This is a genomic window from Umboniibacter marinipuniceus (assembly GCF_003688415.1).
Lineage (GTDB): Bacteria > Pseudomonadota > Gammaproteobacteria > Pseudomonadales > DSM-25080 > Umboniibacter > Umboniibacter marinipuniceus.
This window is the reverse complement of the sequence record NZ_REFJ01000002.1, coordinates 460445-517675: the sequence shown is the minus strand read 5'-3', so window position 1 is coordinate 517675 and position 57231 is coordinate 460445. Positions and strand designations below refer to the sequence as shown.

55 protein-coding genes (2 of these 55 only partly in view) are annotated in these 57231 nt (G+C 49.4%); 39 read left to right on the top strand and 16 right to left on the bottom strand.

Annotation, left to right across the window (positions count from 1 at the left end):
• The 18 genes from DFR27_RS06240 to DFR27_RS06155 all read left to right on the top strand — a co-directional run.
• Positions 1-1463 carry the 3' portion of a peptidoglycan D,D-transpeptidase FtsI family protein gene (locus DFR27_RS06240; RefSeq protein ID WP_245962614.1) on the top strand. 292 nt of this gene lie to the left of the window's left edge, so only the last 1463 of its 1755 coding nucleotides appear in the window; its start codon lies beyond the left edge, outside the window; the stop codon is at positions 1461-1463.
• Between the two features lie 8 nt (positions 1464-1471).
• Positions 1472-2905, top strand: coding sequence for a UDP-N-acetylmuramoyl-L-alanyl-D-glutamate--2,6-diaminopimelate ligase (locus DFR27_RS06235; protein ID WP_121876582.1), 1434 nt, complete (start codon positions 1472-1474; stop codon positions 2903-2905).
• Positions 2902-4260, top strand: coding sequence for a UDP-N-acetylmuramoyl-tripeptide--D-alanyl-D-alanine ligase (locus DFR27_RS06230; RefSeq protein ID WP_121876581.1), 1359 nt, complete (start codon positions 2902-2904; stop codon positions 4258-4260). The genes DFR27_RS06235 and DFR27_RS06230 overlap by 4 nt, the downstream gene beginning before the upstream one ends.
• Positions 4261-4263: 3 nt before the next feature.
• Positions 4264-5346 carry a phospho-N-acetylmuramoyl-pentapeptide-transferase gene (mraY, locus tag DFR27_RS06225; RefSeq protein WP_121876580.1) on the top strand — a complete coding sequence of 361 codons (1083 nt, stop codon included), beginning with the start codon at positions 4264-4266 and terminating at the stop codon, positions 5344-5346.
• Positions 5289-6686 (top strand): UDP-N-acetylmuramoyl-L-alanine--D-glutamate ligase, encoded by a 1398-nt coding sequence (gene murD, locus DFR27_RS06220; RefSeq protein ID WP_147434524.1) that lies wholly within the window; start codon positions 5289-5291, stop codon positions 6684-6686. Before mraY ends, murD begins: the two co-directional genes overlap by 58 nt.
• Positions 6670-7848 carry a putative lipid II flippase FtsW gene (ftsW, locus tag DFR27_RS06215; RefSeq protein WP_245962613.1) on the top strand — a complete coding sequence of 393 codons (1179 nt, stop codon included), beginning with the start codon at positions 6670-6672 and terminating at the stop codon, positions 7846-7848. Before murD ends, ftsW begins: the two co-directional genes overlap by 17 nt.
• Positions 7845-8915 (top strand): undecaprenyldiphospho-muramoylpentapeptide beta-N-acetylglucosaminyltransferase, encoded by a 1071-nt coding sequence (gene murG, locus DFR27_RS06210; protein ID WP_121876578.1) that lies wholly within the window; start codon positions 7845-7847, stop codon positions 8913-8915. Before ftsW ends, murG begins: the two co-directional genes overlap by 4 nt.
• Complete coding sequence (murC, locus tag DFR27_RS06205; protein WP_121876577.1) at positions 8912-10318, top strand: UDP-N-acetylmuramate--L-alanine ligase; 1407 nt, start codon at positions 8912-8914, stop codon at positions 10316-10318. The genes murG and murC overlap by 4 nt, the downstream gene beginning before the upstream one ends.
• Positions 10315-11235 (top strand): D-alanine--D-alanine ligase, encoded by a 921-nt coding sequence (locus DFR27_RS06200; RefSeq protein WP_121876576.1) that lies wholly within the window; start codon positions 10315-10317, stop codon positions 11233-11235. The genes murC and DFR27_RS06200 overlap by 4 nt, the downstream gene beginning before the upstream one ends.
• Positions 11232-11933: a cell division protein FtsQ/DivIB gene (locus DFR27_RS06195; protein WP_121876575.1), complete on the top strand. Its 702-nt coding sequence runs from the start codon at positions 11232-11234 to the stop codon at positions 11931-11933. Before DFR27_RS06200 ends, DFR27_RS06195 begins: the two co-directional genes overlap by 4 nt.
• 34 nt (positions 11934-11967) lie before the next feature.
• A complete protein-coding gene (gene ftsA / locus DFR27_RS06190; RefSeq protein ID WP_121876574.1) occupies positions 11968-13197 on the top strand; it encodes a cell division protein FtsA in 1230 nt (409 codons plus the stop codon).
• A gap of 36 nt (positions 13198-13233) precedes the next feature.
• Positions 13234-14511: a cell division protein FtsZ gene (ftsZ, locus tag DFR27_RS06185; RefSeq protein ID WP_121876573.1), complete on the top strand. Its 1278-nt coding sequence runs from the start codon at positions 13234-13236 to the stop codon at positions 14509-14511.
• Between the two features lie 109 nt (positions 14512-14620).
• Entirely contained in the window at positions 14621-15535 is a 915-nt protein-coding gene (lpxC, locus tag DFR27_RS06180) for a UDP-3-O-acyl-N-acetylglucosamine deacetylase (RefSeq protein WP_121876572.1), read from the top strand.
• An 82-nt stretch (positions 15536-15617) separates the two neighbouring features.
• Positions 15618-16640, top strand: a complete 1023-nt coding sequence (locus tag DFR27_RS06175) for a M23 family metallopeptidase (RefSeq protein WP_342766694.1) — start codon at positions 15618-15620, stop codon at positions 16638-16640.
• Positions 16641-16704: 64 nt separating this feature from the next.
• On the top strand, positions 16705-19389 hold the full coding sequence (secA, locus tag DFR27_RS06170; RefSeq protein WP_121876571.1) for a preprotein translocase subunit SecA: 2685 nt from the start codon (positions 16705-16707) through the stop codon (positions 19387-19389).
• Between the two features lie 41 nt (positions 19390-19430).
• Entirely contained in the window at positions 19431-20645 is a 1215-nt protein-coding gene (argJ, locus tag DFR27_RS06165; protein ID WP_121876570.1) for a bifunctional glutamate N-acetyltransferase/amino-acid acetyltransferase ArgJ, read from the top strand.
• 5 nt (positions 20646-20650) lie between these two features.
• A complete protein-coding gene (mutT, locus tag DFR27_RS06160) occupies positions 20651-21076 on the top strand; it encodes an 8-oxo-dGTP diphosphatase MutT (RefSeq protein WP_170150797.1) in 426 nt (141 codons plus the stop codon).
• Positions 21057-21398, top strand: a complete 342-nt coding sequence (locus DFR27_RS06155; RefSeq protein WP_121876568.1) for an SUI1 family translation initiation factor — start codon at positions 21057-21059, stop codon at positions 21396-21398. Before mutT ends, DFR27_RS06155 begins: the two co-directional genes overlap by 20 nt.
• Here DFR27_RS06155 and DFR27_RS06150 read toward each other — a convergent pair.
• Positions 21395-21814: a YchJ family protein gene (locus tag DFR27_RS06150; protein ID WP_121876567.1), complete on the bottom strand. Its 420-nt coding sequence runs from the start codon at positions 21812-21814 to the stop codon at positions 21395-21397. The two genes, DFR27_RS06155 and DFR27_RS06150, sit on opposite strands and share 4 nt — an antisense overlap.
• On the bottom strand, positions 21814-22356 hold the full coding sequence (locus tag DFR27_RS06145) for an NUDIX hydrolase (protein WP_121876566.1): 543 nt from the start codon (positions 22354-22356) through the stop codon (positions 21814-21816). Before DFR27_RS06145 ends, DFR27_RS06150 begins: the two co-directional genes overlap by 1 nt.
• Before the next feature lie 81 nt (positions 22357-22437).
• Here DFR27_RS06145 and DFR27_RS06140 point away from each other — a divergent pair, with 81 nt between their 5' ends.
• Genes DFR27_RS06140 through DFR27_RS06130 form a run of 3 tightly spaced genes read left to right on the top strand, consistent with a single transcriptional unit; the run spans position 22438 to position 23720 of the window.
• Positions 22438-23022 (top strand): NUDIX hydrolase, encoded by a 585-nt coding sequence (locus DFR27_RS06140; protein WP_121876565.1) that lies wholly within the window; start codon positions 22438-22440, stop codon positions 23020-23022.
• Entirely contained in the window at positions 23023-23547 is a 525-nt protein-coding gene (locus DFR27_RS06135; RefSeq protein WP_121876564.1) for a gamma carbonic anhydrase family protein, read from the top strand. It abuts the gene before it with no gap.
• A complete protein-coding gene (locus tag DFR27_RS06130) occupies positions 23544-23720 on the top strand; it encodes a DUF1289 domain-containing protein (protein WP_121876563.1) in 177 nt (58 codons plus the stop codon). Before DFR27_RS06135 ends, DFR27_RS06130 begins: the two co-directional genes overlap by 4 nt.
• Here the strand turns inward: DFR27_RS06130 and DFR27_RS06125 are convergent.
• Both DFR27_RS06125 and DFR27_RS06120 read right to left on the bottom strand, forming a co-directional pair.
• Positions 23717-24982 (bottom strand): HlyC/CorC family transporter, encoded by a 1266-nt coding sequence (locus tag DFR27_RS06125; RefSeq protein ID WP_121876562.1) that lies wholly within the window; start codon positions 24980-24982, stop codon positions 23717-23719. The genes DFR27_RS06130 and DFR27_RS06125 overlap by 4 nt on opposite strands.
• Positions 24983-25045: 63 nt before the next feature.
• A complete protein-coding gene (locus tag DFR27_RS06120) occupies positions 25046-26506 on the bottom strand; it encodes a transglycosylase SLT domain-containing protein (protein ID WP_121876561.1) in 1461 nt (486 codons plus the stop codon).
• A 220-nt stretch (positions 26507-26726) separates the two neighbouring features.
• Here DFR27_RS06120 and purL point away from each other — a divergent pair, with 220 nt between their 5' ends.
• On the top strand, positions 26727-30608 hold the full coding sequence (gene purL, locus DFR27_RS06115) for a phosphoribosylformylglycinamidine synthase (protein ID WP_245962612.1): 3882 nt from the start codon (positions 26727-26729) through the stop codon (positions 30606-30608).
• 140 nt (positions 30609-30748) lie between these two features.
• On the opposite strand, the gene DFR27_RS06110 is transcribed toward purL, so the two are convergent.
• On the bottom strand, positions 30749-31327 hold the full coding sequence (locus DFR27_RS06110) for a superoxide dismutase (RefSeq protein WP_121876559.1): 579 nt from the start codon (positions 31325-31327) through the stop codon (positions 30749-30751).
• Positions 31328-31574: 247 nt separating this feature from the next.
• Here DFR27_RS06110 and DFR27_RS06105 point away from each other — a divergent pair, with 247 nt between their 5' ends.
• The 3 genes from DFR27_RS06105 (at position 31575) to DFR27_RS06095 (ending at position 34380) form a co-directional block, all read left to right on the top strand.
• Entirely contained in the window at positions 31575-32378 is an 804-nt protein-coding gene (locus tag DFR27_RS06105; RefSeq protein ID WP_121876558.1) for a hypothetical protein, read from the top strand.
• 52 nt (positions 32379-32430) lie between these two features.
• On the top strand, positions 32431-33948 hold the full coding sequence (locus tag DFR27_RS06100) for a fumarate hydratase (RefSeq protein WP_211327573.1): 1518 nt from the start codon (positions 32431-32433) through the stop codon (positions 33946-33948).
• A gap of 90 nt (positions 33949-34038) precedes the next feature.
• Entirely contained in the window at positions 34039-34380 is a 342-nt protein-coding gene (locus DFR27_RS06095) for a 4a-hydroxytetrahydrobiopterin dehydratase (protein ID WP_425452015.1), read from the top strand.
• Between the two features lie 44 nt (positions 34381-34424).
• Here DFR27_RS06095 and csrA read toward each other — a convergent pair whose 3' ends face one another.
• The 3 genes from csrA to DFR27_RS06080 all read right to left on the bottom strand — a co-directional run bounded on the left by csrA (position 34425) and on the right by DFR27_RS06080 (position 36884).
• Positions 34425-34622 (bottom strand): carbon storage regulator CsrA, encoded by a 198-nt coding sequence (gene csrA / locus DFR27_RS06090; RefSeq protein WP_121876555.1) that lies wholly within the window; start codon positions 34620-34622, stop codon positions 34425-34427.
• 83 nt (positions 34623-34705) lie between these two features.
• Positions 34706-35695 (bottom strand): ABC transporter ATP-binding protein, encoded by a 990-nt coding sequence (locus DFR27_RS06085; RefSeq protein WP_121876554.1) that lies wholly within the window; start codon positions 35693-35695, stop codon positions 34706-34708.
• 4 nt (positions 35696-35699) lie between these two features.
• The gene (locus DFR27_RS06080; RefSeq protein WP_211327572.1) at positions 35700-36884 is read right to left on the bottom strand and encodes an aspartate aminotransferase family protein; all 1185 of its coding nucleotides are present in this window, start codon (positions 36882-36884) and stop codon (positions 35700-35702) included.
• Positions 36885-36964: 80 nt separating this feature from the next.
• Here DFR27_RS06080 and grxD point away from each other — a divergent pair, with 80 nt between their 5' ends.
• From grxD to DFR27_RS06065, 3 genes are all read left to right on the top strand, one after another.
• Positions 36965-37282 carry a Grx4 family monothiol glutaredoxin gene (gene grxD, locus DFR27_RS06075; RefSeq protein WP_121876553.1) on the top strand — a complete coding sequence of 106 codons (318 nt, stop codon included), beginning with the start codon at positions 36965-36967 and terminating at the stop codon, positions 37280-37282.
• 148 nt (positions 37283-37430) lie between these two features.
• The gene (locus tag DFR27_RS06070; RefSeq protein ID WP_121876552.1) at positions 37431-38033 is read left to right on the top strand and encodes a peroxiredoxin; all 603 of its coding nucleotides are present in this window, start codon (positions 37431-37433) and stop codon (positions 38031-38033) included.
• 74 nt (positions 38034-38107) lie between these two features.
• On the top strand, positions 38108-39079 hold the full coding sequence (locus tag DFR27_RS06065; protein WP_121876551.1) for a LysR family transcriptional regulator: 972 nt from the start codon (positions 38108-38110) through the stop codon (positions 39077-39079).
• Here DFR27_RS06065 and rnt read toward each other — a convergent pair.
• Positions 39076-39717, bottom strand: a complete 642-nt coding sequence (gene rnt, locus DFR27_RS06060; RefSeq protein ID WP_121876550.1) for a ribonuclease T — start codon at positions 39715-39717, stop codon at positions 39076-39078. The two genes, DFR27_RS06065 and rnt, sit on opposite strands and share 4 nt — an antisense overlap.
• Before the next feature lies 1 nt (position 39718).
• Positions 39719-40747, bottom strand: a complete 1029-nt coding sequence (pyrC, locus tag DFR27_RS06055; RefSeq protein WP_121876549.1) for a dihydroorotase — start codon at positions 40745-40747, stop codon at positions 39719-39721.
• Positions 40748-40950: 203 nt separating this feature from the next.
• Between pyrC and DFR27_RS06050 the strand changes: the two genes are divergently transcribed.
• From DFR27_RS06050 to DFR27_RS06000, 11 genes are all read left to right on the top strand, one after another.
• Positions 40951-42168, top strand: a complete 1218-nt coding sequence (locus DFR27_RS06050) for an argininosuccinate synthase (protein WP_121876548.1) — start codon at positions 40951-40953, stop codon at positions 42166-42168.
• A 271-nt stretch (positions 42169-42439) separates the two neighbouring features.
• Positions 42440-43885: a cytochrome-c oxidase, cbb3-type subunit I gene (ccoN, locus tag DFR27_RS06045; protein WP_121876547.1), complete on the top strand. Its 1446-nt coding sequence runs from the start codon at positions 42440-42442 to the stop codon at positions 43883-43885.
• Between the two features lie 12 nt (positions 43886-43897).
• Positions 43898-44506: a cytochrome-c oxidase, cbb3-type subunit II gene (ccoO, locus tag DFR27_RS06040; RefSeq protein ID WP_121876546.1), complete on the top strand. Its 609-nt coding sequence runs from the start codon at positions 43898-43900 to the stop codon at positions 44504-44506.
• A gap of 3 nt (positions 44507-44509) precedes the next feature.
• Positions 44510-44674 (top strand): cbb3-type cytochrome oxidase subunit 3, encoded by a 165-nt coding sequence (locus tag DFR27_RS06035; protein ID WP_121876545.1) that lies wholly within the window; start codon positions 44510-44512, stop codon positions 44672-44674.
• On the top strand, positions 44671-45564 hold the full coding sequence (gene ccoP, locus DFR27_RS06030; RefSeq protein ID WP_342766693.1) for a cytochrome-c oxidase, cbb3-type subunit III: 894 nt from the start codon (positions 44671-44673) through the stop codon (positions 45562-45564). Before DFR27_RS06035 ends, ccoP begins: the two co-directional genes overlap by 4 nt.
• Before the next feature lie 83 nt (positions 45565-45647).
• On the top strand, positions 45648-47051 hold the full coding sequence (gene ccoG, locus DFR27_RS06025; RefSeq protein WP_121876543.1) for a cytochrome c oxidase accessory protein CcoG: 1404 nt from the start codon (positions 45648-45650) through the stop codon (positions 47049-47051).
• Positions 47051-47584 (top strand): FixH family protein, encoded by a 534-nt coding sequence (locus tag DFR27_RS06020; protein WP_121876542.1) that lies wholly within the window; start codon positions 47051-47053, stop codon positions 47582-47584. The genes ccoG and DFR27_RS06020 overlap by 1 nt, the downstream gene beginning before the upstream one ends.
• Positions 47574-49934 (top strand): heavy metal translocating P-type ATPase, encoded by a 2361-nt coding sequence (locus DFR27_RS06015; RefSeq protein WP_121876541.1) that lies wholly within the window; start codon positions 47574-47576, stop codon positions 49932-49934. The genes DFR27_RS06020 and DFR27_RS06015 overlap by 11 nt, the downstream gene beginning before the upstream one ends.
• Complete coding sequence (gene ccoS, locus DFR27_RS06010; RefSeq protein WP_121876540.1) at positions 49935-50099, top strand: cbb3-type cytochrome oxidase assembly protein CcoS; 165 nt, start codon at positions 49935-49937, stop codon at positions 50097-50099.
• Positions 50092-50787, top strand: coding sequence for a sulfite exporter TauE/SafE family protein (locus DFR27_RS06005; protein WP_170150795.1), 696 nt, complete (start codon positions 50092-50094; stop codon positions 50785-50787). The genes ccoS and DFR27_RS06005 overlap by 8 nt, the downstream gene beginning before the upstream one ends.
• Positions 50788-50919: 132 nt before the next feature.
• The gene (locus DFR27_RS06000; RefSeq protein ID WP_121876538.1) at positions 50920-51534 is read left to right on the top strand and encodes a Yip1 family protein; all 615 of its coding nucleotides are present in this window, start codon (positions 50920-50922) and stop codon (positions 51532-51534) included.
• 327 nt (positions 51535-51861) lie between these two features.
• On the opposite strand, the gene DFR27_RS05995 is transcribed toward DFR27_RS06000, so the two are convergent.
• The 6 genes in view from DFR27_RS05995 to rsxA are tightly spaced (at most 2 nt apart) and all read right to left on the bottom strand, a layout consistent with a single transcriptional unit that may run on beyond the window.
• Positions 51862-52575, bottom strand: coding sequence for an electron transport complex subunit E (locus tag DFR27_RS05995; RefSeq protein ID WP_121876537.1), 714 nt, complete (start codon positions 52573-52575; stop codon positions 51862-51864).
• Positions 52568-53197 (bottom strand): electron transport complex subunit RsxG, encoded by a 630-nt coding sequence (rsxG, locus tag DFR27_RS05990; protein ID WP_121876536.1) that lies wholly within the window; start codon positions 53195-53197, stop codon positions 52568-52570. Before rsxG ends, DFR27_RS05995 begins: the two co-directional genes overlap by 8 nt.
• Positions 53197-54237 (bottom strand): RnfABCDGE type electron transport complex subunit D, encoded by a 1041-nt coding sequence (locus DFR27_RS05985; protein WP_121876535.1) that lies wholly within the window; start codon positions 54235-54237, stop codon positions 53197-53199. The genes rsxG and DFR27_RS05985 overlap by 1 nt, the downstream gene beginning before the upstream one ends.
• Positions 54224-56554, bottom strand: coding sequence for an electron transport complex subunit RsxC (gene rsxC, locus DFR27_RS05980; RefSeq protein WP_121876534.1), 2331 nt, complete (start codon positions 56552-56554; stop codon positions 54224-54226). Before rsxC ends, DFR27_RS05985 begins: the two co-directional genes overlap by 14 nt.
• Entirely contained in the window at positions 56554-57144 is a 591-nt protein-coding gene (gene rsxB, locus DFR27_RS05975; protein ID WP_121876533.1) for an electron transport complex subunit RsxB, read from the bottom strand. Before rsxB ends, rsxC begins: the two co-directional genes overlap by 1 nt.
• Before the next feature lie 2 nt (positions 57145-57146).
• Positions 57147-57231: the 3' portion of an electron transport complex subunit RsxA gene (rsxA, locus tag DFR27_RS05970; protein ID WP_121876532.1), read on the bottom strand. The gene runs 491 nt beyond the window's last position; only the last 85 of its 576 coding nucleotides appear in the window; the start codon falls outside the window, past its right edge — the gene reads right to left on this strand; its stop codon occupies positions 57147-57149.

The following is a 57231-nucleotide window of genomic DNA, read 5'->3' as shown; positions in this document are numbered from 1 at the left end:
CCAATCCAAGATTATTGCTTCCTACTGGTGGCGAATCGCCACAAGAGGTTGAGGTGGTAAATCGTCTAGCAGTAGCGCTAGAACTAGACGCTGGCGAACTGTTGTCGCGTCTTAAGTCAGTCAGCTCTCGACGATTTGTTTACCTCAGGCGACGGATGCCCCCTAATGAGGGTGAAAGCGTCTTAGCGCTCAACATTCGAGGGATAAGCTCCATAACCGAATATCAACGTTATTATCCCGCGGGAGAAGTAGCTGCGCATATTGTCGGTTTCACCGGTGCCGATGATAGAGGTCAGGAAGGTATTGAGTTACTGCGCGATAGTGAGCTCACTGGCACCAATGGTAGCCGACGTGTAGCGCGTGATCTACTTGGTAATGTCATTCGTGACTTGGGGGTAATTAGTTCTCCTGAAATGGGACAGGACATCCAGCTGAGTATAGATATGCGGCTGCAATATATTGCCTATCGTGAACTAAAGGCGGCGGTGATCAGGCATCAAGCGGAAGGTGGTTCAATTGTTGTCGTCGATGTTGCCACGGGTGAGGTGCTGGCCATGGCAAACCAGCCTAGCTACAACCCGAATAATAGGGCGAGTTTCATACCTGGTACTACGCGAAACCGAGCGCTTACCGATATCTTCGAGCCGGGCTCAACCGTTAAGCCACTTTCAATAGGCTACGCACTTGAGACCGGACTATTCACCCCTGATTCGATCATCGACACTTCTCCAGGGTGGATTCGCGTAGGGTCTAAAACCCTGTTAGATCCGGTTAACTATGGTGAAATATCTTTAACCCGAATTATCACTAAATCCAGCCAAGTCGGTACCACCAAGGTGGCATTACAGCTTGATCCAAACGAGTTACGAGATCGCCTGTATCAATACGGCTTAGGCCAGAAGACGGCAACCGAGTTTCCTGGCGAGTCAGCTGGGACACTACCTAGTCAGATGGTCTGGTCGGATATTGGCCGAGCGAATGTAGCCTTCGGTTATGGCTTAAGCGTCACAGCTACTCAGTTGGCCAGTGCCTATGCGACCATAGGTAATGGTGGTGTTCATGTCCCCGTTCACTTGGAGCGAAACGGAGTGGATTATCGCGCGATGAGTAACCGTGTGCTTTCTCCAGAGATAAGTCAGCAGATCGTTGAGATGATGGCAACCGTGACTACGCTCGAGGGTTCAGGAAAGAATGCCAGAGTGCCGGGTTACAACGTTGCTGGTAAGACGGGAACAGCTCACAAGGTGGGCGCAGAGGGCTACATGGGAGCCTCTTATCGTTCTTTGTTTGCGGGTGTAGCGCCCGTAGAGAATCCAAGGCTTGCCGTGGTAGTGGTCATCGACGAACCCACTGCCGGTGGACATTTCGGTGGCGAGGTCGCCGCGCCAGCATTTGGTAAAGTGGTGGCCGATGCGATGAGGTTATTGAATGTTGCACCATCCACTTCAACTTCGATTGATTAGAGAGAACTATGTTTTATACGGACGTTGATGAATTTAAACGGGCGCTCCAAGGTATCGAGATCACCTCGATTACGAGTGATAGTCGAAAGGTTGTCGCGGGAAGCGTATTTTTTGCGATTCGTGGCCATGTTGAAGACGGCCATAGCTATATTGAGAACGCGAAGCGTCGCGGCGCCATTGCATTGGTCACGGAAAGTTTTGTCGATTGTACGCTACCCACGTTAGTCATGGCAGACATACGCCATCAAGCGAGTGGTGTTGCCCATCAAATACTAGGATTTGACTACCCTAGTCTCATTGGTGTTACTGGGACTAATGGAAAGTCAACGATCTCAAGCTGGATCGCTACGGCTAAGGATCATCTTGGTGAGTCATCGGCAGTAATTGGTACATTGGGAGTGACTCACATCGCTTCCGCCTTGAATTTCGAGACGGGCCTAACAACCCCCGGCGCGGTGGAAATGCAGTCCATTTTGTTTCGTTTGTCACAATTGCAAACGAGGTCCGTAAGTTTAGAGGTTTCGTCACACGCTTTAGACCAAGGGCGGGTTGCGGATCTTCCATTTGGCTCGGCGATTTTCGCTAACTTGAGTCGTGATCACCTAGATTATCACCAGGGGATGGATGATTACTTTGAGGCAAAGGCTAAGCTATTTGCTACGGACAGTTTGAAGACCCGAATTATCAATGGTGATGATGAATATGGACAGCGGTTACTAGAGCGTTATCCGGATGCCGTCAGTTATGGTTTTGCGCCAACTAATAAGGTATCTGCCAGCGAACTTAGTTTTCACCCTGCGGGGATGGAGTTCAACCTAAATGTTGGCGATCAATCTATTCGAATTGTGACAGCACTATTAGGCAGATTTAATATTCAGAATCTACTGGCGGTAGCGGCTCAGCTTTCTAGCGATGGTCACAATCTTGACGATATCGCGGGGGCACTTGAGGAGCTAAAACCAGTTTCTGGGCGCATGGAGCAAGCTGGTTCATCGGAGTTATCTGTCATTGTAGACTATGCCCACACACCCGATGCGCTCACTCAAATTCTAGCATCGCTTCAGCACCATACCAGCGGCAAAGTATGGTGTGTCTTTGGTTGTGGTGGTGATCGAGATAGAGGGAAGCGCAGTGAGATGGCAGCCGCGGTCGAAGCGAGCGGTGCGGTAGCAGTGTTAACTTCCGATAATCCTCGTACCGAAGATCCGAGTCAAATTATTGCTGATGCAAAGCAAGGCTTCTCGTCCGCTGACCACTACATTATTGAGAGTCGCACAGAGGCTATACAATATGCTATTAAAGCGGCCGATAAAGAAGATCTAGTGGTGGTGGCAGGCAAGGGCCATGAAGACTATCTAGACGTTGGCGGAAAGAAGCTACCCTGGTCCGAGTTCGAGCAAATCCGAAAGGCGATTGCGCTTCGAGTTGAGGCTGACCAGTGATTGGCTCCCTTAGGCTTGGTGACTTAGTTGAGGAATTCGGCGGTACGCTTATTGGGAGTTCGGTGGAGTTTGACGCCATTTGTACCGATACGCGCAAGCAGAAACCTGGCGCGCTTTTCGTTGCGCTGAGTGGCGAAAATTTCGATGGGAATAGATTTGCGCAGGCAGCCCAGTTGAATGGAGCGGTTGCTGTGGTGGTCTCCGCGTCTCAAGATGAATTGACCGTTCCTCAGTGGGTGGTAGACGACCCACTGGTTGCGCTCGGACAGATGGCGTCGGTTATCCGGAGGCGTTTCCGTGGCCCGGTGATTGCGGTAACTGGGTCGGCGGGAAAAACAACGCTTAGAGCAATGTGTGAGGGTATTCTATCCGTAGAAGGTAACACGCACGCAACGCGCGGTAATTTCAACAATGAAGTTGGTGTACCTAAAACGCTGTTCGAACTAACTGATGAGCATCGTTTTGCCGTAGTGGAAATGGGCGCAGGAAAGCTGGGTGACATTGCCTATTTGTGCAGTATCGCCACGCCAGATGTTACGGTGGTCAACAATGTTCTGCCTGCACATATTGAAGGGTTCGGCTCATTGGATGGCGTAGCAGAGACCAAGGGAGCGATCTATGACTTGGGCCCCCGAGGTGTGAAAATCTTGGACGTTGAGAGCCCTTATTATGCGTACTGGAGCAAAAAATACCCCGAAGGCGAGGTAATTCGGATTGCGGATAATGAAGAGAGTTCGGCTGATATTTGGAGTTCAGCAGTGACGGAGAATCATTACGGCCAACCAAGCTTCTTACTTCATACTCCTCAGGGTATTGCCGAGGTTCAGCTGCAGGTCATTGGCCGGCACAACGTACACAATGCCGTTGTCGCCGCAGCGCTCTGCAGTGCCGTTGGTGCTTCGCTGGACGCTATTGAAACGGGACTGGGAAGTGTCATCGCGGTCGACGGACGAATGTCGGTGAAGTATACGGCTGCCGGCGCTCGCTTAATTGACGATAGCTATAATGCGAACCCTGGGTCTATGCGTTCGGCTTTGGATGCTTTGGCCACGCAAAAGGGAAAGCGTATTTTTGTTATGGGTAATATGGCTGAACTGGGCCCTGATAGTGATGAGATGCATCGAGATATCGGCCGTTACTGTTCGGCGGACCGTGTTGACCTCCTCGTTACGGTTGGCTCAAGTGCGCGTTTAGCCGCTACCAGCTCGCCAGTCAGTACAAAAAGTTTTGACACACATCTTGAAGCGACGGAATTCCTTCGCAATTTTGATCATGATCAATCGGTGATGTTGGTTAAAGGTTCAAGAAGTGCGAGAATGGATCAAATAATTTCCAACCTTTTGTCTAAGGATTAATACATGCTGTTTTGGCTTGCCGAGCTTCTGTCGGAGCACTACCCGGTTTTCGATGTCTTCAAATACTTAACGCTGCGTGCGATTTTGGGTGCAGGTACCGCTTTGTTTATTTCGTTGGCTTTGGGGCCAGCGTTGATTCGCTATCTCGTTAGGCTGCAAATTGGGCAGGCGGTCCGGAATGATGGGCCACAAACACATCTGGTGAAATCTGGAACGCCAACCATGGGCGGTGCGTTAATTCTACTATCCGTTTGCAGCGCAGCGCTACTATGGGGTGATCTAAGCAATCCATACCTATGGGTTGTGGTATTTACCACGCTAGGCTTCGGTGTCATTGGTTGGGTTGATGACTATCGTAAGGTTGTTGAGAAAAACCCTCGCGGTCTACCAGCAAGATGGAAGTATCTCTGGCAGAGTGTTGTGGGAATCGTCACCGCGATCACTCTCTTTATGATTGCCGACGTACCTGCGTCAACACAGTTGTTTGTTCCGTTCTTCAAAGATGTCGCCATTGACCTTGGCCTCTTTTTCATCGTGCTGTCTTATTTTGTACTAGTAGGCTCTTCCAATGCCGTTAATCTAACGGATGGTTTAGATGGTTTAGCTATAATGCCAACGGTTATGGTGGCCGCTGCGCTCGGAATCTTCGCTTATGTCTCAGGTAACAGCGTCATGGCTGACTATCTGTTTATGCCGTTTATTCCAGGGACGGGTGAGTTGATCGTCTTCTGCGCTGCAATGGTTGGTGCAGGTCTGGGGTTCCTTTGGTTCAACACCTATCCAGCACAGGTTTTCATGGGCGATGTGGGTGCGTTAGCGCTCGGAGCGGCGCTAGGTGTTGTCGCCATCATCGTTCGCGCGGAGATTGTTTTCTTTGTAATGGGTGGCATTTTTGTTATGGAGACCTTATCGGTCATCATTCAAGTGGCTTCCTTTAAAATGACTGGAAAACGAGTATTTCGCATGGCACCGCTACACCATCATTTTGAGCTCAAGGGTTGGGCCGAACCGAAGGTAATCGTTCGATTTTGGATAATCACACTAATCCTCGTGCTTGCTGGCTTGGCGACGTTAAAACTTCGATGATGATTGCTTCCAGTAAACGACGACTTATTGTAGGAACCGGAGTAACCGGATTCTCGGTAGCTCGCTACCTCGACGGTCGCGAATTACCCTTTGATATTTTTGATACGCGTATCAATCCTCCCAATGAAGCGCTGATTCTAGCGCTTAGAGGCTGCCGAGGTCGTATTGATGGGGTGCTAAGTCTCGAGTTGTTAACCAATTATGACGAAGTTATCGTTAGTCCGGGAGTTGATGCCTCTCAACCGCCTTGGGATGCATTTAAGGCCGCTGGCGGCGTCATTACCAGCGATGTCGAACTCTTTCTCAATGAATTTGCGGGCAGGGTTATCGCTATTACCGGGTCTAACGGTAAGTCAAGTGTAACGGATATGACCGCCTTTGCGCTTCGAGCAATGGGTTGTTCGGCGGTAGCCTGTGGTAATTTCGGTGTGCCGGTGTTGGATGTGCTTGCTCAGAACGTTGACTACGCGGTTATTGAATTAAGTAGTTTTCAGATTGATCTGCTACCCAAAGTTCCCTGCGACGTTGCAGTGCTGCTTAATCTCAGCGAAGATCACCTCGATCGATATCACAGCATGCTGGCGTATCATCGCTCTAAGCAACGTATCTTTTATGGCGCTAAGAAAGCAGTAGTTAACCGCGATGATCCGCTGAGTACCCCGCTTTCTGTGCCAGAGGCCCAACAGCTCCACTTTAGGCTGTCTAGCCCTGATCTAAAAGAGCTTGGTCTGCGCTCACTTGATTCCGGCTATGTGCTGGCAGACGGCATCAAGAACCTTGCCATGGTCACGGACTATAATGTCTATGGCAAACATAATTGGGCAAATTTGCTTGCTTCCATAGGACTTCTTAAGACCCTAGGTTTTGAATCTGAACCCGTCGCTAAGGCTCTAAAAGATTATCGCGGGCTCCCGCATCGAACTGAATACGTTGGTCAATGGCGTGGCGTTACGTTTATTAATGATTCGAAAGCAACTAATGTTGGCGCAACACTTGCGGCGCTAAAGGGTATGGAGGCAGACAAACTCCATGTTCTCGTTGGCGGCGACGGTAAAGGCGCAGACTTTAAAGATTTGGCTTCAATTGATGCCGCTATGCCCATCTGCTGGTATGCCTTTGGCGCCGATCGATTAAAGCTTCAGGCGGCGCTTAATATCCCTGAAGACCAGCTAGTATCGAGTTTAGCTGAGGCGTTTTCATTGGCCGTGTCAGCGGCTAATCCTCGCGATATGGTCTTACTATCACCGGCGTGTGCGAGTCTAGATCAGTTTGACAATTACCAGCAGCGCGGTGACGCCTTTAAGCAGCTTGTGGAGGAACTCTGTGTTGCGGGCGGCTAATTGGTCGGGGTTTTGGCAGGCCCAAGACCGTTGGTTTTTGGTTTCTGTCATAGCGCTTGTCGCGCTGGGTTTTGCAATGGTTGCATCGGCATCTTCCGACTATTCAGCGCATCATCATGGTACGATTTACTATTTTTCAATTCGTCACGCAATCTACCTATCAATAGGCTTGGTTGGTCTTAGTATTGCGGCGGCGATTCCCTTAAAAGACTGGTACGAATTGTCGTTTCCGCTATTTATAGCGGGGGTCGTGTTGCTGGTAGCCGTCCTGTTTGTGGGGACGAGTGTAAATGGCAGTCAGCGTTGGATTCGCTTAGCTGGCTTTAGTTTACAACCGTCCGAATTCATGAAGGTAGGGATGGTGCTGTTTATCGCCCGTTATATCACAAAGTTCCAACAAGACCTTTCTACTCGGACATTGTATTTTTTCCGCCCACTATTAGCAGTCCCGCTGGTAGCGCTGTTGTTACTAGCAGAGCCAGATTACGGGGCGACGGTGCTAATTTCAGCAACCGTGATTGGCATGTTGTTTCTTTCGGGAGCACCGTTACTTCCTTTTATAACTTTGATGGTTGCGGTATTGGGATCGGCGTATTTTTTGGCGATATCGTCGCCGTATCGCTTGGCAAGGCTGACCGGCTTTGCAGATCCTTGGGCTAACCAATTTGATTCAGGTTATCAGTTGACTCAGTCTCTGATTGCATTTGGCAGGGGGCATCTCACCGGCGTGGGCTATGGCAATAGTGTTCAAAAGCTAATGTTTCTACCTGAAGCGCATACGGACTTTGTGTTCGCAATTTGGGCTGAAGAAACGGGCTTTTTTGGTGCGGCACTGGTGATTGCCTTATTTACGCTGTTAGTGTCACGCCTCTTTATTATTTCTCGCAAGGCGCTGAAGCGTAACCAGCCGTTTATTGCGTGGACCGCTGCGGGATTCGGCTTCCTCATTTCAGGTCAGGCATTTATCAATATGGGAGTGGCTTCGGGGTTATTACCCACGAAGGGGCTTACACTGCCTTTTATTTCATACGGTGGTAGTAGCCTGTTAGTCTCTTTGGTTATGGTTGGAATTGTAATGCGTTTGTGCGCCGCGATGAATCAGTCGGCAACACGAGTAAAACGAAGACAGGGCAAGCCTTCAGAGGACGTTGATATTATATGAAGCAAACTGGACAAGCTGCTACGATCCTATTAATGGCTGGCGGTACTGGTGGTCATGTGGTGCCAGCACTCGCTGTGGCGGCTGAGCTGATCAATCGTGGCTATCATGTTGAATGGCTAGGTAGCGAGCATGGCATTGAGTCTACCTTGGTACCAAAGCAAGGAATACGTTTACATAAGTTTCCGGTGGTTGGTTTACGGGGAAAGAATCCCTTGCGCTTGCTTAAGTCACTTTTTGCACTGATGGTATCTATTTACTCGGCATACCGCCTATTAGGTGGGCTCAAGCCAGTAGCGGTAGTAGGCATGGGAGGCTTTGCCTCAGGACCGGGCGCCGTGGCGGCAAAACTTCGTGGTATACCCATTGTCATTCACGAGCAAAATGCCGTAGCTGGTACCACAAACCGAGCGCTAGCGCGTCTTGCCGCTAAGGTTTTAGCGGCTTTTGAGAATGATTTGCCCGCCATTGTGATTGGTAATCCAGTGCCAGACTCGGTGGCGGCCATTGATGCTCAACCTTCATCGTTAGTTGGGATTAATGCTCGAATGCTGGTCATGGGAGGAAGCCTAGGTGCTTTGGCGCTAAATGAGATGATCCCCCAGGCACTTGCGAAGTTACCAGCTTCGCGTCGCCCAACTATTGTTCATCAGTGTGGCCGCGGTCGTGTTGCTGAAACTAACGCCAGCTACCAACAGCTCGGTATTGAGGCGGAAGTTGTCGAGTTTATAGATGATGTTGCTGCGAGCTATGTCGCTTCTGACTTCATTGTATGTCGGTCAGGTGCATTGACCGTTAGTGAGGTTGCTTGCGCCGGTTTGCCGGCAATTTTGGTACCATTTCCTTACGCCATTGACGATCATCAAACAGCTAATGCGAATGTGTTGGCGGCAGCCGGGGCGGCCGAGCTTCTTCAGCAGCGTGACTGGAGCGAAGACGGACTTGCCACTTCGATAGACGAATTAACGAATAATCCAAGCCTTCGTGCTCAGCGATCGGAGGCGGCCAAAAGCGTGGCAATTCGCGATGCGGCGGTGCGAGCGGTAGATATAATAGAGAGTTTAAAATGAATGAATTAGCTCCAATGCGACGTATTAAACGAATGCACTTTATCGGCGTTGGCGGTGTTGGCATGTGCGGTATTGCCGAAGTCTTCCAGAATCTGGGATACGAGGTATCGGGTTCAGATCAGAATGTTTCAGACGTTACGCATCGGCTCGAATCACTCGGAGTACAGGTCTTTTATGGCCATAGTGAAGCTAACGTGGCAGGCGTAGACGTCGTAGTAGTTTCATCCGCCATTAATGAATCAAATGTGGAAATCGTCGCCGCACGGGCGGCTCGAACTCCTATTGTTAAGCGAGCCGAAATGCTTGCGGAGCTAATGCGTAATCGACATGGTATAGCGGTGGCGGGAACGCATGGGAAGACCACGACAACCAGTATGTTGGCGTCGGTTTTTCAGCGCGCAAACTGCGATCCGACCTATGTGATTGGCGGTAAGCTTAATCATGCGGGAACCAATGCTGCGTTGGGTCGAAGCCGTTATATTATTGCTGAAGCGGATGAGAGTGATGCCTCATTCTTACACTTGCAGCCAATGGTATCGATTGTCACTAACATCGAAGCCGATCACATGGATACCTACGAAGGCGATTTTGATAAACTTCGCGCAACCTTCGATAACTTCATCCAAAACCTGCCGTTTTATGGCTTAGCAGTGATCTGTACAGACGATCTCGAGGCGGCGAAATTAGCCGCAAGATGCCATCGCCCAACCGTTACCTACGGAATCGATAGCCCCGCTGATTATCGCGCAACCGAGCTACGATTTGATGGCCACAATACCCACTTTGTGGTTGAGCGCCCTGAGCCGCATTCACCGTTGAGTATTAGTCTGACTATTCCAGGCCGTCATAACGTTCTCAACGCGCTAGCGGTCATTGCGGTGAGTACGGAAGAAGGGCTTGGTGATGTAGATATTGAACAGGGACTATCCGGCTTTGAAGGTGTGGGGAGACGCTTTACCGTCAAGGGGGAATTCCCATTTAGCGATGGTGAAATAATGCTGGTGGACGATTACGGGCATCATCCAACTGAAGTGAATGCAATTGTCTCTGCAGTGCGAGAAGGGTGGCCTGATCGACGTCTCGTGATGGCCTATCAACCGCACCGTTTCTCCCGAACTCGTGACCTTTTTGACGAGTTTGTTGAAGCGTTAAGTTCGGTTGATCAGCTTATCTTACTTGATGTGTATTCGGCGGGTGAAGAGGTAGTTGTTGGCGCCGATTCAAAGTCGCTGGCAAGAAGTATTCGAACACGAGGGCGAGTAGACCCGATACTGTGCTCTGAATTAGAGCAGGTTCCCACGATTTTGGACGACATTCTCCGGCCAGGCGATATAGTACTAACGCAAGGGGCGGGGAATGTGACACAGCTAGCAACGCTTTTGGAAAAGAAATTTAACTCATGAGTAATTGGCAATCAAAACGTGTTGCTGTCCTATATGGCGGTAACTCTTCAGAGCGAGAGGTATCGCTCAATAGTGGTAAAGCCGTTTTCGATGCGCTTAAACGCTTAAACTACGATGCGCACCTAGTGGATACTAAGACTAACGCCATTGGTCAGCTCGCCTCGCTTCAACCAGACGTAGCTTTTATCGTCTTACATGGCCCAGGCGGTGAAGATGGTCGTATCCAAGCGCTTCTCGAAGCTATGGAGATTCCTTATACGGGGTCGGATGTGGCCGCTTCAGCTATCGCGATGGATAAGCTTAAATGCAAAATGATTTGGCGGGGATTAAACCTTCCCACCGCTGATTACCAGCTGATCAATGAATCCTCTCAATTCGAGGACCTTGTGGCGTCACTCGGTTTGCCCTTTTTCGTGAAACCTGCATGCGAAGGTTCCAGTATCGGTGTGAGTAAAGTCATCTGTCCAGAGAGTTTTCAGGCGGCGTTACTGGATGCGGGTCGCTTCAAGGGCGGGATGTTGGCTGAGGCGTTTATGTCGGGGCGAGAGTTTACGGTACCTATTCTTGGCGCCAAGGCGTACCCATCTATTTCCATGATTCCTTCTAAGGAATTTTACGACTATGAATCGAAGTATCTGCGGGACGATACGAGTTACTTGATTCCAAGTGGCTTGAGTGACGACAACGAAATTCACATACAACGGTTGGCGAAGACAGCTTTCGAAGCCATTGGTTGTAGCGGATGGGGGCGAGTTGACTTTATCGAGAGTGCCGATGGCGAACTGAATCTCTTAGAGCTGAATACGGTCCCGGGAATGACTAATCATAGCCTTGTGCCGATGTCACTGGCGAGTGTGGGGGTTGGTTTTGATTCGGTGGTTGAGCAGATTTTAAACCTCGTTGAGAGTACTCAGTGAGTAACTGGCGAAGCTGGCTTATTCTGACTGGCTTGGCGCTGGTGGTGTTCGGTATCGGCCGTTTAGCTTATATTGAGTATCAGCAGCCTGTTGCGAAGGTAGTGGTTGTTGGAACTCTGCAATATGTTAACCCTATTGAGATTGAAGATATTAGTAATCCAATATTCGCGATGAACTCCTTTTGGGGGCTTTCGCTGGATGAACTGGCCGACGTTGTCGCGGAGCTATCTTGGATCGAGTCAGCAACGGTACAGCGACGAGCGAATCGAACCGTTTACGTATATCTAAGCGAACAGCGACCAATTGCAAGGTGGAATGAGGACGCGCTCCTGAATCGTCACGGCGAGCTCTTTTATCACGAGAACCGTCAACTTGAAAGTTTTGCATCGTTACCTCGTTTAGCTGGTCCCGCTGTGCTGTTGGATCAACTTTTGACTGAGTACCGAGTATTCAACGATACCTTGCGGGATGAAGGAGTTGCCATAAAGGCGTTAATTGCAGCCGAAGATGGGCAGCGAACAATTCAGCTAAATAACGATGTACAGGTGCTATTCGGTACTTATAATATTGATGACAAGATATTGCGCTTTGCAGCATTGTGGAACACACTATCTAATGAGCAAAAAAGCAATGTGCAGCGTATCGATATGCGTTATGATAATGCAGCAGCAATCGCATGGCACAATAGCGATAGATAATAATTTACTAGCTTGTAATAAGAAGAGTGATTGAATGGCGACGTCTCAAGAAGACAACCTCATAGTTGGTCTCGACATCGGAACTTCAAAAGTTGTGGCAATCGTCGGTGAATACAACGACGAAGGCGAGATCGATATCATTGGCTTCGGCTACCACAAGTCTCGGGGCTTAAAAAAGGGCGTGGTAGTGGATATTAATGCTACCGTTGACTCCATTCGTCGTGCTATCAGTGAAGCAGAGACAATGGCTGGATGCTCTATTCATGGCGTTTACGCAGGCATCGCCGGTAGCCATATCCGCAGTTACAACTCTCAGGGTGTGGTGGCAATTAAAGAGCGTGAAGTGAGCCAAATGGATATTGATCGCGTCATCGAATCAGCGAAGGCGCTCGCACTCCCAGCCGATCAACTTATTCTCCATACACTTCCACAAGAATATTTGATCGATTCGCAGGATGGTGTCCGCGAACCGCTTGGGATGAGTGGCGTGCGCATGGAGGCGAAGGTTCACTTGGTAACTGGTGCGCAAACAGCGGCACAAAATATCATTAAGTGTATTGAAAAATGTAATCTTGAAGTTGAAGAGTTAGTACTTGAACAACTGGCCTCGAGCTATGCGGTGCTGACTCAAGATGAAAAAGACCTGGGTGTCTGTTTAGTAGATATCGGCGGTGGCACAAGCGATATCGCAGTTTTTTCTCAAGGTGGCGTTCAGTACACGGCAAATATCCCGGTTGCTGGCGATCAAGTAACGAGTGATATTGCGCATGCGCTAAGAACACCTACGAAGCATGCCGAAGAAATCAAGATGAAGTATGCCTGTGCGCTCACTGAGCTAGCTCGTGAAGATGAAACAATTAAAGTACCCAGTGTTGGCGATCGAGAGCCAAGAGACTTATCTCGCCTAACGCTAGCGGAAGTCGTAGAGCCTCGTTATGAAGAGCTGTTTATGCTGATTCAGCGTGAGCTAAGACGAGCTGGGTATGAAGACTTATTGCCGGCAGGTATCGTGCTCACCGGTGGAACAGCGAAGATGGAAGGTGTGGTAGAGCTCGCTGAAAGTATTTTCCATCTGCCAGTTCGTCTCGGTAGCCCTTCGGGTATGAAAGGCATGACCGATATTATGGATAATCCAATATACAGTACCGGCGTTGGACTGATTCAGTTCGGCGTTGAAAACCGATTAAATGAAATTTCCGATACGCAAACTTCGGGTCCAGGCGTTTGGGCTCGTATTAAGGATTGGATGGCCAGCAATGTTTAAGAACGTTGCGGTGCTAACAGTTAGGAGAGTGATGACATGTTCGATATCGTAAATGACGATCACCAAAATGCAGTAATTAAGGTCATCGGTGTTGGTGGCGGCGGTGGTAACGCTGTACAGCACATGATCGACAGCCAGTTAGAAGATGTTGAGTTCATTGTTGCGAATACGGATTCGCAGGCTCTTCAGCGTGTACCGGCTAGCACAACTATTCAGCTCGGTGGTGATATTACCAAGGGCCTGGGGGCGGGTGCTAACCCCGATGTGGGTCGCCAGTCAGCAATGGAAGATCGCGAAAATATTGCGCGGGCACTTGAAGGTGCTGACATGCTGTTTATTACGGCTGGAATGGGCGGCGGTACGGGTACTGGCGCATCGCCAGTCGTAGCCGAGATTGCTCGTGAATTGGGTATTCTGACTGTTGCGGTAGTGACTAAGCCGTTCCCCTTCGAAGGGCGAAAGCGAATGCAGGTCGCAATGCAGGGAATTAAGGAGCTTCGTGAGCAGGTCGACTCGTTAATCACCATTCCGAATGAGAAGTTACTTGGTGTATTGGGACGTCAAACCACATTACTTGACGCCTTCAAAGCGGCAAACAATGTATTACTTGGTGCAACGCAAGGTATTGCTGATTTAATTATCCGACCAGGACTGATCAACGTTGACTTTGCCGATGTTCGTACCGTTATGTCCGAGATGGGTATGGCAATGATGGGTCAGGGTACCGGCAAAGGCGAAAATCGTGCCGTAGAGGCCACTGAGACCGCTATTCGATCACCGTTACTTGAGGACGTGAATCTTCGCGGAGCTCGAGGCATTCTAGTGAATATCACAGCGGGCATTGACCTGACCATGGGCGAGTTCGGTGAAGTGGGTGAAATGATTCAAGAATTGGCTGCTGAGGACGCCACCGTAGTGGTTGGTACCGCTATGGAACCTGAAATGAGTGATGAGGTACGCGTGACGGTTGTAGCCACTGGCCTAGGTTCAGTTGCACCAGTTCAAGAACCTACGGTTGCCGAGACGGCTCGCCCAGCATCGCCACAGCGTTCGGTTGACTACGATCGACCACCGTACACAAGAGCTAAGTCGACGTCGCCAGCGTCTGAAGCAAATGCCGTAGGTGCTGCGGCGGCGCCTAAGTCGCCAACTAGCATGGCGGCAGACAAACCTCGAGAGAGTTCACGCTCATCCTCGTCTGCTTCGGTTCAGCAAGGCTCAGCGGCGGTGGCGCAAGAGCCTGCTGTCGCAGCAGAATCCGATGAGGACAACTACTTGGATATTCCAGCGTTCTTGCGCCGTCAGGCGGATTAAATAGTCCATTTTTGACTATTAGGGGAATACCCCATATACTCAAGTCGGTGAAATCGTATAAGCTTGTCCTAATATTGGATGAGCTTTATTCGTTTTAAAGGAATTTATAATGATCAAACAACGCACTATACAGCGCGCTATTAAAGGATCGGGAATCGGCCTACATACAGGGAAAAAAGTATTTTTTACCCTGGTGCCTGCTGCCCCGGATTCGGGCATTGTATTCCGCCGAGTGGATCTAAATCCTACGGTCGATATTCCAGCCTCAGCGCTACATGTTGGCGAAACAACCTTGTCAACAACGCTCGTTAAAGATGGCGTCAAAGTTTCGACCATTGAGCACATGATGTCTGCGTTCGCTGGGCTAGGTATTGATAACCTCATTGTTGAGTTGTCCGCTGAAGAAGTCCCCATTATGGATGGTTCTTCAGCGCCGTTTGTTTTTCTAATCCAAAATGCAGGTGTTGAAGAGCAAAATGCGGCGAAGAAGTTCATTCGCGTGAAGAAAAAGGTTTCCGTTAAAGTGGACGGTAAAGAAGCAACGCTTCTTCCCTATGAGGGTTTTAAGGTTAATTTTGAGATTGACTTCGACCATCCTGTTCTTAAGAACACGCGCATGGACTGCGAAGTTGATTTCTCTAATACATCGTTCGTTGAGGCAATTAGTCGCGCCAGAACATTTGGTTTTACGCACGAGATCGAATATCTTCGTTCGAAAGGCCTAGTTCAAGGTGGTTCGGTAGATAATGCTATTGTCGTCGATGAGTTCCGAATCCTTAATGAAGGCGGTCTCCGTTACGATGATGAGTTTGTTCGCCACAAGATTCTTGATGCGGTTGGTGATCTGTATACGGCCGGTTTTGCACTGCTGGCAGACTTCCGAGCTTATAAGTCGGGGCACTATTTGAACAATCTCATTCTTCGCGAGCTATTTGCTCAAGAGGATGCCTATGAAGTGGTTACCTTCGATACTGGGGCCTCAGAGCCTATTCAGTATGCGCCAGGGATATTAACTACGGCGTAATAGTGCAGGGATAGAAGTAACTTTCGGAAAGGTCGCGATAGCGGCCTTTTTTTTAGCTAAAACGGAAGAATTGAAAGTTTGAGTGAATAAGTACTTCTCTTTACATCAAGCTTTGGGTAGTCTACGCATTGGTAATAGTCAAGTTGTTGAACATAACACCATGAAGTTAATTGTAGTAAGCAGCAAACATAATCGCTCTCGTCACCTTTCTATCGGAATGTGGTCGAGTTTTGTGCTGTCTGCTTGTTTCTTAGGTGTTCCAGCGGGAGCTGGCTTCGTAGTGGGGCAATACCTCAGCGAAGGTGAACAGAGTGAGCTATTAAACGCTGAGACTATTGAGGCATGGCAGGCAAAAGTAGCCGAGCAGCGTCGTCATATGGACGACCTGACGGAACAGGAGAGCCTAAACCAGCATGCGGTTGAAGTGCAGCTCGCCGCTATGCAGTCTCAGTTGCTTCGTATTGATGCATTGGGCGAGCGTTTAACGGATATTGCGGGTATTGCTGGCGACGAATTCGATTTCAGTCAGGCACCAGCTCTTGGTGGACCGTTGTCTTCGCCAAATAACGATCACGAATATGCACCTAACGTCGATTTCATCGTTGAGGATGAAGTGGCGAATTTTTCGGCACTACTTAGCCAGCGAAGCGACCAGCTCAATGTCCTGGAGTCTCTTCTTCTTAATGAAAATCAACAGCGTGAAACGCGTTTGGCTGGCCGCCCAATTAAATCGGGTTGGTTATCTTCACGCTTTGGTTATCGCACGGATCCGTTTACTGGCCGCCGCGCGTGGCATAATGGTGTTGACTTTGCCGGTAGTGAAGGCGCCGACGTAATTAGCGTTGCGGCCGGAGTGGTTACTTGGTCAGGTTCTCGCTATGGCTATGGTAATCTAATTGAGATTAACCACGGTAACGGCCTAGTGACCCGCTATGGTCACAACAAAGAGCTTAAGGTTCAGGCGGGCGATGTGGTTCGTCGAGGCGATGTTATCTCCTCCATGGGTTCCACTGGCCGCTCAACGGGCCCTCATGTTCACTTTGAAGTTTATAAGCACGGTCGCGCCGTGGATCCTGCCTCTTACGTAAATCGCACACACCGCTGACGCCTAGTCACCGCTTTCGTCAAAAAAACTACTTTTTATATAACTCTTTCAGGGTCAGTGGCTCATGTTTACTAAAATCGTTACTAAGATCGTTGGTACTAAGAACGATCGTCAAATTAAGAAGATGCGTAAGACCGTTACGCAAATCAATTCCTATGAAGAAGCGTACCGAGAGTTAAGCGACGACGCGCTTAAAGATTTGACCTCGATATTTCGCGATCGAATTCAGGCGGGTGAATCGCTTGAGGATATTCTCCCTGAAGCGTTTGCTGCAGTTCGAGAAGCCGCAGATAGAGCACTCGGCTTGCGCCACTATGATGTGCAGATGTTGGGTGGTATTGCACTTCACAATGCGAATATTGCGGAAATGCGTACCGGTGAAGGTAAAACGCTTGTGGCGACCTTGCCAACGTACCTGAATGCCATCGCGCAGCGCGGGGCACACGTAATTACCGTTAACGAATATCTAGCGGCGCGTGATGCCGAGTGGATGCGCCCAGTCTACGAGGCCTTGGGGCTAACTGTTGGTGTGAACGTTCCAGGACTTTCGCACGAAGAAAAATGCAACGCCTATAAAGCCGATATTACCTATGGTACCAATACCGAGTTCGGTTTTGACTACCTCCGCGACAACATGGCTCACTCCAGCGAACAACGTGTACAACGCCAGCTCAACTTTGCCATCGTCGATGAAGTTGACTCCATTCTGATTGACGAAGCCCGTACGCCGTTGATTATTTCTGGCGCGGCTCAAGATTCGTCGAAAATGTATCAGTTGGTTAACAAGATGGTTCCAGCACTTAAGCCTCAACGTGCCGTTGAAGGTGATGAAGTGTTGGATGAAAGTGAGCAGGGTGATTTCGTCATCGATGAAAAGCATCGCCAAGTTGAGCTGACAGAAGATGGTCACGAGAAAGTTGAGCAAATGCTGATTCGAGCAGGCCTGCTGAAGCCAGAAGACTCGCTTTACTCACCCACTAACTTGCAGCTTTTACACTTTATCTTGGCAGGTCTAAAGGCGCATCATTTGTTCCATCGTGAGCAGCAGTACATTCTAGCTGAAGGCCAAGTTGTGTTGATTGATGAGCACACAGGTCGCACCATGGAAGGCCGCCGTTTAAGTGAGGGCCTCCATCAAGCTATTGAAGCAAAAGAGGGAGTGAAGATTCAGCAGGAATCCCAAACACTAGCTTCTACAACTTATCAGAACTATTTCCGCCTCTATCCGAAGCTATCGGGTATGACTGGGACCGCTGATACCGAAGCTTTCGAGTTCCGCTCTATTTACGGCTTAGATGTGGTGGTTGTTCCCACCCATACACCGGTTCAGCGCAAAGACTTGAACGATCTTATCTATCTTTCAATTGAAGATAAGTATGCGGCGATTGTCACTGATATCAAGGAGCTATTAAAGACGGACGCTCCCATTCTTGTCGGTACCGGTTCCATTGAGGACTCAGAGCTTGTTTCTAAATCTTTGAAGAAAGCGGGTATCAAGCACGAAGTCCTTAACGCTAAGCAACACGATCGTGAGGCTGATATCATTGCTCAAGCCGGTCGCCCTGGCTCGGTCACGGTCGCTACCAACATGGCGGGTCGAGGTACTGATATTGTGCTTGGTGGCAACTACGAAGTTGAACTCTCTAAGTTAGCTGAGCCATCAGAGCAAGAGGTGATTAAGCTGCGTGAAGCCTGGCAACAGCGTCACGATGCGGTCATTGCCGCCGGTGGTCTTCATATCATCGGTACGGTCAGACATGAATCACGTCGTATTGATAACCAGTTACGTGGTCGTGCTGGTCGTCAGGGCGATCCAGGTGTTTCGCGGTTCTACTTATCCCTTGATGACGACCTAATGCGAATTTTTGCCTCTGACCGAGTCAAAAATATGATGCAAGCTTTGGGTATGGAGAAGGGTGAGGCGATTGAACACCGTATGGTGACTAACGCTATTGAGAAAGCGCAACGAAAGGTTGAAGGTCGTAACTTTGATATTCGTAAGTCATTACTTGAATACGATGACATTGCTAACGAGCAGCGCCAAGAGGTTTATCAAGTTCGAAATGAAATCCTCGAATCAACAGATCTTTCGGAAATGATTCTCCGCATTCGCGAGGACGTGTTAGCGGATACCGTTGCCGATTATATTCCCGCTATGTCGCTTGAAGAAAATTGGGATGTAGAAGGCTTAGAGCGTGTACTTGAGGCTGAATTTGCCGTCAAACTACCGATTTCAGAGTGGATTGACGCGGAGAAGGACATCGACGAAGAGCGCATTGCTGAGCGTGTATTGACGGCGGCGGTTGAGTCCTACGAACAGAAGTCAGCCGAGGTAGGTGTGACCATGCGTCTCATCGAAAAGCAGGTTATGCTTCAGGTGGTGGATACACACTGGAAAGATCATCTTTCGAATATGGACCATCTTCGTCAGGGTGTTAATCTCCGTGCTTATGCGCAGAAGAATCCAAAACAGGAATACAAACGCGAAAGTTTTGAATTGTTCTCGGAGATGCTGAGTAATATCAAGACTGAAATGATTCGCTTCCTATCGGTCATGCAAGTTAAGCGTCCGGACGAAGCGGAAATGTTGGAGCGTCAACGTGCGGAAGCTGCGGAAAAAGAGCGAGCTAACGCCGCGCTGAACCAGAAGCCCGCAGCCCCTAGGGGACCACGCGTGGGTCGAAATGATCCATGCCCATGTGGTTCGGGTAAGAAGTTTAAACAGTGTCACGGTCAGTTGAATAAATAAGTTAAGGCTGCCAAGGGCAGCCTTTTTTATGGAGTAGCGTTATGCCAGTAGGAAACACCCAAGACGGACCAGAGCTAGCGGTAGATGGGCTAGAGATTGCAGTGATCGAAGCTGGTATTCGCTACCCCGATCGCAAGGATTTGGTGCTCTTTAGGCTCGAGGCCGGTACCACGGTATCGGGGCTTTTCACTAAGAACCGATTTTGCGCTGCGCCGGTTCATGTCGCGAAAGCCAACCTGAGCACTGGAAATATTCGCGCTTTGGTTATAAATACCGGTAACGCCAACGCGGGCACAGGTAGTCAGGGCATGGGTGACGCACAATTAAGCTGCGAGCTTGTTGCTGCACAGCTCGGCTATTCAGCAGATCAGGTATTACCGTACTCTACCGGAGTCATTGGTGAAACGATGCCAATGGAGCGCTTCGCGGCGGGCGTTCAGCAAATCACTACAGAATCCTTCGGTGCTTCGTGGCTACAGGCGGCCACCGGTATTATGACCACAGATACCGTTCCCAAGTACGCGGGGCGAACACTGGCTATAGCGGGTGGTGAGATTACGATCGCTGGGATTTCCAAAGGCGCCGGTATGATTAAGCCGAATATGGCAACCATGCTTGGCTTTGTGGCCACTGATGCGCGAATAGCCCAAACTCATTTAGATGAACTAGCAAGTTCGCTGATCGAGCCTAGCTTCAATCGAATTACTGTAGACGGTGATACCTCCACCAACGATGCGGCAATGTTGATCGCTACTGGGGCAAGCGGCGTGGAGCTTGCGCCAGGGCAACCGGGATGGCACGAATTCAAGCAGCAGTTAGGGGAGGTCTTTCTTTTCTTAGCGCAGGCGATTGTTCGTGACGCCGAGGGCGCAACCAAGTTCGTCACAGTTGAAGTTACCAGCACCCAGACATCTGATGAGGCTAGGCTAGTTGCATATGCCGTTGCCGAATCACCATTGGTGAAAACAGCTCTCTATGCCAGTGATCCAAACTGGGGTCGAATTTTAGCGGCGGTAGGGCGCGCGGGAATCTCCGATCTAGACACCGAGCAGGTGTCAATCTATCTGAATGAGCTGGAAATTGTTCGCAACGGCGCAGTGTCTCCCGATTATACTGAGGAAGCTGGGCAAGCGGTGATGGACCTCAGTGAGATAACCATCTCAATTTCTTTGGGTCGCGGAGACAACTCGGATACAGTTTACACTTGTGATTTTTCGCATGATTACGTTTCTATTAACGCAGACTATCGGAGTTAATGGTTATGCCGCTGCATATTGCTATTGGTCTGGTACTTTGCGGTAGCAAAATTCTGATTGCTCAACGTAGCATCGATAAGCACCAGGGAGGAAAGTGGGAGTTCCCCGGAGGCAAGGTCGAAACCGGAGAAACGGCGCTTCAAGCGGTCGTTCGTGAGCTGGCAGAAGAGGTAGGGCTTGCGCTCGAGGAAGCTCAAGCTGAGTTCGTGGGAGAGCTTAACTACCAGTATCCCGAGCTATCGATACGCTTTAGTCTTTTTGCGTTCAAGGTGAGCACACAGTGTGCGATAGCCCGCGAGGGACAGCTCATCGACTGGGTGGAAGTGACGCAACTTGATTCGCTGACATTTCCCGCGGCCAACCGGGAAATGATTGAGCGGCTAAACCACTTTCTTGGCCTAGGAGAATACCATGTCGCGCGTTGTTTATAGTACCGATGCTGGGCGAATTTGCCCCAACTGTCAGCAGCCTGAGAGAAAGTGCCAATGTCGAGAGCCTGAGAAGGTCTCACTCACCGACGGTGTAGTGAGGCTTCGCTTGGATCGTAAGCGTAAAGGCGCAGGCGTTAGCCAAATTGAGGGCTTGGGTATTGCCGGTGCTGAGTTGAAGAAGCTCGCTAAGGAACTGAAGGCGAAATGTGCCACCGGTGGTGCTATCAAGGATGGCGTAGTTGAAATACAAGGCGACCATCGCCAACGACTAAAACAGCTGCTAGAGGCCAAAGGGTACCAGGTAAAGCTAGCGGGCGGCTAACCGTGGCAGCGTTTGAATTTCTTTCCTGATGCGCACCAACAATTAGCGTTTCGACTGGGCAAGGTTAAAGCTCCCATATCTAGCGACTCCCCTTGTGTGTAGAGCCACTGACCCTCTCTCTGTTCGAAGTGCGAGTGTTCCGAAAGCGTGCCAACGTGGCCATTGGCCTCCCACCTTGCCGAAAAGCGAACCCAGTCTGCTCCTGCGTCATGGATCAATAGGCGCGTCCAACGTGAATCGTCGAGCTCGTCAATAACGTCTAGTGTTTGGGTAGCGTTGAGATAACTCACTAAGCCCAGCGCAAAGGCGCTATAACGTGAACGCATCAATGCGAGAGGATTGGTAGCGAACATTCCTTCGTGAAGGAGCTTGCAGCACTTTTCATAGCGTCTACCGGTATCGCAGGGGCAAATCATCAGCTTGAAGCTCGTGCTGGATAGTCGATAGTTCGCTCCTGAACCTGGTGATCGTTAGGATGCTGGAACCAACGTTTCAAGCAGTGATAGACCGTGCTAAAAGCTAACTCATCCCAAGGGATCTCGTGCTGATGAAAAAGTTGGCATTCAAGGGATTCTTCACCGCAACCGAAGGCGCCGTCAAGGGTAGCGCGATAGATAAAGTAGACCTGATTTATTCGCGGGACGTTAAAAATCTGATACAGAGCTGGAGTGCTTACGTTCGCTTCCGCTTCTTCCCAAGTTTCCCTCAAGGCACCTTGTAGCGTTGTTTCGCCGTTTTCCATGTATCCGGCAGGAAGCGTCCAGTAGCCATGACGAGGTTCGATAGCGCGTCGACAGAGTAAAACGCGACCTTGATCGTCACTGACAAGGGTGCCCACGACCATCTTAGGGTTTTGATAGTGAATCTCATTACACTCAGTGCACTGATGTCTGGGCCGGTTGTCACCAGCGGGAACGCGTTGGGCTAGGTCACTGCCACACAGGTTGCAAAATTTCATAGGGGCACCTCGGAATTTACCGTAGTATAATCAGGGCGACGGTACTAGGGTACCTGTGAATATACTAAGGAATTTGGCGTTTTGTTGGATTATCAAACACTAAAGCGACGAGCAGCGGCGTATCAGACGGCGCCATTCTTCGCGCTGCCCTACAGTAGGTCCGCCTCGGTACTTTTTGCCCTGCATCAACAACAGAAGGATTGGAATGTGGTGCTAACCACACGTTCTCAACACCTGACTCACCATAGTGGGGAAGTTGCCTTTCCTGGTGGCATCATCGAAGCGGGTGAGAGTGCAGAGGAGGCAGCGTTACGTGAAAGTTGGGAGGAAATTGCACTACCTCCAACTCATGTTGAAGTGGTGCGACCGTTATCGTCATTGGTGTCAAAGTGGGGCGTTCACGTCACATCTATATTGGGCGTGATCGATAGCCTTCCTCCACTTACGGCCAATCCTGATGAGATCGATCAGATTTTCAGTGTACCAATGAGCCACTTCGTAAGTGCCAACATCAGCGGTACAACGCGCAGTCGGCACAGAGAGCGAGTCGTCGCCGTCCCTGAATATCACTACCAAGGTCATCGAATTTGGGGAATGACCTCGTATATTATTACCGACGTTGCCAAGCAACTTTTCGATAGCGATATCAACTTTAAGGAGATTTAGATGTTATTCAAACTCGGAGACAAATCTCCTCGGATACTGGGTAATCAACATTTTATTGCGCCCACGGCCGCGTTGATTGGTGAGGTGGTGCTGCACCCAGGCGCCTCGGTGTGGTTTTCTGCCGTCATTCGTGCCGATAACGCATTGATTGAAGTGGGTCACGACAGCAATATTCAGGATGGCTCAGTACTGCACACAGATGCAGGCATCCCGCTGCGCGTAGGGCGAGGGGTTACCGTTGGTCATCAGGTGATGTTGCACGGTTGTGAGATAGGGGATTACTCGTTGATTGGTATCAATTCTACTATTTTGAATGGCGCGAAGATTGGCAAATCCTGTATCATCGGCGCGAATTCACTGGTTACTGAGGATACTGAGATTGCCGATTACTCGCTCGTGATGGGATCACCAGCGAAAGTTGTTCGTCAGCTAGACGAATCAACCTACGAATTACTCAAAGCCTCTGCGGATCACTATGTGGAGAATGCAGAGCGTTATATTGACCAGCTAAAGGAACTTTCATGAGTATTGCTTCACCCTGCATTGGTGTTTGTGCACTAGACAATGACGACGTATGTATTGGCTGTTTTCGCACAGCAGATGATATCACTGAGTGGCAGCTCTACAGTGAGGAAGAGCAGATAGCCTGTATTAAAGAATCGAATGAGCGAGCTCAGGCTCAGGGTATGAGCCTCTAATCTGCGTCGATTAACTGGTAGGCACTAATTGTTTTGATTCGTTGTTTATCGATAAGCTGAGCTTCGAGAATGTAGTTGCCGATTCGAATGGCAACCGGAGCTTCGGGAATCTGTTCAAGCGTCTCTACAATTAACCCATTCATAGTTTTCGGGCCGTCGATAGGCAACTCCCAGTCCAGCGCTTTGTTGACATCTCGCACAAGTGCTGTCGCATCAATAGAGAAGTTGTTTTCAGCGATCACGATAATATCATCGTCGTCGTTGGTGTCGGTGGTAAAGCGGCCGACAATCTCTTCAAGCAGATCTTCTAGGGTAACGAGCCCCTGCACATCGCCGTACTCATCAACCACTAGGCCAATTCGGCGCTGTTGCTTTTGAAAGTTTACTAGCATGGTAGAAAGCGGCGTGCTTTCAGGTACGAAATAGGCATCGTGAGCGGCGGCGATTAGCTGATCTTTTTTGATCGCGTCGCCAGTTTTAAAGAGGTTCAAGGCATTTCTGAGGTGCAAGATACCTACTACATCATTAATGTCGCCGTTCACAATAGGGATGCGAGTATATTCACTCTGTGAAATTTGTTGTTCAATCTCGGCAAAACTGTCATTGGTATCAATCGTTTGAACCTCATTTCGCGGGACCATAATATCTTCGACCGTCATCTTGTCGAGATCAAGAATATTCAGCAACATTCCCTTGTAGGTGGGGGAAATCTGTTTACCACCTTCCTGCACAACGGTTTTTAACTCATCGGTGCTAAGAATATGACGCTGTCCACCTGAGGTTTTCAAGCCTAATAGCCGAAGTAATATTCTTGAGGCGTGGTTAACCAGCCATACAAACGGTGAAAAGACCACTAGTAAAGGGGTCAGTACACTGGAGGCGGGGATCGCGATCAGTTCTGGGCGATGGGCTGCGAGGGTCTTTGGCGTTACTTCCGCAAAAATGAGGATGATAATCGTTAGAGCGCCCGTAGCGATAAGCACACCGGCATCGCCAAACCAACGCATGGCTAACACGGTTGCTATTGCGGACGCCCCAATATTAACAAGATTGTTGCCAATCAGTATGATGCCGATTAGCTTTTCAGGCTTTTCTAGTAGCCTACTAGCTCGTTTAGCGCCTTTGTGGCCACTGTTTACACGATGCTTAAGCTTATAGGGATTAAGTGCCATCATTCCCGTTTCAGAACCCGAAAAGAAGGCCGAAGTGAGAATGAGAATTGCAAGGGTCGCCAGCAGAAAGCTGTCCGATAGCTCGTTCAAGTAGTTGTTCCAGTGTCTAAAACGCCTAATTTAGTCGTATTTAGCTCAATTGTCACGCCATATTTAGGGGGCGACAGCGTATCGGGTGTGGCGCTGTATGCTGTTGGCCACAAGGTAGGGTGTCGTATCGAGGAGCGCTTGATAGCGAAGCACATTGTCTACATAGGTTGCACACTCTCTACCGCGGGCATAACCTCGTTTAGTGCTCGCGTAGATATTTGGATCCTCAAGCATGATGACAAAGGGCTTTACATGATCCCAACGATCGGGATCATAGCCGTTTTGCTGTGCCAAGATACGAGCGTCCTCAAGGTGGGAGCGCCCCATATTGTAGCTCGCGAGGGCGAAAGCTATTCGATTATCGTAGGAAAGCCGATCAGGAAGGTTGTTATAGAGCTTTCGCAAATAGCGCGCGCCACCGAAGATTGAAGCGGACGCATTAGTTCTATCTACTACGCCGAGTTCGGCTGCCGTAGTTTGCGTTAACATCATGAATCCCTTGACCCCTGTGGGGCTAGTCGCGTTTGCGGACCAATGAGACTCCTGAAAGCCCACTGCAGCAATCAGGCTGGTTGGTAGATTAACTGTTTCTGCCGCGGCCACGATAGTTTGGGAGAAAGCTGGTAAGCGTGCTCTCATGAGAAAGCGGAACGAACGCGCGTCGGCTTCAGAGAATTCCGTAATTCTCGGTAGCTCTGCGGCCATCATGTTATCCAGTGCAATATAATCAAGATGATCACGGAAGAACTGCTGAATCATGGCGGACAGCGTTGGATCGCGGTGGCTGGTTAGCCAAGTATGATTCGGAGTAACTCCACCTATTGAATGGGCTTGTAGATCAGGATACAGCATTGAGACATGCTGAAAGGCATGTAAATCAATCACGGCAGCGTCAATTATTCCTCTGCTAACTGATTCAACCAGCACTGGCATGTTGGCTTGAGGATCAACTCGGACGGCAGTCTGAAAGTGCTGTCTGGCGATATGCTCTGAATAGCCATTATCGATAACTACGATTTCTGAGGGTGCTGGTATTCCGCTATGAGTACCTTCGTCAATACCCGGAGAACTCGAGCGAGGCGTTACAATGACCGGAAGCACGGTTCGATAGTTTGGACCTGCAACAAAAGAGGTGGTGTCAATCCATTGATCATTCACCCCTGCAGCAACAACGTCAATGTCGCCACGTTGTAGTGCATCGCGGAGTTCACCTAAGCTTGGGTAGGCAATCAGCTCTATGGGACGATTAGCAAATTGTGAGAACTGAGTAGCCAAAAAGTACTCTATCCCACGGAATTCATTGTGATCGGTATACCACGTGCTTCGCTTGTTGATACTGCCGATTATAATAGCGTTCTGAGTCTGGGTGTGCTGAGATGTTTTCAAGGGGATTAGCGGAGATTGAGCGGCCTGAACCCATGTGGAAGGCTCATCATGATTGGCCTCCGAAGCCATTGAAACGTTTAGCCACAGCGCCACGGCGGTTAACGCAAATACAATTCTTATTGTTAAATTTATAATCATAATGTGCAGCGTATCTCACTAGTGCTGTGATGAACATCACTAAATGTTAGCTGCTATCTGTCCGTTTGCCATAGTTAGTTTTAGCTATGGTGATAAATAGCTTGCTCATTACTCGGCTTAGTTGCGCTAACTCGATGACTAATCGCAAGAGGTGAATACGGCTAACTTGATGAGTTACCATTAATGTGAAAATTACGCTCCAACTATCAGATCTGCTCTCATGCAGTACAATGACGTAACTTTTCAATCTATAGAGATCCTTGTCGCGATGTTATTAGCTGCTCAGTCCTGCTTATCACACTTTAGAAATCAGCAAATTCTTACTCGTCTACAGCACGTTGATCCAAGTGTGGCTTCCGTCACGGCTCACTTTGTATTGCTTCTTGAAGGCGAAGACTTAGTGGCGAGCCAAGAAATAATTGATCGTCTGTTGCAAACTACGGGGCGAGATGTTGAGGGAACGCTTATTGTGCCGCGCATTGGGACCATATCACCCTGGTCATCGAAAGCGACCGACATTCTCCGCAACTGCGGTGTATCGGGCTTATCGCGAGTTGAGCGCGGTGAAGCGTGGCAATTTTTTGATGCCGCTGGAAAGCCCATTCGACCTAGTAATGCGCTGTTGGCCGAAGTGTTTGACCCCATGACCTCAGAGGTCTTAGCTTCTCCTAATGATTATTCACAGGTTTTTTCTCATGCGCAGCCACAACCCTTCTCGCGCATCGAACTGGGTAACGATGGCGTGGAAGCACTCGCTCAAGCGAATCGGGACCTAGGTCTAGCCCTCGGTGATGATGAAATTGAATACCTCGTGACTAAATACAACGAGTTGGGGCGTGATCCGGTTGATGCCGAGCTAATGATGTTCGCCCAGGCAAACTCCGAACATTGTCGTCATAAAATCTTTAATGCGAGCTGGACAATTGACGGAGAAGACCAGCCATTATCGCTTTTCGCCATGATCCGTAATACCTACAAAGTATCGGGTGACAATGTTTTGTCCGCCTACAGCGATAACGCATCGGTTACCAAAGGTCCGGTTGTAGATCGCCTTTGGGTGTCGCCAGATGGTGATGAATATGGCTACAAGAATGAGCCGGTCCACATGCTAATGAAGGTGGAAACCCATAACCACCCAACCGCGATTGCTCCACACCCTGGCGCGGGAACAGGCTCGGGCGGAGAGATTCGTGACGAAGGTGCGGTGGGCCGAGGTTCTAAGCCAAAGGTTGGGTTAACAGGGTTCTCAGTAAGTAACCTGCGTATTCCAGGGTTCACGCAGCCTTGGGAAGTAGACTTCGGCAAGCCAGAAAGAATTTGCTCAGCATTTGAAATTATGCAAGAAGGCCCAATTGGCGGAGCGGCATTTAATAACGAGTTCGGTCGTCCAAATATTAATGGCTATTTCCGGACGTACGAGCAGCGTTTCGACACTAACCTTGATAGCGAAGTTCGTGGATATCACAAGCCCATTATGATTGCTGGTGGATACGGTAACGTGCGCGATGAGCATGTGCTTTCACAACCGGGTAAGGTGGGGATGAAGCTGGTTGTGATTGGCGGTCCAGCGATGGAGATTGGATTGGGTGGCGGTGCTGCGTCAAGCGTCAACTCAGGAGCCCAAAGCGAAGCACTTGATTTCGCTTCGGTCCAGCGTCAGAACCCTGAGATGGAGCGCCGTGCTCAAGAAGTGATTGACCGTTGTTGCGCATTGGGCGAAGAAAACCCGATTGCACTTATCCACGATGTGGGAGCGGGTGGCCTATCGAACGCCTTCCCCGAGCTTGTTGATGACTTAGGTGTTGGCGGCGACTTTGAGTTGCGTAAAATACCGTCTGACGAGCCAGGCATGACACCGTTAGCGGTTTGGTGCAATGAATCGCAGGAGCGATATGTTATGGCGATTCATCCTGAGCGGATGGCGCGTTTTGAATCGATCTGTGAACGTGAGCGCTGCCCTTATAGTGCTGTTGGTACGGCGATCGAAGCACGTCACCTAACGGTGAGTGATTCGCACTTTAACGAAGCACCAGTAGATCTTCCTTTGGAGGTGCTACTCGGAAAGACACCCAAGCTTCATCGTGACGTTCAAACTAAGCAGGTTACAACCTCGGCACTCGATTTCACTGGCGTTGAACTGGGCGAAGCAATTAAGCGTGTGTTGAGCTTACCGACGGTGGCGAGCAAGTCGTTCCTTATCACCATTGGCGATCGTTCGATTACTGGACAAGTAGTTCGCGATCAAATGGTTGGGCCCTGGCAGGTTCCTGTGGCCGACTACGGTATGACTACCGTGGGGTATAACACCTACGCAGGTGAAGCGATGTCGATGGGCGAGCGAGCTCCTGTCGCGCTGATTAGTGGCGCTGCGGCCGCGCGCCTTAGTATCACAGAAGTTATTACCAATTTGGCGGGAACCTCAATCGGGCAACTGTCGGACATTAAACTTTCTGCTAACTGGATGTGTGCCGCGGGTCACAATCGCGAAGACCAAGCGCTGTTTGAGGCAGTTAAAACGGTGGGTATGGAATTCTGCCCTGAGCTTGGGCTAACTGTTCCTGTTGGTAAAGACTCATTGTCTATGCGTACTCAGTGGAAAGATGGCCAGGAAGACAAAGCAGTTGTGGCGCCATTGTCACTGGTCGTATCAGGCTTTACGCCGGTTGAAGACGTTCGTAATGCGGTAACCCCGCAGTTGCAGAGCTCCGATTCAACCCTCTTACTGTTGGATCTCGGCCGAGGTAAAGATCGCCTGGCGGCGTCAGCGCTCGCTCAGGTCTTTAATCAGGTTGGCGATATTGTGCCCGATGTGAGCAGTGCTGATGTAAAAACACTGTTCAATACCGTTCAGGGCTTGCTTAAAGCGGGGTTACTCCGCAGCTATCATGACCGCTCGGACGGTGGATTGATCACTACGTTGGCCGAAATGGCATTTGCCGGTCGTATAGGTTGGTCGGTGAATATCGATGCTGACGACCTGCTAGCGGGACTGTTCAGCGAAGAAGCGGGTGCAGTTCTGGAAGTTGCCAGCAAAGATATGCCAGCGGTTATGGCGCTTGTTGAGCAATCTGGAGCAACCGAGTTGCTGGTGGAGTTGGGAACTACACGAGGCGATGACCAGTTAGAAGTTTGTCACCAAGGCAACCGTGTTTCGAAGGTTTCACTGTACGAGTGGCAAGCAACGTGGGCGGAGACATCCTATCGTATGCAGGCGCTTCGTGATAACCCAGAGTGTGCCGCGGCAGAATTCGAAGCCCTTAAATCTCCTTCTCGAGGGATTCGTGCTGAGTTGAGTTTTGATCTATCAGAGTTAACGGCTCCTGCAGTTATTGGCAAAACCAAACCGAAAGTAGCGATTCTTCGTGAACAAGGTGTTAATGGTCAGAATGAAATGGCCGCTGCCTTTGACCGTGCAGGGTTCCAAGCAATAGATGTTCATATGTCCGATATTCTGTCGGGGCGGGTTAGCCTCTCAGAGATGTCTGGTCTAGCGGCTTGTGGGGGTTTCTCCTACGGCGATGTGTTGGGGGCAGGACGTGGTTGGGCGAGTACCATTTTGAACAACTCACGAGCCTACGATGAATTCAGTGCATTCTTCCAGAACGAACAATCCTTTTCGCTAGGTGTATGTAATGGTTGTCAGATGATGGCGCAATTGCAGGAGTTGATCCCAGGGTCGGAACATTGGCCAACTTTCCATCGTAACGCGAGTGAGCAGTTCGAGGCGCGTGTAGCAATGGTAGAAGTTATGGATTCGCCGAGTATTTTACTTAGTGGTATGGCTGGCACGCGAATTCCCGTGGCGGTAGCGCATGGTGAAGGTCAGGCTAAATTTGCCTCGCAGTTAGCTTTGCAGAATGTTACTCGCAGTCTTCGATACATTGATGATAGCGACAACGCTACCGAGCAATATCCACTCAACCCTAACGGCTCTCCAGAGGGAATTACTGGTGTAACGTCGCTTGATGGTCGTGCAACCATCATGATGCCGCATCCTGAGCGAGTGTTCCGAACTATCACTAATTCGCACAAGCCAGCGGGTTGGGAAGAGAACGGAGCTTGGATGAAAATGTTCCTCAACGCCCGTAAGTTTATTGGCTAAGTGATTAGCTAAAGAAGTAGCCATTTACTTCTCACCGAGGTAAATGGCATGACTTTAGCTATGAATTTTCATCAATAAAAAAGCCGCGCAACTTTCGTTACGCGGCTTTTTATTCGCGCGAAGTGCGCGACAACTGGCGATTAAGCGAAGTTTGCGTTAGCAAATTCCCAGTTGATTAATGACCAGAATGCCGCCAAGTAGTTAGGGCGAACATTACGGAAGTCAATGTAGTAGGCGTGTTCCCATAGGTCGACAGTGAACAATGGCTTAGCGTCGCCCGTGATAGGGGTGGCAGCGTTGCTAGTGTTAACAATTTCAAGAGAACCATCAGTGTTCTTTACCAACCAAGTCCAAGAGGAACCGAAGTTGTTAACGGCCATATCATTGAACGCCGCTTTAAAGTCTTCGAACGAGCCCCACTTAGCGTTGATAGCGTCTGCTAAAGCACCAGTTGGTTCACCACCACCGTTAGGGCTCATGCTGTTCCAGTAAAAAGTGTGGTTCCAAATTTGTGCGGCGTTGTTGAAGACGCCTGCCGACGAGCTCTTAACGATAGTTTCGAGGTCTTTACCTGCGAAATCAGTGCCGTCAATAAGACCGTTCAATTTGGTTACATAAGTAGCGTGGTGCTTGCCGTAGTGAAACTCTAGCGTTTCTTTTGAGATATGTGGCTCAAGTGCATCCATTGCGTACGGTAGTTCTGGAAGTACATGTGACATGTGTCGACTCCTTGCAGTATTCAGTGAGTAAATTGATTCCGCGATTGTAGAACAAAGTGAGGCAAAATGGCACCGCTTGAATACCAATAGCGGTGATTACTACGGTTTCTACTAGGGGGGGACTTGGCGATTGCGCGTTTCCAGCAACGAATTTTCCAAAGCGTGCCGCAATTACTTGGTTCGTCGACCCTAAAAAGGGTAAAATTGGCACTCTGTAAGTCGACATTTCCTCAAGGTGATAATAACAATGTCAGATCGCGATATGAATGACCCAATAGTCGTTCCCAGCATGAAATTAGATAAAGATGATGTCCGTGCCGGGCAGACTAAACCACAGCGTTCAGCTATTAAAAGGTCGGTCTCGAACACAGCTAAGACTAAGACGAGTGGCGCCGAGGCCACTAGTAAGGGATTGGCGAATACCGTGGGGTTGATTGCAATCGTATTGGTGGTCATTATGGCGGTTGTCACCGCTTATTTGTTCTATCAACAGGCACAGCACAGCAAAGCACTTGAGGCTCAGATTGCTGAATTGAGTCTAGCGTTACAGGATGTAGCGGTGAATACAGCTGCGTTAACTGAAGAGGCGGAAGAAGCACACCAGTTTGCTAGCTCAGAAATTCGTAAGCTTTGGGGCGTTGCATACGATCGAAATCGCAGCGCTATTGCCTCCAATACCACAGCTATCGCAAGGCTCGAAACGTCGTTGGCTTCTACCTCATCCCAGGTACAGCAGGCAGCCCGTTCAGCGGGAGAGAGTGGCTCTGCAGTGGAGCGATTACAAAGTGAACTTGCCAGTAAAGACGTATTAGTTACAGAGGCGAACCAACGCGCCTTGTTGTTAGGAGAAGTTATCCAAGAGCAGCAATTTACCATGCAGCAATTGTCAGATCGAATCGCAGATTTAGAGCGTCAAAACGCGCTGGCAAATAGTGAGTTAAGCAGACGGATTGAACAGACTGAAGCCCTTGCGAATGGCTTTGATGCTTATCGTCAAACGGTGAATAGACAATTGAATGAGCTTCGAAATCAGCTTCCAGCTGGTCAATAAGCTACACTTTGAACAAAATTTGAGAGCAGTTGAGATTTTTAAGGAGCTAGCAGTGACGACTATCCGTCAAGACGACTTTATCGAGAGCATCGAAAGCGCTTTACAGTATATTTCTTATTATCACCCAAAGGATTTCATTGATGCGGTCAATGAAGCCTACGAACGGGAGGAATCGAAGGCCGCCAAGGACGCTATGGCGCAAATTTTGATTAACTCGCGGATGTGCGCAATGGGGCGTAGACCGATTTGTCAGGATACGGGTATCGTTAATGTGTTCGTTCGCGTTGGGATGAAAGTTCAGTGGGATGCTGAAATGACTGTGACTGATATGGTCAATGAAGGTGTTCGTAGAGCCTACGCTCATCCGGATAATGTCCTTCGCGCATCGGTGCTCGCTGATCCCGATGGCGCACGAAAAAATACCGGTGACAATACGCCAGCTGTAGTGCACTACGAGATTGTTGCTGGTGATAAGGTTGAAATTGATGTAGCCGCTAAGGGTGGTGGCTCAGAGGCAAAGACTAAGTTTGCGATGCTAAATCCCTCTGACTCCGTGGTTGATTGGGTTTTAGACATGGTTCCTCGCATGGGGGCGGGCTGGTGTCCACCGGGAATGCTAGGAATTGGTATCGGCGGTACCGCCGAAAAGGCGATGATGTTAGCCAAAGAGTCGCTAATGGGCAGTATTGATATTCATGAGTTGCAAGCAAAAGGTGCTTCAACCCGAGCGGAAGAACTGCGCCTTGAGTTGTTTGATAAGGTAAACAAACTTGGTATCGGTGCCCAAGGGCTAGGCGGATTGACTACCGTCCTCGATGTAAAAGTCAGTGACTATCCAACTCATGCGGCGAATAAAGCGGTGGCGATTATTCCTAATTGTGCGGCAACCCGTCACACTCACTTCACTCTTGATGGCAGCGGACCGGCTGAGTTGCAAGCACCTAAGTTGGAGGACTGGCCTGAAATTTCTTGGGAATTAGGTGAATCCGTACGCAGAGTAAATCTCGATACGGTTAAACCGGAGGATTTACTTGATTGGGCGCCGGGCGAAACAGTGCTGCTTTCAGGCAAACTCCTCACTGGACGCGATGCGGCCCACAAGAAAATGGTTGATATGCTGGCTCGCGGTGAAGAGTTGCCGGTAGACATGCGTGGCCGCTTCATCTACTACGTAGGTCCGGTGGATCCAGTACGCGATGAAGTAGTAGGGCCAGCAGGACCTACTACCGCGACACGTATGGATAAATTCACTGATACCATGCTTGAGGAAACGGGCTTAATTGGCATGGTGGGGAAGGCCGAGCGTGGTCCAGTAGCCATCGAGACCATTAAGCGTCACAAAGCGGTGTATTTAATGGCCGTGGGTGGATCAGCATACCTAGTCTCGCAAGCTGTTAAGAAGGCGACTGTGGTTGGTTTCCCGGAGCTTGGCATGGAGGCAATCTATGAATTTGAAGTCGAAGATATGCCGGTAACAGTCGCCGTGGATGTGAACGGTGAGTCGGTCCATGAGACAGGTCCTAAGATTTGGGCGGAGAAGATTAATCAAGCGGCACTTAGCAAAAAATAACACAAAGGTAGGTAGTTACATCTGTAACTACTGGACATGTGAGGCGTCTTCAGTGCAAACTGTAGGCGCTTTTTTTATGGAGAATGAATCATGTCATTAGCGGAACAACAATGTGAAGCCTGCAGAGCTGATGCTCCGAAGGTGAGTGATGAAGAGCTAGCAGCCCTTATTCGAGAGATTCCCGAGTGGACTCCTGAGGTTCGTGACGGAGTGATGCAACTTGAGCGTGTTTATAAGTTTCGTAACTTCAAACAGGCACTAGCGTTTAGCAATAGTGTGGGCGAAATTGCGGAAGAAGTTGGTCACCATCCTGCGCTACTAACAGAGTGGGGTAAAGTGACGGTTACCTGGTGGAGTCACGAAATGGGCGGCTTACACCGCAACGATTTTATCATGGCTGCTAGAACTGATTCGGTATTTAATGCTCGCTGATTAGTGAGCTTTGCACTCTATTTGCTCGTTGCTAGGCCAGTTGCTTAGGAATTTGAACTGGCCTTATTTTCCTCAACGGCAGGTGTTAAACGTCGATCAATAACTTCTTCACGTAAAATAGTAGTTTCTTTCGGCGCATCAATGCCGATTCGTATCTGGTTACCCTTTACACTGAGCACGGTAATTTTGACGTCGTCGCCAATGACAAAGGATTCGCCACAACGGCGACTAATAATGAGCATAAAGAATCCGATTTAAAATTAATTAAGTTTGTGTAGATTGTGATCACAAACAGTTAATCAAATAATGCGGATGAACGCAAGAATTAGCCGATAAACGGTAGTAATCTTTCAGAAAATATTATTAGGTGCGCCACTTGCCCAATCTTCAGCTCAGTATGACTATTCACTCGCAAATTCTTTATCTCGATATTGTCGGTCGCTACTTCATATTGATATCCAGGGGCTAAATAGGTCTTACTCTTCACTGTTACTGGGGTTGTTCTGGTGCCATCAACAACGTCGACTGATAGGGATAGGGCGTCGGGACGCAAAAAATATCGCCCATTAGAGTAACTTCCGCCATCCAGGTGCTGCAATTCCGTCTCGGTAAGCCAATGACCTCTGGAGAAGAATTCGGCGCAGGCCTCGGTTGAGGGTTGGGTGAATATCTTTTCAGGGGTGTCCACCTGCGCCAGTGATCCCTGGTGAAGAAACGCGACTCGGTCAGCCAGCGCGAAGGCTTCTCGGTGATTGTGAGTCACGAAGATCGCCGTCATATTTCGGGCCTTTATAAGTTGTTGTAGCTCGCTAAGTAGCGCATGCTTCAGAGATTCATCCAGGCTGGCAAAGGGTTCATCAAAGAGCAATACACTTGGCTTCGCCGCAATGCTACGGGCTATTGCAACGCGCTGTTGCTGACCGCCACTTAGCTCGTGAGGGAAGCGCTTTAGTAGACCATCAATTTGTAACTGACGAGCAATGGTTTCGATCTCTTGCTGGGAACTAACGCCGCTAAAGCTGATGTTATGGTAAACATCCAAGTGGGGAAAGAGCGCATGATCTTGGAAGATGAGACCAACATTACGCTCTTCGGGCGGTAGACTGGTTTGTTCATTTAACACAAGCTTTTGGTTGATGGTCACTGAACCCGCGTCAATGTCTGTGAGTCCTGCAATGACTCTTAGCAGAGTGCTCTTACCACTACCACTGGATCCCACTAGCGCGACAATTTCGCCGGCGTGGATGTCCAAGCTTACCTGCTCGAGAACCATCAGTGCGTCGTAACGTTTGCTTAAATTCGCTATTTCTATCATTTGTTCAGTCTATCGCCTGTGCAATAGCAGCTGCAAGCTCCTTAGCTTCGTCAACCGACATTATGAGCGGTGGTAGCAGGCGGATTCTTGAGTTGTTGATCACATTAACGAGGATACCTTGGTCAAAAAGTAGTTGCGATAAATCCTCTTTGGGCTCAGCAAGTTGAAGTCCTAGCATCAAGCCCATTCCTTCTATGCCCTGTAGTTTGGTGCCGAGTAGTCGTGCTAGCTCATCTCGAAGCGCGTTGGCGACTCGTGTGACGTTTTGCAAGAATCCCGGCTCGCTTAGCGTAGCGTAAACTGCTTCAATCGCGGCGCAGGCCATTGGGTTGCCGCCGTAGGTAGAGCCGTGAGTGCCGGGGGTGAATAGCCCCGTTGCACGTCCAGCTAGTAGTGTCGCACCAGCGGGGAAACCATTTGCGAGACCTTTGGCGGTGGTGACAACATCCGGTTGGACGGCACTGTGCTGGAACGCAAAGTACTTGCCGGTGCGGCCATTACCGGACTGGACTTCATCAATCATTAGCAGGAGCTCATGTTCCTCGCACATTCTTTCGAGCTCAGGGATAAATGAGCTGGGTGGGCAGATGACGCCCGCCTCACCCTGAATGGGTTCCAGTAAAATAGCATCATAGTTATGGGCTGATGCTAGAGCCTCGCGAACGGCCTCTATAGCGCCATAGGAGATGCGTTCAATATTGTCTAAAAGCGGGTAAAATGGAGCGCGAATAGCTTCTTTGGCGGTGGCGGAAAGTGCCCCCAATGAGCGGCCATGGAAGGCGCCCGTGAAACAAATGATGCGTCCAGCGGCGCCACGCTTCTTCATGCCATGCAGGCGAGCAAGCTTAATAGCTGCCTCATTCGCTTCGGTCCCAGAGTTACAGAAGAACACCTCCTCCATATTGGCAGCACGACAGAGTACTTCGGCAGCGCGATTTTGTGGTTCGCTAGCGTAAAGGTTGGAAATATGGTCTAAGGTCTGCATCTGTTTGGCTAAGGCTTCATTGACGCGCGAATTACAGTGTCCTAAATTGGCGACGCCAATACCTGAAAGTGCATCAAGCCACTGTTCTCCGTTACTGTCCGTGAGGCGGATGCCATGAGCGCTAGTAAACTTAAGAGCAGGGCGACCATAGGAATTTGCGATTGCGTCCGATTGAATAGTTTTGGAATTCTCTGTGGTTATCACTTAGTTGCCTCTTTGTTGGTACACACACGGATAAAAACGGGCTAAAATGTCGCATCGCATTTTAACTGGACGACGTAACAATGGATATATTAGATACCATCAAAGATCAGATTAGCACCAATAACATTCTCTTATACATGAAGGGTTCGCCAACGGCACCGCAATGTGGTTTTTCCGCGCGGACTGTTCAAAATGTCATGGCGTGTGGTCAACGTTTCGCCTATGTTGATATTCTATCTCATCCTGAAATCCGGCAGACACTACCTGGATTTGCTAATTGGCCGACCTTTCCGCAGCTTTGGGTAAACGGTGAGCTAGTGGGCGGCTGTGATATTGTTGCCGAAATGGCTGAAACGGGTGAGTTGAAGACGTTGTTGGATGCGGCAACCGCGGAGTGATTGGCCGAGGTGTTGCTGTAATAGTTTTTTGCTATTGCGGATTATAGTTTTATTTTAATATCACTATGGTATTTTCTGAGAGATAATAGCTCTCGAATTATTGATCAGCTCGCTAAGAGTTGAATGTATTTTTTATGGAGGCTTTTTCATGGCAGTTTTAGTAGGTAAGCAAGCACCAGACTTTACCGTACCAGCGGTACTTGGTAATGGCGAGATCGTAGACTCATTCACGCTTTCTGAAGCAATCAAAGGCAAGTACGGTTTAGTATTCTTCTATCCGCTAGACTTCACTTTCGTATGCCCTTCAGAGCTTATTGCGCTTGATCACCGTATGGATCAGTTCAAAGCGAAGGGTGTAGAGGTTGTAGGTGTGTCCATTGATTCACACTTCACTCACAACGCATGGCGTAACACGCCAATTGATCAAGGTGGTATTGGTCAAGTTCGTTACACGCTAGCGGCCGACATGACGCATCAGATCGCGAAGGATTATGACGTTGAGTCTGAAGGCGGTATGGCTTTCCGTGGTGCTTTCTTGATTGATAAGCACGGTGTGGTTCGTTCACAGATCGTTAACGATCTACCGCTAGGTCGTAACATGGACGAGCTTATTCGCCTTGTTGACGCGCTAGCTTTCCACGAAGAGCATGGCGAAGTTTGTCCTGCTGGTTGGACTGAAGGTGACGAAGGTATGGATGCATCACCAACAGGTGTTGCCTCGTTCCTAGCTGGTAACTCTGACAAGCTATAAAGCTTGGTTGAAGTAATCAGAGAAAAGGCCTCGCGATAGCGAGGCCTTTTTGCGTTAGGTGTTGCCAGTAGGCTATGATTGGCAAAAATATCATTGAGTACTATATGAAACGCGTAGAGTTATCTCGAATCAACTTAAACCAGCTAGTAGCGCTTCAGGTGTTGCTAACAACATGCTCGGTGAGTCAAGCCGCTAAACAGCTATTCGTAACCCAGTCCGCCATGTCCAAAACATTGGCTAACCTTCGCGAGCTCTTTGATGACACGCTGCTCATGCGAGTGGGTACAAAAATGCAGCTGACGCCGTTGGCGTCAAACTTATCCAAGGAACTGCCGCAGTTACTTCAATCAATCGAAGATTTTGTTGATCTCAGATCCTTTGATCCGAGTACCGCTGACATAGAGCTGCGCCTAGCGGTGTTGTCTTATCTTGGTCAACAGCTTATGCCTGAATTCCTTGCGCGCTTACAACGAGCTGCGCCCGGTATCCGCGTTATTTCGGAAGGTGTGACGGACAATAGTTGGCGGCGAATGGATCAGGGGGAGTTAGATATGATTATCGCTTTTCCGCCTCGGATTGGTGCGCGCCCAACCGCTGGCGAAGCGCTGGGCCCCGTCCCATTCGCAACGCTGGTTAAGAAAGGTCATCCACTCACTCGTTCCGAAATGACGATGGATAGCTTTTTGAGTTTTCCTCATGTTCGCTACCTCGTTCCCGCTATGACGCGTTATACAGGCGGTCTTGTTGATGAGTGGTTGGCAGCACAGAATTTGCGTCGAAAAGTGGTATACGACACACCGGATGTTGGCTCGATTGTAGAAATTATTCGTCGAACTGACTGTGTATACTCTGGCGTGGATCTTATGCAGCTACCCGGTTCAAACTTGAGCGATATCGTTAATATCGGAATGCCGCCTGGTTTAGTGGTGCCGGAATTGAAGTTTTGGCTATATATGGCGCCAGACCGAAGATATAGTGCTGAAATGCAGTGGCTAAGCGATTTCCTCAAAGCCACTTATGCTGACATGATTGGAGCAGAAGGTTAAACTTCTGCTGTCCTTTCATCTGTAGCGGGGGTGGCTAGCGGCCAACCTCCTAGTTCATGCCAGCGGTTCACGATGCGGCAAAATAGCTCGGCGGTCTTTTCGGTATCGTACAAAGCACTGTGAGCAAGCTTACCATCAAATTCCATTCCCGATAATTTGCATGCCTTGGCGAGTACTGTATGTCCGTAGGCTAAACCGGCTAACGTAGCCGTATCCATGCAGGAAAATGGATGCAGTGGTGAGCGTTTAATATTGTTGCGCGAGATAGCCTGGTTAATGAATCCCAAATCGAAGTGAGCATTGTGGGCAACCAATACCGCACGGTTACAACCCTTAGCTTTGACATCTTGACGAATTATCTCAAACGCTGCCTTGAAGGCTTCAATTTCACGAATTGCCTCACGGTTGGGGTCCGTGACATCTATCCCGGTAAACTCCAGGGCCTTGGGGTCAAGTCGGCCGCCGGCGAACGGTTTGATATGATATTCGTAGGATTGGTCTCTAACGAGCTTACCGTCTTCCATCTTTAGCGTGACCAACGCCATCTCTAGAATAGCGTCAGTGGCGGCTTCGAAGCCGCCAGTTTCGAGATCCATGACAACAGGGAGGAAACCGCGGAATCGCTCTGCTATCGACATATTAGCTAACACTCCATTCAATTTCTTCGCGGGCCATTAAAGGCACCAGCTCAGTCTTGCCAAAATAGAAAGATTCAGGGACTTGCCATGATTTCTTGGTCAAGGTGATGGTGTCACTATTCCTTGGAAGTCCGTAATAATCCGGTCCAAAATGGCTCGCAAACGCCTCGAGTTTGTCGAGTGCGCCTTCGCGCTCGAATGCCATGGCATAGAGCTCAATGGCTGCAAAACTCGTATAGGAGCCAGCACAACCGCAGGCCGCTTCTTTCGCGCCTTTTGCATGTGGGGCACTATCGGTACCTAGGAAGAACTTTGGGTTGCCGCTCGTGGCGGCGCGAAGCAGCGCCCGTTGGTGCGTGTTACGCTTTAATATCGGCAAGCAGTAAAGGTGAGGGCGAATTCCACCCGCTAACATGTCGTTACGGTTGTAAAGTAGGTGGTGTGCGGTAATGGTTGCAGCGAGGTTGTCCGGCCCCTGTTCTACGAAGTTCACTGACTCTTCAGTGGTGATATGTTCAAGTACCACTTTTAGGGTAGGGAAGGTGGCGACGATATCGGCCAGATAAGTCTTTAGGAACTCACTCTCGCGATCGAAAATATCAACGTCGACGTGGGTTACTTCGCCATGAACGAGAAGGCGAAGCCCCTGTTCGGCCATCGCTTCGAATACGGGATACATCGCTTTAATGTCGGTCACGCCAGAGTCAGAGTTAGTGGTGGCGCCAGCGGGGTAAAGCTTAGCGGCAACGACCACACCGCTGTTTTTAGCATCAATGATGTCTTGGACGCTGGTGGCGTTGGTTAAATACAATACCATTAAAGGTTTGAACTGAGTGCTAGCTGGCGTTGCAGCGGTGATGCGGTCAAAATAGGCTTTGGCCTGCTCGGCGTTGACCACCGGAGGAGTAAGGTTAGGCATGACGATAGCGCGTGCCATATATCTGGCGGTGTCAGGAACGGTCAGTTCCAAGGCTTCGTGGTCACGAAAGTGAAGGTGCCAATCATCCGGGCGCGTAATAGTAAGTTCCATTCGAGCAAGCTCCATAGTCTGTTTGGCGCTATTTTAGCTTAATGGCTGGCAGATGTTCATTATTAATTCTACGCATCGAAAAAATCGGTTGAGGCGTTACTGCAACTTATGGTTATAGCTACTTCAGCTATTTTTCATTCGCTTTATTGCCGTCTGAGCGCTAAATTGTGCAGATTACTTGTTAATTGAGTTTAGGTAGGAAGATGTCAGAGAAGCAAAAAATTGTTTTAGCATACTCTGGAGGTTTGGATACCTCCGTAATCGTTAAGTGGCTCCAGGAAACCTATGACTACGAAGTGGTCACTTTTACCGCGGATATTGGGCAGGGCGAAGAAGTTGAGCCTGCACGTGCAAAGGCTGAGGCCTTAGGTGTTAAAGAGATTTTCATTGAAGATCTTCGCGAAGAGTTTGCGAAAGACTATGTTTTTCCAATGTTTCGCGCGAATGCCATCTACGAGGGTGAATATCTTCTAGGGACTTCTATTGCTCGTCCGCTCATTGCCAAACGTATGGTAGAGATTGCTGCGAAGGTTGGCGCAGGCGCCATTTCGCACGGTGCTACGGGTAAAGGTAATGACCAGGTACGTTTTGAACTGGGTGCCTATGCGCTCATGCCTGGCCTAAAGGTTGTAGCGCCATGGCGTGAGTGGGATTTAAACTCTCGCGAGCTGTTGATGCAGTATTGCGCTGAACATAATATCCCAGTGGAAATGAAACGTGGCAAGAAGTCACCCTATTCTATGGATGCAAACCTTCTTCACATTTCCTACGAGGGCGGCAACCTTGAAGACCCTTGGTGGGAGCCGGAAGAGGATATCTGGCGTTGGAGTGTTTCTCCCGAAGAGGCCCCTAACGCGCCGACTTACGTAACCCTAAGTTATGAGAAGGGTGATGTCATTGCGATTGATGGCGAAGCTTGTTCCGCGGCGACGGTTATGGAGCGCTTAAATGAGCTGGGTGGTGCGAATGGTATTGGTCGTCTTGATATTGTCGAGAACCGCTATGTTGGTATGAAGTCTCGCGGCTGTTACGAGACGCCAGCGGGAACCATTATGTTAAAGGCGCATCGGGCAATTGAATCGCTGACTTTAGATCGCGAGGCAGCTCACTTAAAAGACGAGCTGATGCCACGATACGCCAAGCTAATCTATAACGGCTATTGGTGGTCACCGGAGCGTGAAGCGCTGCAGGCTGCGATTGATTCAACCCAGCAGTACGTGAACGGCGAAGTGCGCTTGAAGCTCTATAAAGGTAGCGTATCGGTGGTTGGGCGTCGCAGCGAACAATCACTGTTTGACGAAAAAATTGCTACCTTCGAAGCGGACGAAGGCGCATATGATCAAAAAGACGCAGAAGGATTCATTAAATTGAACGCGCTACGTTTGAAGATTAGCGCGGCAAAAGGGCGTTCTCACAGTTAAAGTTGGTTTAATTTTAATCACCTAAAGCCCAGTTTTACTGGGCTTTTCCGTTTCTTTCGTTGCTGCATAAATTTTTTTGCTTTGTGTCACTAAAGGCATTTTTTTTGAATCGTATTTATGGCATTATGAGTTTGATATAAACCATAAAATAAATGTGGTTATTTAGTGGGGGCTAAATTTAAATTATCTTCTACTATTTAGAATGGCAGTTACGGAAAACCTCTAGAGGTTTTTTAAATAATCAAAATGTTACTGAGATCGGATAAATTTTATGAGTACTTCTCAAGCAACATCGAACCTTACAGTAGATTACAGTTTTAAGATTGTTCGCTACTTTTCCATCATGACGGTGGTGTGGGGTATCGTGGGAATGGCCGTTGGTGTGTTGATTGCAGCGCAGCTGTACTGGCCTGAGTTAAACATCGGTCCTTACTTGCACTTCGGGCGTTTGCGTCCACTTCATACCAACGCGGTAATCTTCGCATTTGGTGGTTGTGCTCTGATGGCAACATCATTTTATGTTGTTCAGCGGACCAGTCAGGTGAAGTTATTCGCTGAGAAATTGGCATGGTTTGTATTTTGGGGCTGGCAACTGGTTATTGTTGCAGCGGCTATTACATTGCCAATGGGTTTCACCTCTTCGAAGGAGTATGCTGAACTCGAATGGCCAATCGATATTCTTATCGCCGTTGTCTGGGTAGCTTATGCCGTCGTGTTCTTCGGAACAATCGTTAAGCGAAAAGTTGCTCATATTTATGTCGCTAACTGGTTCTTCGGTGGATTCATCCTAACCGTTGCAGTGCTTCATATTGTTAATAACCTAGAATTGCCGGTCTCGCTCTTTAAATCCTATTCAATCTACAGCGGCGCTACGGATGCCATGATTCAGTGGTGGTACGGACACAACGCCGTAGGATTCTTCCTAACTGCAGGCTTCCTTGGGATTATGTACTACTTCGTACCCAAGCAAGCAGAGCGTCCAGTTTTCTCCTACCGTTTGTCAGTGGTGCACTTTTGGGCTCTGGTTGGTATTTACATCTGGGCTGGCCCGCATCATCTTCATTACACAGCGCTCCCAGACTGGGCGCAGTCGCTTGGTATGGTGATGTCGTTGATCCTACTCGCACCTAGCTGGGGCGGTATGATTAATGGTGTTATGACTTTGTCCGGTGCGTGGCACAAGCTGCGAACCGATCCGACACTTCGTTTCCTTGTGGTATCGCTTTCATTCTATGGAATGTCAACATTCGAAGGCCCAATGATGGCCATCAAGACCGTGAACGCGCTTTCCCATTACACTGACTGGACAATCGGTCACGTTCATTCCGGTGCCTTGGGTTGGGTAGCAATGGTTTCAATTGGCGCGCTTTATCATTTGATCCCTCGTCTGTATAGCCGTACAGAAATGTACTCGGTACAGCTAATCAACAGCCATTTCTGGTTAGCAACAATCGGTACGGTTCTCTATATCGCCTCAATGTGGGTGAATGGTATTACCCAAGGCTTAATGTGGCGTGCATTTAATGATGACGGAACATTGACATACAGCTTTGTAGATTCAGTTGTCGCAAGCGGCCCAGGCTACTTTGTTCGCTTCGTCGGTGGAGCATTGTTCCTAGCTGGTATGTTAATCATGCTCTACAACGTTTATCGAACCGCTAAGATTGGAACGCCCGCTGATAATGGTCGCCCAGTAATTCAGCCGGCTGCAGCGTAAGGATTAAGAGAAATGAATCATTCAGTTATCGAAAAAAATATCGGGCTGATGGTAGTTCTTGTTACTGTCATGATCAGCTTCGGTGGCTTGGTGCAAATTGTGCCATTGTTCTTCCAAGAAGAAACAACTACACCTGTTGAAGGCTTGAAACCTTGGACTGCGCTTCAACTTGAAGGCCGCGACATCTACATTCGCGAAGGCTGTAATACCTGTCACTCTCAGATGATTCGTCCACTTCGTGGTGAAGTCGAGCGATACGGCCATTATAGCGTTGCAGGCGAACACGTTTATGAATTCCCGTTCCTCTGGGGTTCAAAACGTACTGGCCCTGATTTAGCTCGAGTGGGCGCAAAATACTCAGATGAATGGCATCGCGCGCATTTGTACAATCCTCGTGATGTTGTTCCAGAGTCAAATATGCCGGCGTTCCCGTGGTTGTTTGAGAACGTGCTAACCGGCGAGTTGACGCCTAAAAAGTTGGCGGCAATGCGTACGTTGGGAGTCCCTTACACGGATGAGCAGATCGCTTCAGCGCAAGAAGACGTTGCTGGGAAGACAGAGATTGACGCTTTGGTTGCTTACCTGCAGGGTCTTGGTCTTTCAATTACCGAGAGGCGCTAAATCATGTCGTCGGGAACTTTAGAAGGAATCGGCACTGTTTTAGCTTTTCTTGCAATGATTCTCATCTTCGCATGGGCATTCAGCAAGAATCGCAAACGTGACTTTGACGAGGCAGCGAACCTACCGTTCGCTGACGAGTTACCAGAGAATGAAGAAGGGAAGAAATGATGGATAGTTTTTGGAGTTGGTGGATCATTATTCTGACTAGCGTCTTCTTGGTGATCCAAGCTTGGATTTTATTCGCTAATCGCAAGACCCCGCGGATTAATCAGGACCCTGATGACCCAACTACTGGGCATGAATTTGACGGCATTTATGAGCTTGAGAATGAAATGCCGCGCTGGTGGTTCGGTTTGTTCGTAGCTACCTTTGTCTTCGGTATTGCCTACCTAATAGTTTACCCTGGAATGGGTAACTACAAAGGTGTTTTTGGTTGGACGCAAGTTGGTCAGCTCGAAGAGCGCCAGCAAGCAGCTGACGAACGCTACGGTGCGGTGTTAGCTGAATACATGCAGTACAGCGTAGAAGAGTTAGTAGATAACGAGCGCGCCCAACAAACCGGTAGTCGTTTGTTTGCCAACAACTGTTCAGTTTGTCATGGTTCAGACGCAAGAGGTAACTTTGGCTTCCCGAATCTTACCGATAATGATTGGTTATACGGTGGCGAGCCTGCAGACATCGTCGCAACGCTAAATAACGGCCGCGTTGCAGCGATGCCGGGTTGGAGCGCTGCATTGGGTGAAGAGGGTATTGACGAGGTGACGCAATACTTACTCGCCTTTACGGGACGCGCAACTAATGATGATGCAGTGGCTGCAGGCGAACAGAAGTTTGGTATGTTCTGTGCGGCTTGTCATAATGCCGATGCTAAAGGCAATCAGATGTTAGGCGCTCCTAATTTGACCGATGATATCTGGTTGTACGGTGGCTCAGAGGGTATGATCAAGCATACACTTCGTAGTGGTCGAAATGGCGTCATGCCGAAGTTCGGTCATAGCCTAAGTGAAGAACAGATCCACTTGCTCGCCGGCTACGTTTACGGCCTGTCGAAAGACTAGATCAGGGCGCTTACGGCTTAGTTCAAGAGCGGTGGCCTAGGCTGCCGCTTTTTATTGTGTGAATCATTTAGAGGTGAAGAAAAATGGGCGAACGCATACCTGCCAAGAATGAGGAGACGCTTTATGTCGATTTAGCAGGCGATCATGACAAGGTATACAATCGTCACTTGTCCAACGGCAAGTTTCTGAAGTTACGCCGGTTGTTCGTTTGGCCGTTATTGCTAGCCTATTTCCTTACCCCTTGGTTAAATTTAATGGAGCGTCAGTCTGTTTTATTTGATCTGCCGGAACGAAAATTTCATATCTTTTGGGTTACCTTTTACCCTCAAGACGGTATTTTGCTAGCCTTCCTACTAATCATCTCCGCGTTCACGCTGTTTGCAGTGACTAATGTATTTGGTCGAGTGTGGTGTGGTTTTACCTGTCCGCAGACTGTCTGGACGCAGATTTTCATGTGGCTTGAGTACAAAACCGAAGGTGATCGTGGCAAGCGAATGAAGCTCGACAAAATGCCTTGGAATGTTGAAAAGGTTGCTCGTAAGGGTGCTAAGCACGGATCTTGGATTCTGGTAGGCTTCTTAACGGGTTTAACTTTCGTTGGCTATTTCACGCCAATTCGGGAGCTAGTGGTTGATCTCGCCACCTTTAATGCCGCGCCATCGGCAGTTTTCTGGGTGATGTTCTTCTTGGTTGCGACCTACGCAAATGCGGGCTTTCTCCGCGAGCAAGTCTGTAAGTACATGTGCCCTTACGCGCGTTTTCAGTCAGTCATGTATGATGCCAACACTCTTGTTGTGACCTATAACGAGCAGCGAGGTGAGAAACGCGGTCCACGTAAACCCAAGGTGGATTACCGGGAACAAGGCCTTGGAGATTGTATCGATTGTACTTGGTGCGTGCAGGTTTGCCCGGTAGATATCGATATTCGTGATGGCTTGCAATACGAGTGTATCAACTGTGGGTTATGTGTAGATGCCTGTGATTCAATCATGGACAAAATGGGCTATGAGCGCGGACTCATTAGCTTTACCACCGAGAATAATATAGCGGGTGGCAAGACTAAATTTCTACGGCCTCGTTTGATTGGCTACGTGTTCTTTATCCTACTTATGGCAGGTGCACTCGTGACAACTTTGGTTCAACGGGTCCCGATGGAGGCCGATATCGAGCGTGATCGAAATGTGATGCATCGTATCAATAACGCTGGCCAGATCGAAAACCCGTACCGAGTCAAGATTGTCAATATGCTTGGTGATACACATCGTTATGAATTACGTATATTGGATAACGATCAATTTATCTTGTCGGGAGACACATCAATAGAAGTTGAGGGTGGTGACGTTAAGGAAGGGATCATTTTAATTACGGTTGATCCTGCCGACATCAATCGCCTTCGCTACGACATCGAAGTAGAGGTTAGAGCTATCGAAGATCCGAGCTTAGTGAAGATCATTGAAACGCGCTTTATGGCGCCACAGGTACGCTAATGACTGATTCAAATGTGAATGCTACACATGAAGACACACGCTGGTTCAAACAACCTTGGGCGCTTTTTGTTTTAGGGATCCTCTTGGTTGACGTGGTCTTCGCGCTCATCTTCGTTGGTCGTTCCATTAGCGGTGCTGACGACGTTGTAGTCAGTGATTATTATAAGGAAGGCTTGGCCATTAATGAACGAATTGCCAAGGCTGACGAGGCTCAGGCACTAGGTTTGGAGGCGAACATCACTTTCGATCAGCTGGATGAGGTGGTTGAAGTAGTGGTTGATCTAAATCTGAATCCGGAGCAAGCTGACACCTTGATTTTACGTTTAATTCACCCGGTTTCGGAAGATTTGGACCAACAGTTTATTGTTCAGCGAGTGGGCGATAGCCTCCGCTTTGAAGGATTAGGTGAAGGGAATCTTATCCACCGTTGGTATGTTCAAATTGAGCCGCTGGCGCGTTCATCATGGCTGCTCACTGGTGAGTTAGACCTCTCCGTAAGAAATAGCGTGCGACTTGAGGCCAATGGCAACTAGTTGCTTCCACTGTAACGAAGCCGTCCCGCCAGGCACCGATCTTTTTGTGACCTTTGATAACGTCTCACAACCGGTCTGCTGTGCCGGTTGCCAAGCGGTGGCAGAGATGATTCTTGACGATGGCTTCGCCGCCTATTATAAACATAGAGACGAGCCGGCCATTCGCCCAGATGAACATCGTTTCGATTGGGCTATCTTCGACGACGCTGCCTTTCAGAAGGATTTTTGTCGCCAAATAGAAGATGGGACGACTCGCGTTGACTTGCTGGTTGAAGGTATTACGTGTTCGGCCTGTGCCTGGCTAATTGAAAAGCGGCTGTCACAAACGCAGGGCGCAGCCAATTCCCAGGTTATCACCGCTAGCCATCGCCTGCGTTTTACTTGGGATCCTAGTCGTTCAAAGCTAAGTACTATTTTACAAGCGCTCAGTGCCTTGGGGTATCGTGTGCGTCCCTGGAACGAGGAGAACGCAGCGGAGCATTTTGCCGTTGAACTCCGATCATTACTCTTCAAGGTGGGCTTGGCTGGTATAGCCTTTCTTCAGGTAATGATGTTTGCTGTAGCACTCTACGCCGGTGAAATGAGCGGAATTGATGACTCACATCGCTCGCTGATGCGATGGTTTAGCCTAGCCATTTCAATTCCAGTGGTTTTCTATTCGGCTGAACCATTCTTCAGCGGCGCATACAGAGCGCTCAAGGGTCGTTCGTTGACGATGGAGGTACCCGTTGCTATCGCCATTAGCTTAGCGTGGGGTGCCAGTATTGTGGCCACTTTCACTAACTCAGGCGAAGTTTACTTCGACTCGGTGGTGATGTTCGTCTTCTTTCTACTTTCAGGTCGATATTTAGAGCATCGTGCGCAGCATCGCGAACGACAAACCCTCTTTTCTTTAGCCGCTTGGTTGCCGAGCTCGGCATTGCGCTTCGTAGACGGTGGCTTCCAGTGGGTTCCCACCATGGCGATTCGGGAAGGTGATCTACTTCAAGTGCTCAAAGGCGAAACGGCACCAGCCGACGGTGTACTGTCATCCGATTCAGCCCATATGGATGAGTCACTATTAACCGGCGAACACCTAGCGGTTAGAAAGCACCCAGGTGACCGGGTCTTCGCGGGAACGATTAACACGGGTGAAAGCTTTAGCTATCGCATGGATACGCCAACAGAGCAGTCTCAGGCAGCTAAGATCAATGAACTTCTGGGCGCCGCCGCTAACGAGAAACCACCCATTACACAACTCGTTGACCGTATCGCCGGCGGCTTTATTGCCAGCGTGTTGATCATAGCCGCCGCGAGCTACTGGTACTGGTCGGTGAGCGCGCCTCAAGATGCTTTTTGGATTGCTCTGTCGGTATTAGTGGTTACCTGTCCCTGTGCTTTAAGTTTGGCGACACCCGTAGCAATAACCTCATCCATTCTTGGCTTCAAGAAGCAGGGGGTTTTGGTGACTCAGGCGCGCTCGCTTCAAGCGCTAGATCGGGTTGATACGATATTTCTGGATAAAACAGGTACCCTCACCACCGGTGAGTTGCGGGTCGCGTCAGCAGAGATTCTTTCGTCGGTGTTCACCCAGGACTTGGTGTTAGATATTGCCGCTGCGCTTGAGCGCGAATCTTCTCACCCTATTGCCTCGGCCTTCAACACTCGTCCTACCAACATAAGCCCCGACAACTTGGAAGTGATTATCGGCGAGGGTGTAAGGGCTCAAGTTGACGGTCAAGAATGGCGCATCGGCAAGCCCAGTTTTTGTGATCCAGCGGCGACTTCGGAGCCAGTGGTGGCACTTAGCTGTAATCACAGCCTAGTCGCTAAATTTACCATTACCGATACCTTGCGCGATGGCATCTTCAATGATATTTCTAAATTAAAGGCGCAAGGCATCGAGGTGTTGTTGGTATCAGGTGATCACCAAGATACAGTCGCTAGCGTTGCAAAGGCGGCAGGCATTGATACGTTTTTCTCAGCGCAGAAGCCGGAAGACAAGTATCGCCTTTTGCAGCAGTATCGAGGCGAAGGAAGGCGAGTATTAATGGTAGGGGATGGATTGAATGATGTTCCAGTCATTGGCGGAGCCGATGTGTCGGTGGCGATGAGTTCTGGCGCAGCGCTAGCGCGTTGCCACGCGGACGTTGTGCTCAATGCCTCGAAAGGTTTTGGCTTAGCGGGCTTGCTGCGAAACGCACGCCGCTTGAATATCACCATCAAACAAAATCTTGGTTGGGCGTTGCTCTACAATTTAGTCGCGTTACCGCTGGCGGTGATGGGATTTGTCCCCCCTTGGGCGGCAGCAGTTGGAATGAGCTTGTCGAGCTTAATCGTCGTTTTGAATGCGTTGAAGTTGAGTAGATAAATGGAAAGCTTATACCTGTTAATCCCCATCGCGCTAGTGATCTTCGCACTGATCATAGCCTTATTGTTCTGGGCGGTACGTTCGGGACAGTTCGACGATCTTGAACGTGAAGGCGGTAGAATATTGTTTGACGATGACATTGAGGAAGCTAAACGCGATGAATGAAGCGATGCTTGCTGCGTTGTTATTTGGTTTAGCGGGGTCTACGCACTGTCTATCTATGTGCGGCGGGATAGCCATGGCGGTTACAGCTGGCCATGAGCGAGCCAATCGTTGGTTAGCCTTAAGCTACAACTTCGGTAGATTGAGTTGCTATGCACTATTGGGTCTGATTGTGGGCTACTTAGGTGAATTGATAGCCTTCAGTGCCGAGGCGGGCCTAGCACTACGTTTGCTTGCCGCCGTGTTACTCATTGCGATGGGCGTTTACCTTTTAGGGTTTAAGCAGGTGCTAGGTTGGCTAGAAAAGTTGGGAGCTAAGGTAATTTGGCAGCCACTTCGTCCATTAGCGCGAAAGGTTTTGCCCATACGAAACCATGGCACTAGTCTAATGGCTGGAGCGCTGTGGGGGCTATTACCCTGCGGCATGGTTTACACAGCATTGGCTTGGTCTACAGCTAGCGCATCGCCCATTTCCGGATCGTTAACCATGCTTGCATTCGGCCTCGGAACGTTGCCGGCGATGCTGGGTGTGGGGTTGCTAGGCAGTGTAGGGAATTGGTTTAAAACTCCTCATGTGCGCCGTCTTCTAGCGGTGATTCTAATACTCTTCGGCACCTTTAATGCTTTTCAGCAGTTAGCAAAATTAACGGTCGATACCGTTGACAAAAGTCATCAACATCATCACCACTAGTTAATTTTGATTGAAATATAATCACATCGTTGGAAAATCAACCAAAAAAAGGTTGTATCCTTGATTTCTTAGATTTATATTGGGTATGCACATCAGCAATACCTATATAAAAATAAGAAGTCGAGGTGTTTTATGTTTGCTTATATTTGGGGTTTTTATACCAACCCAGAATCTACTTGGAATAAGATTGCTAACTTGGATGAGGGTGCTCTAAAGCGCTGTCTTCCCTATGCCATCTTACTCGCTATGCTTCCACCCATTGCCTTTGTTTACGGTGTAACACAAACCGGTTGGCAAATTACTCGCGGTGGTGATCTCTTCTTAATGACCGTAGACAGTGCGCTCCAGATTGGCGTTCTTTACTATGCCGCATTGGTCGCAGCAGTGGTGGGCGTTGGCTACATGATTCACTGGATGTCGAAGACCTACGGCGCTACGACTATCATCTCAAAGGGCGTAATGATCGCCGCATTTTCGGCAACGCCTTTGTTCATTCTCGGCGTTGTTGCCATCTACCCGGTCATTTGGATCGCACTGCTAGCGGCTACGTTCGCTGCGGCGCACACAGTCTATTTGCTTTACTTAGGTATTCCTCGGGTACTCCGTATCGATGAGGATCGTGGTTTCATGTATGCAACGGCAATCGTTGCTGTCGGCTTAGTTGCCGTAGTCGCTACGATGGGTGCAACGGTTATCCTCTGGGATATGTTCGCGATGCCAGACTTTCAGCGTTTGAGTATTCGTTAGTCGCAAGCTGAGCTCAAAACCGTAGCGAGTCTTAGGTTAATGATCACTAAAAAAGCCCAGTTTTTACTGGGCTTTTTGTTGTTGATGCCAATAGTGAGAAGGCGCTTACAGCCTAATCAACTGATGAGCCCGGCAGTAGGAACGCGCTTACAGCCTAATTAACTGATGAGCTCGGCAGTAGGAAGGCGCTTACAGCCTAATTAACTGATGAGCCCGGCAGTAGGAAGGCGCTTACAGCCTTCATTAACTGATTAGCGCAGTAGCACGAACGCGCTTACTGCCCGTTTAGTTGATCACCCCAGTAGTACGAACGCGCTTACTGCCCGTTTAGTTGATCACCCCAGTAGTACGAACGCGCTTAATGCCTTTTTCGCTAGATGTATTTGCCAATCTCCGCGCATTTAGTCGAATATCGATGAAATTCTTAGTGGCGATAAGTAAGCCGGTGATAATAAAGGCGCCAGGGGGGAGGGCGGCCAGAAGAAAACCAGGATAGCTTTCTGGGAACACTTGAAGTGTTGAGTTTTCCGCTACACTACCCAAAAGCAGGTGCATATTATGGAAGAGGGTGCCGTAGGCGAGGAGCTCTCTCAATCCACCCAACACAACCAAAACAACTAGAAAGCCCAGCCCCATCGCTAATCCATCGGCCGCACTTCTTACCACACCATGCTTACTTGCGAAGGCGTCTGCTCTGCCAAGGATCGCACAGTTGGTTACAATCAGCGGAATGAAGATGCCGAGGATCTCGTAGAGTTCGTAGGTATAGGCCTGCATTAATAGCTGGATACAGGTAGTGAAACTCGCAATGATCATAACGAATGCAGGCAGACGAATGGCCTCGGTAGCCTGACGGCGGAAAAGACTCACCGCAATATTCGACCCACACAGTACAAAGAGCGTGGCTAGGCCAAGCCCAAGGGCGTTTACAACTGAGCCCGTTACGGCCAGTAATGGACAGAGCCCAAGGAGCTGAACAAGAGCGGGGTTATTACGCCAAAGCCCATCGAGGCTAATATCGCTGAATGCAGGCTTACTCATGAGTCTGTAGCTCCTTTAGCCAAGTGGATTCTTCGGCAATGGCGTTTAAGGTTCGCTCTACTTGACGGACTACTGCTCGGGGAGTCACGGTGGCACCAGTAAATTGATCGAAGTCACCGCCATACTTCGCCACATCCCAACCGGCTCTGTCCTCAAGAGAATACGGAAGGTTGTTGAAGCCAAGGATCCAATCACTTTTACTCACTTCGATTGCGTCACCTAAACCTGGCGTTTCCCTATGCGCCAAAACACGCACGGCGAGGAGATTGCCGTGCTTATCAATGGCTATCAAAAGTTTAATTCGCCCCGAATAGCCGTCGAGTGCGTCAGTAGGAATGAGTACGGCCGCCAATTCATCGTGGTTAGTGGCGAGGAGTACTGGCGCATCTGAATGCGTTACCGTTGCGAGGAATGCCGGTGTATCGATAGCAGTCTCGTTCAAGTTGTTGGTATAGCTGTTGGTATCAATGAGCTGGCTATATAAACGTTGTGCTGCGAGCTCTTGCTGGGTGGAAATCTTATCCTTGGTGAAGCTATAGGTACCGCCCAGCAGCAACGCAGTAGCAATGCCAAAACCAAGAAGTCGGAGGACCGCATCGAGAATGGAGCGTGTGGTTTTCATCAATCCGACTCCTTAGCAATAATCGATGTGGCTTTCTCACGACCGTAAGAGCGCGGTACCGTGTAGTAGTCAATAAACGGTGCCGCGAGGTTGGCGATTAGGACAGCGAAAGCTACGCCATCGGGATAATTACCGAAGGCTCTAATCAGATAAATCATTACGCCGACGAGAGCGCCAAAAATAAACCGACCACGATTACTGGTTGCACCGCTAACAGGGTCTGTGATGATGAAGAATGCGCCCATCATCGTGGCACCGCTAAACCAGTGAAACAGCGGTGAGCCGCGGCTATCAGAGCCATCACCCGTCCAGAATACTAGTGCCATAAGACCTAAGCTTATCAGCATCGCCACTGGGGCATGCCAGCTAAAAAGTTTGCGTTTGAGTAGGTAGAGACCGCCCATCAAAAACGCCACGTTAATGATTTCACTGGCATAGCCTGCGACTTTACCGCGGGCGAGTTCGAGATTGCTTGCCACGGCCTCAGTGTAGGTCTGACCCTGAAGATTTCGGACAATATCAAGTGGCGTAGCGGCGGTGTAACCGTCAATAGACTGACCACCGAAAATCGCCGCCAATGCGACCTCATTGGGAATAGCGGAAGAGAGCTGCTGAGCCTCGGGCCAGCTAGACATCGCCAACGGAAAGGAAATGAGTAAAACAACATAAGCGACCATGGCGGGATTGAAAGGGTTCATTCCCAAGCCACCAAAGAGTTGCTTGGCAAATACAATGGCGATGATGGCTCCAAAAAATGGTAGCCACCAGGCGGCGAAGGGCGGGATAGCCAGCGCGAGTAGCACGGCTGTTAGTACCGCCGAATAGTCCTGTAATGCACTGCGCAAGGGGCGTCCTCGTAGCGCCAAGATTACCGCCTCCGCAAATAAGGCTCCGATAGTTGCCAAGGCGAGATTAACAAGTGTGCCCATACCGTAAAGCATGGTCATAGCCACTGTTGCCGGGATACAGGCAAAGATAACCAGTCGCATGAGCTGAGGCGTTGATAGTGACGACTGAAGATGAGGGCTAGTTTTCGTCATGATCACGGGTCCATTCTGCGAGCTTAACTTCGATTTTCGTTACGGCATTTCTGAATGCTTCGAGGTGTTCATTGTTCTCTGCTTCAGCTTTACTCAGTCTTGCCTTGGCTTTGTCTAGCCGGGCTTGAAGACTTGCATGCTGTTGTTGCCGCTTTTCCGCTGGGGTAAGACTTGCTTGGGCTGCGGCGGTTTGCTTGGCCCGTTCAATGGCCTCTAACGCCTTATCGTTGTGAACAGATTGTACTGCCGGTGAAAATGCGTCGCTAGCGAGTGTTTCCTGCTGTTTAGCGGTTAACTGTTCGATGCGACGGTGCAACTTTTCACGGAGCAGCTCGTCATCGCTTTCATTAAGTTGTTGCTGAGAGCGAGCGATGTTGTCTTCGATGCGTTGTAGCGCTTCACGCTGTCGTTCCTGGGGCGACCGACTTGAGCGAGCGGCAGTCAGCGCATTCAGGGCATTTTCAGCCCGTTCAATATTGCTCTGTCCTTGCGCTGCGTTATTGCCGTCGGTATTGACCTGCTTCGTTGTAGGCAGAGCCTCGGCGGCGTTGGCGGTTTGGGGAAGCCCACTTACGTCCGCTAACTTAGTTTGTAGTTGTGTTTGTTTAAGAACGCTTGCCGCGCGCTTAGATTGTAACTGCGGAATAAGACTAGCGTCCTCGCCGTGTTCGGCGATGGTCTCAGCAATTTGCTGATCAATAAATTCGATTCGCTGAGCAATGCTCTTCAACTGTTTGTGCAGCCGCTCGCTTTGCTGATCAGCTTCACTTGCTTTGGTCTGCTTTAGTTTAGCTCGTGCCGCGGCGAGTGGGTCAGGGCTATCGGCATTTGCGTTAACGGGCTTGAACGAGGCAACAGAAGGCGTAGCTGACTGTTGTTGCTTGGCTAATTTGGCTTTCTCGGCAGCGGCCTTGCGAGCCAAACGCTTGGCTTCTTTCTCTGCTTCCGCGGCATCCATTCGCTGCTTTCTGAATTCAAAGCGGGCGCGAGCTCGGTCGGATCGGAGTTGATCTTCAGCGGCGTGCTTAATGGACGCTTTAGCGGCTCGATAATGCTGTACTAATGGCAACTTACTTGGGCAGACGTAGGCGCAGGCGCCACACTCGATACAATCGCTCAGGTGATAAGCGTCCAGTTTATCGTGATCGTCCGCTTTGCTATACCAATACAGCTGTTGTGGTAAAAGTTGCGCGGGGCAGGCTTCGGCACAGAGACCACAACGGATACATTCTGAGCTAGCGTTGAGGGCGTCGTAACCAGGTATTAATAGACAGTTGGTAGCTTTGACGACAGGCACGTTCAGCGATGGTAATTCAAAGCCCATCATAGGGCCGCCCATGATGACTTTGTCGTCATCGGAGCGGAAATTTAGGTGAGCGAGTAGATCTTCGACCTTGGTGCCAATTCGGGTAAAAAAGTTGCCTCGCTGCTCAATCCCTTCACCGGTGACGGTGGTGACACGCTCAATAAGAGGTAAGTCGTCTATGACCGCTTGTTTGATGGCCCGAGCAGTACCAACATTTTGCATGACAATACCCAGCGCCGCTGGAATATCGCCGCTGGGGACTTCTTGCCCCGTTAAAATCTGTATCAGTTGCTTTTCGCCGCCGGACGGGTATTTCGTAGGGAAAGAGGCTACCTCAATTTTGGTCCCTGCGCAGGCGATTCTCATTAGCGAAAGTGCTTCAGGCTTGTTGTCTTCAATACCAATGACAACCGTCGCGGGATTGCCGAGCAGGTGCGCGAGTATTTCAACGCCGGTGCGAATCTCGTCGGCCTTTTCGCGCATCAGCATGTCATCGGCGGTAATGTATGGCTCACACTCAGTACCGTTGATGATTAGCGTGTTGATGGGACGTTGACCGTCCAGTTTGACCGCTGTAGGGAAGCTTGCGCCACCTAAACCAGCAATGCCCGCGCTACGAATGATATCAAGTAGTTCGCGCTTTCCTAATGACTGCCAGTCTGTTCTTCGCTTGGTGGTTATTTGGGTGTCGAGACCATCCGCCTCCAGTATGACGGCGATATCCTTGAGCCCACTGGGGTGGCTAACAGGGTGGTAGTCAATTTCCTTAATGGTGCCAGACGTTGGCGCGTGAACGGAGGTTGACATAAATCCCGTGGAAACGCCGATCACCTGGCCTTTAAGTACCTTGTCGCCAATCTCGACGCACACGGTTGCGGCCACACCTATATGTTGCTTAAGCGGGATAATATACTCGCTAAAAATGGGTAGTGACTGGATCTCCTGCTGATTCGAGAGCGACTTTTGCTCCGGCGGGAAGACGCCGCCAGGGATATCATGAATAATTCGCATTAGCTAATGACTCCCCGTTTGTCGGTGGCGATAAGATCCGGTTGCTTCCAACTCCAGGTATTAATATCTTCATCAATTTCTAGCAAGTCGATACAGTCAACTGGACAAGGTTCTACGCAGAGATCACAACCCGTGCACTCATCTACGATCACAGTATGCATTTGTTTGGCCGCACCGAGGATTGCATCTACCGGACAGGCTTGTATGCACTTAGTACAACCAATGCATTCATCTTCTCGGATGTAGGCAATTACACGCTTATCCTTTTCCTCTCCGTGACTCTCGTCAAGCTCGGGTGCTTCAACACCCAGTAGCTCTGCTAGTTGGTTGACGGTTGTCTGACCACCTGGCGGACATTTGTTAATGGCATCTCCATTAGCAATTGACTCGGCATAGGGTTTGCAACCAGGGAATCCGCACTGCCCGCATTGAGTTTGTGGCAATAAATTATCAATCTGATCCACGATAGGGTCGCCATCGACTTTAAATTTAACTACGGCATAGCCCAGTACAAGCCCGAACAATACTGCCAGAAGAGAGAGTGCAAACAGCGAGCTTGAGATGGTTGATTGGGTGAGTAAATCGAACATGATTACACCATACCCGCGAAGCCCATGAAGGCTAGCGACATCAAACCGGCGGTAATCATGCCAATGGCGGCACCTTGGAATGGTGCT

What these genes read in the sequence shown, in the direction of transcription:
- rsxG (WP_121876536.1), bottom strand. Translation starts at nt 53,197, where the DNA reads ATGAAAACCACACGCTCCATTCTCGATGCGGTCCTCCGACTTCTTGGT.
- lpxC (WP_121876572.1), top strand. Translation starts at nt 14,621, where the DNA reads ATGATCAAACAACGCACTATACAGCGCGCTATTAAAGGATCGGGAATC.
- DFR27_RS06070 (WP_121876552.1), top strand. Translation starts at nt 37,431, where the DNA reads ATGGCAGTTTTAGTAGGTAAGCAAGCACCAGACTTTACCGTACCAGCG.
- ftsZ (WP_121876573.1), top strand. Translation starts at nt 13,234, where the DNA reads ATGTTCGATATCGTAAATGACGATCACCAAAATGCAGTAATTAAGGTC.
- DFR27_RS06020 (WP_121876542.1), top strand. Translation starts at nt 47,051, where the DNA reads ATGACTGATTCAAATGTGAATGCTACACATGAAGACACACGCTGGTTC.
- rsxC (WP_121876534.1), bottom strand. Translation starts at nt 56,554, where the DNA reads ATGCGAATTATTCATGATATCCCTGGCGGCGTCTTCCCGCCGGAGCAA.
- csrA (WP_121876555.1), bottom strand. Translation starts at nt 34,622, where the DNA reads ATGCTCATTATTAGTCGCCGTTGTGGCGAATCCTTTGTCATTGGCGAC.
- secA (WP_121876571.1), top strand. Translation starts at nt 16,705, where the DNA reads ATGTTTACTAAAATCGTTACTAAGATCGTTGGTACTAAGAACGATCGT.
- DFR27_RS06150 (WP_121876567.1), bottom strand. Translation starts at nt 21,814, where the DNA reads ATGATTTGCCCCTGCGATACCGGTAGACGCTATGAAAAGTGCTGCAAG.
- DFR27_RS06015 (WP_121876541.1), top strand. Translation starts at nt 47,574, where the DNA reads ATGGCAACTAGTTGCTTCCACTGTAACGAAGCCGTCCCGCCAGGCACC.
- mraY (WP_121876580.1), top strand. Translation starts at nt 4,264, where the DNA reads ATGCTGTTTTGGCTTGCCGAGCTTCTGTCGGAGCACTACCCGGTTTTC.
- DFR27_RS06145 (WP_121876566.1), bottom strand. Translation starts at nt 22,356, where the DNA reads ATGAAATTTTGCAACCTGTGTGGCAGTGACCTAGCCCAACGCGTTCCC.
- DFR27_RS06085 (WP_121876554.1), bottom strand. Translation starts at nt 35,695, where the DNA reads ATGATAGAAATAGCGAATTTAAGCAAACGTTACGACGCACTGATGGTT.
- purL (WP_245962612.1), top strand. Translation starts at nt 26,727, where the DNA reads ATGCAGTACAATGACGTAACTTTTCAATCTATAGAGATCCTTGTCGCG.
- ccoO (WP_121876546.1), top strand. Translation starts at nt 43,898, where the DNA reads ATGAATCATTCAGTTATCGAAAAAAATATCGGGCTGATGGTAGTTCTT.
- argJ (WP_121876570.1), top strand. Translation starts at nt 19,431, where the DNA reads ATGCCAGTAGGAAACACCCAAGACGGACCAGAGCTAGCGGTAGATGGG.
- DFR27_RS06120 (WP_121876561.1), bottom strand. Translation starts at nt 26,506, where the DNA reads ATGATTATAAATTTAACAATAAGAATTGTATTTGCGTTAACCGCCGTG.
- DFR27_RS06135 (WP_121876564.1), top strand. Translation starts at nt 23,023, where the DNA reads ATGTTATTCAAACTCGGAGACAAATCTCCTCGGATACTGGGTAATCAA.
- DFR27_RS06200 (WP_121876576.1), top strand. Translation starts at nt 10,315, where the DNA reads ATGAGTAATTGGCAATCAAAACGTGTTGCTGTCCTATATGGCGGTAAC.
- pyrC (WP_121876549.1), bottom strand. Translation starts at nt 40,747, where the DNA reads ATGGAACTTACTATTACGCGCCCGGATGATTGGCACCTTCACTTTCGT.
- ftsA (WP_121876574.1), top strand. Translation starts at nt 11,968, where the DNA reads ATGGCGACGTCTCAAGAAGACAACCTCATAGTTGGTCTCGACATCGGA.
- murG (WP_121876578.1), top strand. Translation starts at nt 7,845, where the DNA reads ATGAAGCAAACTGGACAAGCTGCTACGATCCTATTAATGGCTGGCGGT.
- DFR27_RS06155 (WP_121876568.1), top strand. Translation starts at nt 21,057, where the DNA reads ATGTCGCGCGTTGTTTATAGTACCGATGCTGGGCGAATTTGCCCCAAC.
- DFR27_RS06130 (WP_121876563.1), top strand. Translation starts at nt 23,544, where the DNA reads ATGAGTATTGCTTCACCCTGCATTGGTGTTTGTGCACTAGACAATGAC.
- DFR27_RS05985 (WP_121876535.1), bottom strand. Translation starts at nt 54,237, where the DNA reads ATGACGAAAACTAGCCCTCATCTTCAGTCGTCACTATCAACGCCTCAG.
- DFR27_RS06105 (WP_121876558.1), top strand. Translation starts at nt 31,575, where the DNA reads ATGTCAGATCGCGATATGAATGACCCAATAGTCGTTCCCAGCATGAAA.
- DFR27_RS06050 (WP_121876548.1), top strand. Translation starts at nt 40,951, where the DNA reads ATGTCAGAGAAGCAAAAAATTGTTTTAGCATACTCTGGAGGTTTGGAT.
- DFR27_RS06235 (WP_121876582.1), top strand. Translation starts at nt 1,472, where the DNA reads ATGTTTTATACGGACGTTGATGAATTTAAACGGGCGCTCCAAGGTATC.
- DFR27_RS06110 (WP_121876559.1), bottom strand. Translation starts at nt 31,327, where the DNA reads ATGTCACATGTACTTCCAGAACTACCGTACGCAATGGATGCACTTGAG.
- rnt (WP_121876550.1), bottom strand. Translation starts at nt 39,717, where the DNA reads ATGTCGATAGCAGAGCGATTCCGCGGTTTCCTCCCTGTTGTCATGGAT.
- grxD (WP_121876553.1), top strand. Translation starts at nt 36,965, where the DNA reads ATGGATATATTAGATACCATCAAAGATCAGATTAGCACCAATAACATT.
- ccoN (WP_121876547.1), top strand. Translation starts at nt 42,440, where the DNA reads ATGAGTACTTCTCAAGCAACATCGAACCTTACAGTAGATTACAGTTTT.
- rsxB (WP_121876533.1), bottom strand. Translation starts at nt 57,144, where the DNA reads ATGTTCGATTTACTCACCCAATCAACCATCTCAAGCTCGCTGTTTGCA.
- mutT (WP_170150797.1), top strand. Translation starts at nt 20,651, where the DNA reads ATGCCGCTGCATATTGCTATTGGTCTGGTACTTTGCGGTAGCAAAATT.
- DFR27_RS06065 (WP_121876551.1), top strand. Translation starts at nt 38,108, where the DNA reads ATGATTGGCAAAAATATCATTGAGTACTATATGAAACGCGTAGAGTTA.
- ccoS (WP_121876540.1), top strand. Translation starts at nt 49,935, where the DNA reads ATGGAAAGCTTATACCTGTTAATCCCCATCGCGCTAGTGATCTTCGCA.
- DFR27_RS06035 (WP_121876545.1), top strand. Translation starts at nt 44,510, where the DNA reads ATGTCGTCGGGAACTTTAGAAGGAATCGGCACTGTTTTAGCTTTTCTT.
- DFR27_RS05995 (WP_121876537.1), bottom strand. Translation starts at nt 52,575, where the DNA reads ATGAGTAAGCCTGCATTCAGCGATATTAGCCTCGATGGGCTTTGGCGT.
- murC (WP_121876577.1), top strand. Translation starts at nt 8,912, where the DNA reads ATGAATGAATTAGCTCCAATGCGACGTATTAAACGAATGCACTTTATC.
- DFR27_RS06095 (WP_425452015.1), top strand. Translation starts at nt 34,039, where the DNA reads ATGTCATTAGCGGAACAACAATGTGAAGCCTGCAGAGCTGATGCTCCG.
- DFR27_RS06005 (WP_170150795.1), top strand. Translation starts at nt 50,092, where the DNA reads ATGAATGAAGCGATGCTTGCTGCGTTGTTATTTGGTTTAGCGGGGTCT.
- ccoP (WP_342766693.1), top strand. Translation starts at nt 44,671, where the DNA reads ATGATGGATAGTTTTTGGAGTTGGTGGATCATTATTCTGACTAGCGTC.
- DFR27_RS06000 (WP_121876538.1), top strand. Translation starts at nt 50,920, where the DNA reads ATGTTTGCTTATATTTGGGGTTTTTATACCAACCCAGAATCTACTTGG.
- ccoG (WP_121876543.1), top strand. Translation starts at nt 45,648, where the DNA reads ATGGGCGAACGCATACCTGCCAAGAATGAGGAGACGCTTTATGTCGAT.